The organism is Butyrivibrio sp. NC3005 (genome assembly GCF_000424545.1).
GTDB lineage: Bacteria > Bacillota > Clostridia > Lachnospirales > Lachnospiraceae > Butyrivibrio.
Genome location: NZ_AUKC01000030.1, coordinates 1 through 48,034, shown reverse-complemented (window position 1 = coordinate 48,034; position 48,034 = coordinate 1). Strand labels below are relative to the sequence as shown.

At 35.6% G+C, this 48,034-nt stretch carries 44 protein-coding genes, 1 tRNA gene and 3 pseudogenes; 7 read left to right on the top strand and 41 right to left on the bottom strand.

Going from position 1 to position 48,034, the window contains the following annotated elements; translation table 11 throughout:
* Nucleotides 1-169 precede the first annotated feature (169 nt).
* The 19 genes and pseudogenes from G634_RS18660 to G634_RS0109245 all read right to left on the bottom strand — a co-directional run bounded on the left by G634_RS18660 (nt 170) and on the right by G634_RS0109245 (nt 20,524).
* On the bottom strand, nt 170-1,066 hold the full coding sequence (locus tag G634_RS18660; protein WP_035799514.1) for a CPBP family intramembrane glutamic endopeptidase: 897 nt from the start codon (nt 1,064-1,066) through the stop codon (nt 170-172).
* 530 nt (nt 1,067-1,596) lie between these two features.
* The gene (locus tag G634_RS0109335; protein WP_035799512.1) at nt 1,597-2,502 is read right to left on the bottom strand and encodes a diacylglycerol/lipid kinase family protein; all 906 of its coding nucleotides are present in this window, start codon (nt 2,500-2,502) and stop codon (nt 1,597-1,599) included.
* A gap of 109 nt (nt 2,503-2,611) precedes the next feature.
* Nucleotides 2,612-2,878 carry an HPr family phosphocarrier protein gene (locus G634_RS0109330; RefSeq protein WP_026505070.1) on the bottom strand — a complete coding sequence of 89 codons (267 nt, stop codon included), beginning with the start codon at nt 2,876-2,878 and terminating at the stop codon, nt 2,612-2,614.
* 29 nt (nt 2,879-2,907) lie between these two features.
* Entirely contained in the window at nt 2,908-3,858 is a 951-nt protein-coding gene (gene whiA / locus G634_RS0109325) for a DNA-binding protein WhiA (RefSeq protein WP_330364804.1), read from the bottom strand.
* A 12-nt stretch (nt 3,859-3,870) separates the two neighbouring features.
* A complete protein-coding gene (gene rapZ / locus G634_RS0109320; RefSeq protein ID WP_026505068.1) occupies nt 3,871-4,749 on the bottom strand; it encodes an RNase adapter RapZ in 879 nt (292 codons plus the stop codon).
* A 2-nt stretch (nt 4,750-4,751) separates the two neighbouring features.
* Entirely contained in the window at nt 4,752-5,663 is a 912-nt protein-coding gene (gene murB / locus G634_RS0109315) for a UDP-N-acetylmuramate dehydrogenase (protein ID WP_026505067.1), read from the bottom strand.
* 98 nt (nt 5,664-5,761) lie between these two features.
* Nucleotides 5,762-6,694 (bottom strand): ROK family glucokinase, encoded by a 933-nt coding sequence (locus tag G634_RS0109310; RefSeq protein ID WP_026505066.1) that lies wholly within the window; start codon nt 6,692-6,694, stop codon nt 5,762-5,764.
* A gap of 30 nt (nt 6,695-6,724) precedes the next feature.
* Entirely contained in the window at nt 6,725-7,666 is a 942-nt protein-coding gene (hprK, locus tag G634_RS0109305) for an HPr(Ser) kinase/phosphatase (protein WP_026505065.1), read from the bottom strand.
* Nucleotides 7,667-7,688: 22 nt separating this feature from the next.
* A complete protein-coding gene (gene uvrC, locus G634_RS0109300) occupies nt 7,689-9,563 on the bottom strand; it encodes an excinuclease ABC subunit UvrC (protein WP_026505064.1) in 1,875 nt (624 codons plus the stop codon).
* Between the two features lie 3 nt (nt 9,564-9,566).
* A complete protein-coding gene (gene ftsH, locus G634_RS0109295; RefSeq protein WP_026505063.1) occupies nt 9,567-11,945 on the bottom strand; it encodes an ATP-dependent zinc metalloprotease FtsH in 2,379 nt (792 codons plus the stop codon).
* Between the two features lie 148 nt (nt 11,946-12,093).
* Entirely contained in the window at nt 12,094-13,296 is a 1,203-nt protein-coding gene (locus tag G634_RS0109290; protein WP_026505062.1) for an ABC transporter permease, read from the bottom strand.
* A gap of 2 nt (nt 13,297-13,298) precedes the next feature.
* Nucleotides 13,299-13,985 carry an ABC transporter ATP-binding protein gene (locus G634_RS18655; protein ID WP_035799510.1) on the bottom strand — a complete coding sequence of 229 codons (687 nt, stop codon included), beginning with the start codon at nt 13,983-13,985 and terminating at the stop codon, nt 13,299-13,301.
* A gap of 447 nt (nt 13,986-14,432) precedes the next feature.
* A complete protein-coding gene (locus G634_RS22120; RefSeq protein ID WP_026505061.1) occupies nt 14,433-14,645 on the bottom strand; it encodes a BtrH N-terminal domain-containing protein in 213 nt (70 codons plus the stop codon).
* Nucleotides 14,646-14,907: 262 nt separating this feature from the next.
* Complete coding sequence (locus G634_RS21400) at nt 14,908-15,078, bottom strand: DUF6472 family protein (RefSeq protein ID WP_196805328.1); 171 nt, start codon at nt 15,076-15,078, stop codon at nt 14,908-14,910.
* Nucleotides 15,079-15,097: 19 nt separating this feature from the next.
* The gene (locus G634_RS20320; protein ID WP_026505060.1) at nt 15,098-16,927 is read right to left on the bottom strand and encodes an ASKHA domain-containing protein; all 1,830 of its coding nucleotides are present in this window, start codon (nt 16,925-16,927) and stop codon (nt 15,098-15,100) included.
* Between the two features lie 16 nt (nt 16,928-16,943).
* Nucleotides 16,944-18,443: a carboxypeptidase M32 gene (locus G634_RS0109265; RefSeq protein WP_051233798.1), complete on the bottom strand. Its 1,500-nt coding sequence runs from the start codon at nt 18,441-18,443 to the stop codon at nt 16,944-16,946.
* Nucleotides 18,444-18,516: 73 nt separating this feature from the next.
* Nucleotides 18,517-18,589, bottom strand: a tRNA-Lys gene (locus G634_RS0109260).
* 369 nt (nt 18,590-18,958) lie between these two features.
* Nucleotides 18,959-19,159 (bottom strand): annotated as a pseudogene (locus G634_RS0109255) (multidrug ABC transporter ATP-binding protein); the annotation flags it as partial.
* Nucleotides 19,160-19,408: 249 nt separating this feature from the next.
* The gene (locus G634_RS0109245; RefSeq protein WP_026505056.1) at nt 19,409-20,524 is read right to left on the bottom strand and encodes a hypothetical protein; all 1,116 of its coding nucleotides are present in this window, start codon (nt 20,522-20,524) and stop codon (nt 19,409-19,411) included.
* Between the two features lie 506 nt (nt 20,525-21,030).
* Here G634_RS0109245 and G634_RS21985 point away from each other — a divergent pair.
* Nucleotides 21,031-21,306, top strand: a pseudogene (locus G634_RS21985) (integrase core domain-containing protein); the annotation flags it as partial.
* Nucleotides 21,307-21,782: 476 nt separating this feature from the next.
* Nucleotides 21,783-21,914, top strand: a complete 132-nt coding sequence (locus G634_RS21775) for a hypothetical protein (protein WP_256379365.1) — start codon at nt 21,783-21,785, stop codon at nt 21,912-21,914.
* 246 nt (nt 21,915-22,160) lie between these two features.
* Here G634_RS21775 and G634_RS0109235 read toward each other — a convergent pair whose 3' ends face one another.
* The 12 genes and pseudogenes from G634_RS0109235 to G634_RS21395 all read right to left on the bottom strand — a co-directional run bounded on the left by G634_RS0109235 (nt 22,161) and on the right by G634_RS21395 (nt 31,621).
* Nucleotides 22,161-23,156: a hypothetical protein gene (locus G634_RS0109235; protein WP_026505055.1), complete on the bottom strand. Its 996-nt coding sequence runs from the start codon at nt 23,154-23,156 to the stop codon at nt 22,161-22,163.
* Nucleotides 23,157-23,207: 51 nt separating this feature from the next.
* Complete coding sequence (locus tag G634_RS0109230; RefSeq protein ID WP_026505054.1) at nt 23,208-23,432, bottom strand: hypothetical protein; 225 nt, start codon at nt 23,430-23,432, stop codon at nt 23,208-23,210.
* Nucleotides 23,425-24,024, bottom strand: coding sequence for a hypothetical protein (locus G634_RS0109225; protein ID WP_026505053.1), 600 nt, complete (start codon nt 24,022-24,024; stop codon nt 23,425-23,427). Before G634_RS0109225 ends, G634_RS0109230 begins: the two co-directional genes overlap by 8 nt.
* Before the next feature lie 28 nt (nt 24,025-24,052).
* Nucleotides 24,053-24,700, bottom strand: a pseudogene (locus G634_RS21765) (C45 family autoproteolytic acyltransferase/hydolase); the annotation flags it as partial.
* A gap of 10 nt (nt 24,701-24,710) precedes the next feature.
* Nucleotides 24,711-25,160, bottom strand: a complete 450-nt coding sequence (locus G634_RS21760) for a C45 family autoproteolytic acyltransferase/hydolase (protein WP_155830545.1) — start codon at nt 25,158-25,160, stop codon at nt 24,711-24,713.
* 34 nt (nt 25,161-25,194) lie between these two features.
* Nucleotides 25,195-25,440, bottom strand: coding sequence for a phosphopantetheine-binding protein (locus G634_RS0109210; protein WP_026505050.1), 246 nt, complete (start codon nt 25,438-25,440; stop codon nt 25,195-25,197).
* Complete coding sequence (locus tag G634_RS0109205; RefSeq protein WP_026505049.1) at nt 25,430-26,782, bottom strand: MATE family efflux transporter; 1,353 nt, start codon at nt 26,780-26,782, stop codon at nt 25,430-25,432. Before G634_RS0109205 ends, G634_RS0109210 begins: the two co-directional genes overlap by 11 nt.
* 1 nt (nt 26,783) lies before the next feature.
* Nucleotides 26,784-27,827: a DegT/DnrJ/EryC1/StrS family aminotransferase gene (locus G634_RS0109200; RefSeq protein ID WP_026505048.1), complete on the bottom strand. Its 1,044-nt coding sequence runs from the start codon at nt 27,825-27,827 to the stop codon at nt 26,784-26,786.
* 29 nt (nt 27,828-27,856) lie between these two features.
* The gene (locus G634_RS18645) at nt 27,857-28,888 is read right to left on the bottom strand and encodes a radical SAM protein (RefSeq protein WP_051233797.1); all 1,032 of its coding nucleotides are present in this window, start codon (nt 28,886-28,888) and stop codon (nt 27,857-27,859) included.
* Complete coding sequence (locus G634_RS0109190) at nt 28,881-29,849, bottom strand: hypothetical protein (protein WP_026505047.1); 969 nt, start codon at nt 29,847-29,849, stop codon at nt 28,881-28,883. Before G634_RS0109190 ends, G634_RS18645 begins: the two co-directional genes overlap by 8 nt.
* A gap of 17 nt (nt 29,850-29,866) precedes the next feature.
* Nucleotides 29,867-31,051 (bottom strand): radical SAM/SPASM domain-containing protein, encoded by a 1,185-nt coding sequence (locus G634_RS18640; RefSeq protein WP_051233796.1) that lies wholly within the window; start codon nt 31,049-31,051, stop codon nt 29,867-29,869.
* A 402-nt stretch (nt 31,052-31,453) separates the two neighbouring features.
* Nucleotides 31,454-31,621, bottom strand: a complete 168-nt coding sequence (locus G634_RS21395) for a hypothetical protein (RefSeq protein WP_196805326.1) — start codon at nt 31,619-31,621, stop codon at nt 31,454-31,456.
* 411 nt (nt 31,622-32,032) lie between these two features.
* Between G634_RS21395 and G634_RS21390 the strand changes: the two genes are divergently transcribed.
* Complete coding sequence (locus G634_RS21390; RefSeq protein WP_196805325.1) at nt 32,033-32,647, top strand: ATP-binding protein; 615 nt, start codon at nt 32,033-32,035, stop codon at nt 32,645-32,647.
* Nucleotides 32,640-33,359, top strand: a complete 720-nt coding sequence (locus G634_RS0109175) for a LytR/AlgR family response regulator transcription factor (RefSeq protein WP_026505045.1) — start codon at nt 32,640-32,642, stop codon at nt 33,357-33,359. The genes G634_RS21390 and G634_RS0109175 overlap by 8 nt, the downstream gene beginning before the upstream one ends.
* Before the next feature lie 100 nt (nt 33,360-33,459).
* Here G634_RS0109175 and G634_RS0109170 read toward each other — a convergent pair whose 3' ends face one another.
* The gene (locus tag G634_RS0109170; RefSeq protein ID WP_026505044.1) at nt 33,460-34,515 is read right to left on the bottom strand and encodes a DUF6709 family protein; all 1,056 of its coding nucleotides are present in this window, start codon (nt 34,513-34,515) and stop codon (nt 33,460-33,462) included.
* Nucleotides 34,516-34,874: 359 nt separating this feature from the next.
* On the opposite strand from G634_RS0109170, the gene G634_RS18630 reads away from it, so the two are divergent.
* The 3 genes from G634_RS18630 (at nt 34,875) to G634_RS0109155 (ending at nt 36,641) form a co-directional block, all read left to right on the top strand.
* Nucleotides 34,875-35,336 carry an HD domain-containing protein gene (locus G634_RS18630; RefSeq protein WP_035799505.1) on the top strand — a complete coding sequence of 154 codons (462 nt, stop codon included), beginning with the start codon at nt 34,875-34,877 and terminating at the stop codon, nt 35,334-35,336.
* Nucleotides 35,336-36,148 (top strand): putative ABC transporter permease, encoded by an 813-nt coding sequence (locus G634_RS0109160; protein WP_026505043.1) that lies wholly within the window; start codon nt 35,336-35,338, stop codon nt 36,146-36,148. Before G634_RS18630 ends, G634_RS0109160 begins: the two co-directional genes overlap by 1 nt.
* Nucleotides 36,149-36,218: 70 nt before the next feature.
* Nucleotides 36,219-36,641, top strand: coding sequence for a hypothetical protein (locus tag G634_RS0109155; protein WP_026505042.1), 423 nt, complete (start codon nt 36,219-36,221; stop codon nt 36,639-36,641).
* Nucleotides 36,642-36,726: 85 nt separating this feature from the next.
* On the opposite strand, the gene mmsB is transcribed toward G634_RS0109155, so the two are convergent.
* From mmsB to G634_RS0109110, 9 genes are all read right to left on the bottom strand, one after another.
* Complete coding sequence (gene mmsB / locus G634_RS0109150) at nt 36,727-37,917, bottom strand: multiple monosaccharide ABC transporter permease (protein ID WP_026505041.1); 1,191 nt, start codon at nt 37,915-37,917, stop codon at nt 36,727-36,729.
* Complete coding sequence (gene mmsA, locus G634_RS0109145; RefSeq protein WP_026505040.1) at nt 37,914-39,461, bottom strand: multiple monosaccharide ABC transporter ATP-binding protein; 1,548 nt, start codon at nt 39,459-39,461, stop codon at nt 37,914-37,916. Before mmsA ends, mmsB begins: the two co-directional genes overlap by 4 nt.
* A gap of 166 nt (nt 39,462-39,627) precedes the next feature.
* A complete protein-coding gene (chvE, locus tag G634_RS0109140; RefSeq protein WP_026505039.1) occupies nt 39,628-40,773 on the bottom strand; it encodes a multiple monosaccharide ABC transporter substrate-binding protein in 1,146 nt (381 codons plus the stop codon).
* Nucleotides 40,774-41,021: 248 nt separating this feature from the next.
* Nucleotides 41,022-42,083: a sugar ABC transporter substrate-binding protein gene (locus G634_RS0109135; protein WP_051233795.1), complete on the bottom strand. Its 1,062-nt coding sequence runs from the start codon at nt 42,081-42,083 to the stop codon at nt 41,022-41,024.
* A gap of 99 nt (nt 42,084-42,182) precedes the next feature.
* Nucleotides 42,183-43,802, bottom strand: coding sequence for a response regulator (locus tag G634_RS18625; RefSeq protein ID WP_051233794.1), 1,620 nt, complete (start codon nt 43,800-43,802; stop codon nt 42,183-42,185).
* 90 nt (nt 43,803-43,892) lie between these two features.
* The gene (locus G634_RS0109125) at nt 43,893-45,368 is read right to left on the bottom strand and encodes a sensor histidine kinase (protein WP_035799503.1); all 1,476 of its coding nucleotides are present in this window, start codon (nt 45,366-45,368) and stop codon (nt 43,893-43,895) included.
* Nucleotides 45,361-46,452 carry a substrate-binding domain-containing protein gene (locus G634_RS0109120; RefSeq protein WP_081676571.1) on the bottom strand — a complete coding sequence of 364 codons (1,092 nt, stop codon included), beginning with the start codon at nt 46,450-46,452 and terminating at the stop codon, nt 45,361-45,363. Before G634_RS0109120 ends, G634_RS0109125 begins: the two co-directional genes overlap by 8 nt.
* Before the next feature lie 38 nt (nt 46,453-46,490).
* Nucleotides 46,491-47,108 (bottom strand): ATP-binding cassette domain-containing protein, encoded by a 618-nt coding sequence (locus G634_RS18620; RefSeq protein WP_051233793.1) that lies wholly within the window; start codon nt 47,106-47,108, stop codon nt 46,491-46,493.
* Nucleotides 47,095-47,883: an ABC transporter permease gene (locus tag G634_RS0109110; RefSeq protein ID WP_035799501.1), complete on the bottom strand. Its 789-nt coding sequence runs from the start codon at nt 47,881-47,883 to the stop codon at nt 47,095-47,097. Before G634_RS0109110 ends, G634_RS18620 begins: the two co-directional genes overlap by 14 nt.
* Between the last annotated feature and the right edge of the window lie 151 nt (nt 47,884-48,034).

Here is a 48,034-nt window from a genome sequence, read left to right as displayed (position 1 = left end):
ATGTATAGAATAATATTTACTCAAAGTGCTAGCTCCTTTCAATATTATTATACATCATCAAACTATAAAATTCAACATCTATTTATATAGTTTTATAAGTATCATTCGACAGTTATTAACCTCTTTCATTTTCCGGACTCCTTCTGTAAAAATATTTAAATAGTTATTACTACATATCGGTCCATGGATCATAAGGTTTAACATTTCTTTTGCCATAAAAGACAACGATCAATATGCCTGCTATGGTCATAACAGCCACAGCCATGAACGTTCCCTCAAGACCGAAATCAGCGTTGTATACTAAACTATTCGTGGCCGATGCTGCTTCAAGTCTAAAGACTGAGAATGGAGTTACCTGTCCGCTATTTGGAAGCCCCAGTATCACATTTTGTGTATAGTTCCATGCTGTATGGGCTGCCATGGCGCACCAGATACTGTCCATGTAATATACCATCAGCGAGAAAAATATCCCCGCCACAAACACTGCCAACATCGGAATCACACTGGCGCCGGGATTAAATAAATGCATCACCGTAAACAATAAAGCATTCAAGATAATAGCTACTGCCGGATGGCGATATCCTCTTCTTAAACACTGATATATGAATGCTCTGCAAACCAATTCTTCTGAAGAAGACTGTATAAACACCGCGATGAACAGCAATAACAGCCTGATAAAATGAAAAGAATCATAATAAACTGCAATATCGCTGTTCAGTATTGCTGCAATTGCACATATCATATTAAGACTAAATCCTATCAGCAGGCCGATTCCCAGATATCTGATATTATTCCCCTTTGGAGCTGTCCATAAGGCCTTAAGAATTGGCCTGTTTCTTTTGAAAATCAAACATAAAGGCAGGAATACCACCCAGACACCTATGAATTGGAAGTACAAGCAGAACACCTGCCAAAAGCCGGTTTCATCACTTTCATAAAGATGCATAAATGGAGAAATCAGCAGTCCTCCAATAATTTCATGTGAAAAAATCATAATAGCAGCTGCTATAAACAAAACTATTAACGCTGCATCATACCATTTAAACCGTTCTGTATGAATTTTCATAAACAATCCTCCTATAGGCCACCTGATTACAGCGCTCCTTACTATTCACTTGTGTTTCAAAAATCAGACAATCTGAAACACAATTAATCAACTCAATTTACTGCTGATGATATTGCGCAAAGATGCATAAATACTATATTTGTATTGTAAATTATAATGTTTTATATAGTCTTCTTATCGGAACAAAATTCTTCGCTTTAAAGAGAATTATTATTTTTTATTTCGTTTTGTTTTCTCTTTACACCTTCTGTAAAATAGCTTTCTTTAAACCATAATTTTTCTTGTGTACCTTTATAGGAGGCATATAAAAACAGGTGCAATTAATGCACCTGTTTTTATAATTTATTTTCTATTGCTATTAATGGGAGGATGCCAGGTAAGCTCATGCTTATCTGGCACTTAATGAAAAAGTATTTGTCTTCTTAAACAACGCTCTTGTCCACTGACAACTATACTATACTAGAAACTTATGTCTAAATCTTGTTCTTGTATTAAACTTTTACGAATATATTGTTAATAAATTGTTACATTTATTTCGGAACTCTGATCGTAAAAGCCTTTCTCTCCACCGTTATATCAGCTTTGGTATGACTTCCACCATATTCTCCATCCAATGTCCACGGCATTTCATCCTCTGTTTCTATTACAACATGACTGGTCTTGAAGTTGAATAGATGCGGTGACGGAGGAAGATGGGTACGTCCCAGCATTGTTGATACGATACCAGGAAGTTCGATTATATTCGAAGGTCTTCTTACCAGGGTCACTTCAAATTCTCCATCATCAAGACTGACATTCTTTCCTGTTATTCCTTTGATTCCTCCCACCTGGACAGAATTGGTAATCATGCCATAAATAAATTCATCTTCTATGACAGTTCCATTCCCATAGGTTATTTTCGCATGATATGTTCTTATCTCCTGCAGTTCACGTACGCTTTGCAATAAATATGCTGTATGACCAAGAGCATTTTTAAGTGTCTGGTTAGTACTATAAGAGATGTCTGTGAACACTCCAAAAGCTGCACAATAGACAAATGCTCTTTTGTTTAATCTTCCAACATCACACAAAAAATCCCGTCCATCCACAATTGTGCCGGCTGCACGAATCATGGAAGATGGGATTTTAAGGCTGCTTGCAAAATCGTTTGTAGAACCTGCAGGTACATAACCTATCGGTACTTGAAAATTTGACTCCAGCATGCCTGAAACAACTTCATTACACGTACCGTCCCCACCGCTACAGACAACAAGTTCTATGTCATCTGCGCGTTCTCGTACGCGTCTTTCTCCATCCTTTCTAGACTGCGTAGGATATGCAATTACTTCATATCCTGCCTTGGTAAAAATATCTATAATCTCGAGAAGATGGCTTTTTATTGTTTCTTTTCCGGCATGCGGATTATAAACAAATAAAAGTTTTGGTGACTGTATCATAGTCATCACCTCTTTTACAAACGAATTTTATTATATATGTAGATATGTTTAATAGAAACGTGAATGTACGCCCTATTTAAAGCACTTAGATGCTCTAATCATATCTTGATTACGCCAGAGTTTTAACTCCCTGAAGATAATTCTCGATTTCAGAAACAGCATTCTCTTCATCTGTTCCATCTGCAACTACTTCAATAGATTCACCAGAATGAAGCTTCAATGTCATCATTCCCATAATGCTCTTTGCGTTAACTTTCTTAGTCTGTGCCTCAATGTGAATTACACTATCATACTTGCTGGCAATCTGTACCAGCTCAGCAACAGGACGTGCTTCCAAACCATTTGGCAACTTAATCTCGATAGATTTCTTAATCATAATACCTCCTAATGATTCCAACTCTAGGCTCATGTTCTGAGTCGGTCCGCAAGTTCACTTAACTTGCGTAAACGATGATTCACACCAGATTTTCCAACAGGTGGATCAAGGAAAGCTCCAAGCTCCGCCAATGTTGCATCAGGATGCTCCAGACGAACTTCTGCCATCTGACGCATTCCTTCAGACAGCCTGTTAAATCCATAATGCTGCTGTATATATTGAATGTCTTTGGTCTGTCTTGAAGCTGCATTTACTGTTTTGGTAATATTTGCAGCTTCGCAGTTCACGCGACGATTCACCGAATTCCGCATATCTTTGTAAATGCGAAGATTTTCAAGTTCCATAAGGCTTATATGCGCCTCCATGATATTTAGAAGATCAACTATTTCTTCGCCTTCCTTCAGATATACTACATAATACTTCTTTCTGATAACCATTTTGGGCTGAAGTTCAAAATCTCTAAGGACATCAAGAATTTGGTTCGCCTGTTCCTTGCTTTCACATACAAACTCAAGATGATATGACTTCTTAGGATCTGATATAGAACCTATGCACAAAAATGTATCACGCAAAAAAGCACGCTTACAGCATTGATTCCGCAACAAAAGAGGACTTACAACGTCACGATTTTCTCGGAGCGTTCCGTCCTCATTAATTTCTTTCAATGCCATGAGAATTGAACTGACCGCATCAGCGTCATTTACTATCGCCTTATAGACGTGGCCGTTTTCGCGTTTCTCTGCTACTGTATCTAGAATATCAGTATCTATATTAAATGCTTTCTTTAATATTGTAAAGCACTTTCTTAGCGAAATAACGTTATCAGTTCTAATATATATCGTTCCACCGCCCATTTCATGCAGTGTTACACTACCTTCCATTTTCAATATTGCAGCAAGACCCGCCAGCTGACAATGCCTTGCTTTTGCAACATGAGACAGTAATTCTTCTTTTACTCTCATTGAGTAGGTTATTGCCATACCAAAATACCTCTATTTTTTATTAGCACCTGCTGCCTTATCCACATCCCTGTGAGCAATTTTCAGCCCATAATTTCCCTTTCCATACATCCTAGCAAAAAGCTCATTTGCAATAGTCACGCTCCTGTGCTGACCGCCTGTGCATCCTATTGCAACTACAAGCTGATACTTACCCTCTTTAATATATCCAGGAATAAGGAACTTAAGCATATCTTCAAGCTTATCAACGAACTCTCCGCACTCAGGAAAACTTTTAACATAATCCTGAACATCTTTATCATTTCCAGTCTGCGGCCTTAGTTTCTCAACATAGAAAGGATTAGGAAGGAATCTGACATCAAAGACAAGATCCGCATCCTGAGGTATTCCATATTTAAAACCAAACGAAAGAATCGTCACTATCAGATTATTGTAACTTGCGTTTTCTACAAAAATCTTATTAAGTTCGATTCTAAGCTCTCTTGTCAGAAGTCTTGAAGTATCAATGACATAGTCAGCTTTAGCTCGAATACCAGCAAGAATCTCCCTCTCTCTCTTTATACCTTCTTCGATTCTCTCACCCTGAGCAAGCGGATGGAGCCTTCTCGACTCCTTATACCTTTTGACCAAGACGCTGTCATCAGTTTCCATGAACAGGACTTCTACAGGAACACCTTTTTGCCTTAGCATATCTACAACTTCAGGCATTCCTCTAAGTTCTTCTCCGCCTCTTACATCAAGCCCTAAGACAACTTTGTTTTTTCCACTGTCCGGCAAAAGAATCAGCTCAACAAACTTCTCTATTAAAGAAAATGGAAGATTGTCAACACAGTAATAACCTGCATCTTCCAGCATATGAATAGCAGTAGATTTTCCACCGCCGCTCATTCCTGTAACTATTACAAAACGCATGATTAGAACTCTCCAAGTAGAATAACTTCTTTTTCTAAATCAACACCTGAATTTTCTTTTACTCTTTTTTGAATTTCACAAATAAGCTTATTCACATCATCGGCAGTTGCATTTTGTTTGTTAATAACAAATCCGCAATGTTTCTCAGAAACCTGCGCGCCTCCAACGCTAAAGCCTCTAAGACCTGCTTCTTCAATGAGCTTACCTGCAAAATTTCCTTCCGGTCTTTTGAAGGTCGAACCAGCACTTGGATATTCCAAAGGCTGCTTCTCTTTTCTCTTACCGGCATATTCAGCCATAGAAGCCGAAATCTCATCCTTATTTCCAGGAAGAAATCTTAGAATAGCTCCTGTGATAATATATCCCTTTTCTTTTGCAATACTGCTTCTATATTTAAACTTCATATTCTCATCAGAGATAGCCAGAGTATTCAAATCTTTATCCAGTACTTCTACAAACTCAACAACATCCTTCATCTCACTGTTGTAGGCACCTGCATTCATGTAGATTCCCCCGCCTATACTTCCGGGGATTCCAGCAAGTGCTTCGTATCCCGTAAGAGAATTATCTTTTGCAGCCTGCGCAATCTGACCATTCTTGGCGCCTGCGCCAACGTGCATTCTGTTGCCAAAGATTTCTATCTCATTCATCTGCATTAGAGATACAATAACCCCTCTGTAACCATTATCCGACACCAAAAGATTACTTCCATTTCCCATGACAAAATATGAAATTTCGTTCTTTTTCAAAAATGAGAGAACATCTTTTAATTCGTTAACGCTCTTTACAAATACAAGCGCATCACAATTACCGCCAATCTTAAAAGTCGTATGAGAAGATAAGGGTTCCTTAACAAGAACCCTTTTCTCCTCTGTCAAAGCCTTTATCTCATCAATTATTTTTTCATCTAACATAATATCCAATTAAAACTCCAAATACTTTCCAGTTTTCAAAAAACACGCAAATCTGTAATAAAAAGATTTATTTTTAATCAGTTTGCCACCAGTATTTTTTAGGCAAGAACAAGTCTTGCAGCTCCGCAGATACCTGCATCATTTCCAAGCTCTGCCATAGCAAACTTAGTCTCTCTACAGCCTTTGAACAAGAACTCATCAAATGAAGGACGAAGAAGATCAAAGAGAATGTCTCCGCACTTAGAAACACCTCCACCTATTACGATAACTTCAGGATTAAGTACGTTAGCGCAGATTGCAAGTCCTTTTCCAAGATAATATCCATATCTCTTAGTAATTTCTACTGCAACTTCATCTCCGTTTTTAGCTTCATCGAATATTCTCTTGCTGCTGATTTCTCCGCTTCTAAGAACGCTATCCTTTGTATCTTCTGCAAGGCGTCTCTTTGCAAGTCGAACAATTCCTGTTGCACTTGCATACTGCTCGAAGCAGCCGTGATTGCCACATCCGCATTCTTCTTCTTCGTTATCTACAAGATGAATGTGACCAATCTCACAGCAAGAACCCTGAGCGCCATTTATGATGTGGTCGCCTATTACAAGTCCACCACCTACACCTGTCCCAAGTGTAACCATAAGCATGCTGGAAAAACCTCTTCCGCCGCCCATCCATGACTCACCAAGAGCTGCCACATTGGCATCGTTACCAGCCTTAACAGGAAGCTTAACCATAGAATGAAGAGTCTCTTTTAAATTAAACTTGCCCCATCCAAGATTTACAGCCTGGTAGATTACTCCATTATCATCTACAGCACCAGGAGCACCTACTCCTACTCCTGCAATATCACTGTCGTTTAATCCTTTTTCATTTATCTTATCTCTGATAGCTGCAGCAATGTCCGGAAGAACTTTACTTCCATTATCTTCTGTACGTGTTGGAATCTCCCATTTTTCAAGAATCTTTCCATTCTGATCTAGAAGCCCCATCTTTACTGTTGTTCCGCCTATATCTACTCCAAATGCATACTTCATTACTCAAAAACCCCTTCCTCTTTTCTTTAATCAATCTTCATCGTCAGAGTCACTCTTTTGTAAAGAATTCTGAACACGATTATACAACTCTTGTGCAGCGTTATAACCCATCTTTTTCTGTCTTCTGTTAACTGCAGCAGCTTCGCAGATAACAGCAAGATTTCTACCTGGTCTTATCGGTATTCTATGACATACTATTACATTTCCAAGATACTCTGTATACTGCTCTTCAAGTCCTAACCTGTCATATTCTTTGTCTTTGTCCCATTCTTCCAGTTTGATGACAAGATCAATAGTCTTGGAATCACGAACACTCGAAACACCGTATAAGGTCTTAACATCAATAATCCCAATACCTCTAAGTTCAATAAAGTGTCTGGTGATATCAGGTGCGCTTCCAACAAGCTGTTCATCGCTTATCTTCCTAATCTCTACCACATCATCAGATACGAGTCTGTGGCCTCTCTTAATAAGCTCTAGCGCTGCTTCAGACTTACCTATACCACTTTCACCTGTAATAAGAACACCTTCGCCATAAACGTCTACTAAAACGCCATGAATAGAGATACATGGTGCAAGCTTTTCATTCAGATATCTGATAGTCTCTGCCATCATAGCCGATGTAGCTTTTTTGGTCATGAATATCGGCACTTTTTCCTCTTCTGCTATCTTGAGGAAAAGGTGATCTGGAATAAGCTCTCTACAGAAAATAATCGCTGGTATATCAAAAGAAAGAAAATCTCTGTACGCTTTCTCTTTTCTATCCTCTGGAAGATTCTCCATATAAGTATACTCTACAAAACCTACTATCTGAAGCCTGGTCGCCTCAAAATGTTCAAAATAACCTGCTATCTGAAGAGCCGGTCTATTAATATCCGGCTGTCTGATTTTAATCTTATCAAGATTAATGTCAGGTGTAAGGTTATCGAGTTTTAACCAATCAACCAACGTTTTAAGTTTAACACTTGTCATATCCTTTCCTCCAATCCTTCCTTCACAAATCTGATTTTTTATGGAAATAGTCATAGATTATTCTAGCCTGGCTTTCAGGAATTTCCGGTACACTCGATAATTCCTCGATACTTGCATCTTTAATCTGATTTATTGATTCAAAATGCTTCATAAGTGCCTTACGTCTTGCAGGACCAATTCCCGGAATATCATCAAGAGACGATTTCACCTGAGTCTTCGAACGCAAAGAACGATGATACTCTATTGCAAATCTATGTGCCTCATCCTGAATCCTTGTTATCAGTTTAAAGCCTTCGCTTTCTCTATCTATCGGCAATTCCACATTATTAAAATATAGACCTCTTGTTCTATGATTATCATCTTTAACCATTCCGCATACAGGAATATCTATTCCAAGTTCATTAAGAACATCAAGACAAATATTTACCTGACCTCTTCCGCCATCCATCAGAATAAGATCTGGAAATTTTGTAAAACTTCCATACTTTTCATCTATACGTTTTAATTCAAGGTCGTTTTTCTCTTCAAGTCCATGCATAAGTCTTCTACTCAAAACCTCATGCATACATGCATAATCGTTTGGTCCATCAACAGACTTTATCCTGAACTTGCGGTAGTCGCTTCTCTTTGGCTTACCCTTCTCGAATACTACCATAGAACCAACATTTGCAAAACCACTGATATTAGATATATCAAAGGCTTCCATTCTATTTAAATCCGGTATTCCCAGAATATTTGCAATCTCTTTAACCGCCCCGATTGTCCTTCCTTCTTCTCTCTTTATCCTTTCTCTATCTTTGGACAAAACAAGTCTGGCATTCTCAGCAGCAAGTTCCATGAGTTTTTCCTTCTGACCTCTTTCCGGAACTTTAATGTACATCCTACTGCCCTTACGAACAGACAGCCATTCTTCAATTATCTCCATGTCTTCAATAGCTGTAGGAAGGAGAATTTCTCTGGGGATAAATGGAGTTCCCGCATAGAACTGTTTTACAAAATCAAGAAGAACCTCGTCTTCTTTCTTGTCTCCTACATGCGTCATGTAGAAGTGTTCTCTTCCTATTATCCTACCTGCCCTGACAAAAAATACCTGAACGACTGCATCCTCTTTATCAAGCGCAATAGCAATAATATCCTTATCTTCCATAGAGGCATCTGTCATCTTCTGTTTCTGTGCAACTGTCTTTACATCATTAAGAAGATCTCTGTAGTGAGCCGCTTTCTCAAACTCCATTTTTTCAGAAGCATCATACATTTTCTTTTCAAGGTCATCGATTATGACGCTGTAATTACCTGAAAGGAAATCAATCGCCCTGTTAATTCTCTCTCGATAGTCTTCTTCAGACACATCCCCTATACAAGGGCCGCAACACCTTCCCATATGATAATTAAGGCATGGTCTCTGATTTCCGATTTCCTTTGGAAGATTCCTATTACAGTCTCTAAGACCATATATTTTATTTATTAAATCAATTGTACTTTTCAGTGCCTGTGCACTGGTAAACGGACCAAAATACTTCGCCTTATCTTTTTTCATTATACGTGAAAAAAGAATTCTGGGAAATTTCTCCTGTATTGTAACTTTAATGTAAGGATAGGTTTTATCATCCTTTAGCATCGTATTATAACGAGGTCTATGTTCTTTTATTAGATTATTCTCTAGAACAAGAGCCTCCATTTCAGAATCAGTTACAATATACTCAAACCGGGCTATCTGCTGCACCATCTGATCAATTTGAGGTCCACGTCCCACTATCTTTCGAAAGTAGGACTGGACTCTTTTATGCAAATTGACCGCCTTGCCGACATACATAATAGTATCATCAACATCGTGCATTATATAGACGCCCGGTTTGTTTGGAAGTTTTTTCAGTTCTTCTTTTATATCGAATTTCAATCTTTAATCCTTTTTATCAAAATCGTCAGACACATGAGAAAAACGTCCGCGGGTAGCCTCTTTTTCTTTGCTATCTTTCAAAGAGTCTTCAGAATCAGAATCTTTTGAATCAGAATCGTCTTCTTCAGAACCTTCAGTTTTTGAAATTCTAGTTTCATAAAGCTCTGAAAAATCTTCTCTATCTTCATCATCATCATCTTCTTCCAGGCTGTTACCGTAAGAATCTTTACCCGTAAGAACTGACATAGGATCATCTTCATCTTCAGCTAGTTTAATCTTTGGCAGATTCAGCACAGATGCTAAATTCAAACCTATTTCCTCCTGAAAACGTCTCGCCCTCTCAGAAAAGCCGCCATCATCAGGTTCATCATCTTTGTTTTCATTCTTGTCAGTATCATCTATATCTTCACCGATAAGTGCTGATTCCGGTCTTGTAGCATAGATTCTAAGCCTTGGAGTTTTCTCGCCTTCCTCTGGTTCTGGAATATTTTCAACTTCACGATAAATCTTCATGAACTCTTTTCCAGAAATTGTTTCACGTTTAATAAGATGCTCTGCAAGCTTATCCATAGCAGGAAGATGCTCTGTAATAATACGTTTTGCCTCTTCATAACATTCCATAAGAAGTTTCATTACTTCTGCATCAACTTCAGCAGCTGTCTGATCTGAACAATTCATCTCTCTTCTTCCGTCAAGATATCTGTTCTGCACAGACTCAAGCTGCATTAGGCCAAACTTCTCACTCATTCCGTACATGCTGATCATGTCTCTTGCAAGCGCTGTAGCCTTCTCGATATCATTCTCTGCACCGGTTGTAACTGTATTGAAAATAATCTCTTCTGCTGCACGTCCGCCAAGTGCCACGATGATATCATCACGCATCTCATCTTTTGTACTAAGGAACTTTTCTTCTTCAGGTACCTGCATTACATATCCAAGCGCACCCATTGTACGTGGCACGATAGTAATCTTTTGCACAGGTTCTGTGTTCTTCTGTACTGCACTTATTAATGCATGTCCAACTTCATGATAGGATACGAGTTTTCTTTCTTCCTTGCTGAGTATTCTGTCTTTTTTCTCTTTTCCTACAAGAACCTGTTCAACTGCCTCCATAAGATCTTTCTGAGAAACAAATGCGCGCTTACCTTTGACAGCATTAATAGCCGCTTCATTTATCATATTGGCAAGGTCTGAACCAACAGCTCCGCTTGTAGCAAGTGCAACTTCTTCCAGATTAACAGTCTCGTCCATCTTAACATCTTTGGAATGAACTTTAAGAATCTCGATTCTTCCCTTCAAATCCGGCTTGTCAACAATGATTCTACGGTCGAAACGTCCTGGTCTAAGAAGTGCCTTATCCAGAATCTCTGGACGGTTAGTAGCACCCAACACCAAAACACCCTTACTAGAGTCGAAACCATCCATTTCAGAAAGAAGCTGATTCAAAGTCTGCTCACGCTCTTCGTTTCCGCCACCAAACTTACTATCTCTGCTTCGTCCAATTGCATCAATCTCATCAATAAAGATTATACATGGAGCATTTTTGCTGGCTTCTGAGAAAAGATCTCTTACTCGGCTAGCACCAACACCAACATAAAGCTCTATGAAATCAGAACCAGAAAGAGAATAAAACGGAACATGAGCCTCACCTGCAACTGCCTTTGCAAGAAGTGTCTTACCTGTTCCAGGAGGTCCTACAAGAAGTGCGCCCTTTGGAAGCTTTGCACCTATCTTGGAATATTTCCCCGGATTATGAAGGAAATCTACCACTTCTACAAGTGACTCTTTAGCTTCATCTTCGCCAGCTACATCCTTAAATGTTATTCCGGTTTCTTTCTGAACATAGACTTTAGCATTGCTCTTGCCTACATTAAATATTCCGCCAGAGCCTTTTGACATCTTCTTAAAGAGCATAATCATAAGAACCCAGACAAGAACGAGCGGCAAAATATATGTCGCAAGGAAATACAATATGCTACTACTCGAATCAGGAACTTTTGAGTTATATTTAACATGCGCCTTTTCCAGCTGTTCCTGTAAATCGGCATCAGATAAAATACCGGTATAAAAAGTAGTTCCGGTTACGGCTTCTGTCTGCTTGGCCTCACGTTTTTTGTTATAGGCTTTGATGCCTGCCTCAGTGGGAGTTATTGTTATCTGACTATTCTCTATCGTTACAGACTCAACCTGACCAGCATCAAGAAGTTGTATAAACTGGTCATATCGAATTTCGATAGATGCCCCCTGTATTGCAAAATATCGCATCAGATACGACAATACGAACATGCATACGAGCGCCACCAGCAAAAACATGAACAGACTCTGCCCCTGCGGATTATTGCCACCCTGCGGTCCACGTTTATTCTCATTATTATTTTCCATGGTATAATGTCCATCCTTCGAAGAAAAGATTTAAATCTACTATTTATAATAAACGAAAACACTGCAATTATCAATTTTATTCTTTTTGAAATATGACTCCTAAAAAAGCAGCAGACTATATGTCCACTGCTTTTTAATAGATTTCCTCTTACTCATTCATCAAAACGTTCACATCTACTTTATCTGTTTTTCTTGACGCCAAATATCCTGCCAAAAAGGCTGTAACAATTCCTATGACAAAAGGCAGCACGTATATAATTACATTAGAATTATTTTTCCACTGAAGAATTGTTATTACCAAAGCTGAGAATATAATACCCAAAAGAGTTCCAATTACGCTTCCCTTTACCCCCAATAGAAGACTCTGCAAAACATATATCAATCGCACTTGTTTTTGTGATGCACCTACTATTTTATAGACTGCAATATCTTTATGCTTTTCTTGAATCGTAATAGCAAATATATTGATAATATTGATAGAAGCAATTGTTCCTATAAGCAAAATCAAAAGAATAATAAACAAAGCTATATAATCAAACCAGGTTGAAAGCATGTCCTTAACATCTTTACGCGATGCTACAATCGGCGAGATTCCTGTTCCATCTAATGCATTTTTAAGATCCTTGTCTGTATTAAGCTTTTTGCATATATTTTCTCCTGTTTCTGAAAGCTTATTTACATCTTTAGCAATAGCAGATATATATCCATATTTACTGTCTAACACATATTTGCTTTTTACATTGACCGCTATCATTTGATTTATTTCTGATGGTACTGTATTAAAAGCCTGCTCTTCCTGATAATCGATAACTCCGCTAATAACAAAATCAGTCTCTTTTCCGGAAACTGTAACCTGAATTTTATCTCCAACTCCAAGTTTAGTTGCCTTGGAAATCGAATTACCAACCAGCACTTCTTCATCTTTTTGAGGCATCTTTCCTTCGCTGATTTTTATCCCCAGATTATCAAGATATGATTTATCTATTCCATAAAGTGTAGAGGTAATTATCTGCTTACCATTGTCATACGTAATGCTATCAACACCAAAACCTTTGACACCTGTTGCACTTTTTACTCCTTCTGCACTTCTGACAAGTTCGATATCTTTATCTGTGTATAATGTCAGATACTTATAGTTAAGCGAGTTAACTTTATTCCCAAAAGCAATAGTTAAAACCTCTTCCCTGGAAATTTTCATCTCACTAAGCATATATCCATAAAATGAAACTCCCATATTCATAACCATACTTATGAGAAATACGGATATTAAAATTGAAATCATAGTAAGTCTATTTCTTTTTTTATTAACCTTCAAATCTCTAAATGCAAGCTTTTTAATTTTCTTATTCATATTTAACTCACTTTCACGTCAGCTTCATACTCTGTTTCAGTTAATTTGTAATCTGAGATTGTATATAGTTTATCCATATTTAAAGCCATATTCTTACTATGTGTAACTAAAAGAATAGTCAAATCAAGTTCCTTATTTATTCTCTTGAACAATTCAATAACTGAATTTTCATTCTTTAAATCCAAATTTCCGGTAGGTTCATCTGCAAGTAATAATTTAGGATTATTAATTAATGCTCTGGCAATAGCAACTCGTTGCTTTTCACCACCACTTATTGTATTCACACTCTGTCCTAGAATCGAACTTGGAAGTCCCAATAAATCCAACAGATTCTTGATTCTAACCTCGCCATTTTCATAGAAAAAACGTGGCAGCATAATGTTTTCTTCAACTGTAAGCGAATTTATTAAATTAAAATTCTGAAAAACACTTCCAGTAGTTACCCTGCGAAGTTTTTCCATAGACTTAGCATTTTCAGAATCTATTACCTGACCATCAACTTCTATTGTTCCTTCGTCTGGATTAATTAATCCTAAAATCATCTTTAAAACTGTAGATTTTCCAAGCCCTGATCTTCCAATAATACCTGAAACCTTATTTTGGGGTATTATAATACTTGAATTATCTATTATTATTCTCTTTTCTTTACCATCCTCAAAAAACTTTGAAACACCGTTAAATTTAATCATTTTTCTCCTATTTGATTCGTAGATAGTGTTTAAAATCACTATCTACGAATTTATCAACATCCCAATATACAGTTACATATTCAATAGTTAATTAGCAACCCATTCCTGTATTTGTACAGCCACAACCACATGCTGGTGCAACCATTTCCTCTTGATTATTAATTATCTTTTGATAACGCACATTTAAATTATCAAACAGGCGTTCTTCAAAACTATAGATTTTTGTCACTGCGTTCCAAAAACTACGCAAACTGGCCATTTAAAAAGGCTTCGCCTTGGACCAGTTTGCCGCTTGACTTTTGTTCTCACGAAACTCGCAGTAAATGCGAGTTTCTGAATATAAGTGACAAGATGTCATAGATTTTTGTCACTGCGTTCCAAAAACTACGCAAACTGGCCATTTAAAAAGGCTTCGCCTTGGACCAGTTTGCCGCTTGACTTTTGTTCTCACGAAACTCGCAGTAAATGCGAGTTTCTGAATATAAGTGACAAGAAGTCATAATTTCCTGATAATACTATTAAAGGGATTTTTAGACTTTTTTCAATCCAATATCTAAAATCATACCCCTCCCCAATTCCAAAACACATTGGTGGTGAAATTTCTATATGATTTACTTCCATTAATTTACTAATCGTAATTTGTCTACAATCTCCGCTCATATCATCTCCAACAAAACATTATCAATAATATTTAACAAGTTAAAAAGCAGTTCAAATCATTTATTATTAGTAACAAAGCGATATTGCAATTATAAAAGTTAGATTTTTTTAATTAGAATTGTTTTACAAAAAAATTATATGATTCCAAGAAAGCAATGTCAACAGTTTTTGATATATTCTTAATTTTTATTTAACAAAAAAGACTGCCTCTGCGATAAAACAGAGGACAGTCTTTGCAAAAACATATTTCGCCTACAAAACATCAAAGTTGATGTCTTACAACCTTATATTCATCATCACCGTTATAATAAGGACAACTCTTGGATCTTCTTGTCAGAAAATGATACATCTCATCTTCATCGAGCGAAACCATACATGAAAAAGAGTCATCATCCTCATCATAAACATAATTTGTACAGCTATCACACTCCATAAAAAACTCCTTTACACCACTAAAAATTCAAAGCTTCATAGTACTTATCGTCAAATCCATCTTCCATCGAAAGATTTATTTCATTATTTCTCTTCTTTATAGCAGAAAGCTCGTTTACCGCCTTTTCCATTCCAACAGCACTTTCTTTCTGCATAAAGCATACAGTCCCATTAAGCGAAGCGTTCCCAAGTATTCTAATATTATCTACATATCTGCTATCATAGAGTTGTTCCGGAAACATCTTAAGGCTGCGAAGTCTTGCAAGATTCATCTTACTGCAGAATCCTCCCGCAAGATAAATATCCATTTTTTCACCATGAATATTTACACTACTATCTAACACCCTGCTCTTATCCAGTAAAAATGATGCCGCCGTAAAAACAGCCGCCTTAGCCAGTTGAACTTTTCTGATATCTTCCTGATAAAACCTTATGTTTTTCTCTTCATCCAGAATTATTCCATTCTCAAAAAAAGGCTCAGCCAAAAGGCCATTAGCATCAACCATTTTATTTCTTACCAGTTCTGAAGTAAGCTCTAAAACTCCCGAGCCGCATATTCCTGTAATGTCACCATTTTCAATCGTCCACAACTTTAGCCTGTATCCATTTTCCATTACTCTAGATGTGACACAGCTATTATCAGATCTTTCCTCGCCATCTTTGCAGATTACAGCATTGCTTATAGCACCTTTCACGCTAGCTATGCCATCTCTTATACCACCGCCTTCAAATACAGGTCCGGCGGCAGTTGAAAGGCAATAAATCTTTCCATGCACAAATAGTGCCATTTCTCCATTTGTACCAAGGTCAATCAGCATAAAAGGTTTTGACAAAGAAATATTATCGTTTTTATCATCTGCATTTAGAGTATCTGCCTGAATATGCCGGCCCTTTTTATCCTCATATTCACGAAGGTTTATAATCTCATAGATTCCAGATAATATATCTGCACCAACAAAAGATGAAAATCCAGGAAAAATAACCACTTGGCAGTCATTTTGAGATTCTGGAAATAACCCAGTCTTTTGCAAAGATAAAACCCTCGCATCAAGATTTTCCGCTTTATAAGGATATTTCCCTAGTCCCGAGCAATCATATCCCAGCAAAAGATGCAGCATAGTAGTGTTACCAGATATCACACAAAGCGATATGTCTGAAAGCTTCTTTCCGGATTTTGTTAACAAATCTGTAATTATCTTTTCCAGGTCATTACAGACAATTCGTCTTAGCTCTTTGGCTTTCCCATGAATAGATGCATTTTCAATTCGCGAAATAACATCTGCGCCATAGCTTTTCTGATGATTAACACTATAAGATCTTGCAGCCTCATACATCCCGCCATCTTTCAGTTCCATAAGCACAGCTTCAATAGTTGTAGTTCCTATGTCGATTCCTATCTTATATGCACAAGATTTTCTATCATCACCTTCATTTGCATTATCAGTTACACCATTTATCGAAGATACAAGGCGCATACTACCATCATCACTATCTGATGATATGCAACTTTTTTTTTCAAAAAGAAAAGGAAGACGATATGCATTATTATCTACAACAATATCTTCTCTACTTTCTACGATAATCTCCGCATTCTCTTTCAAAATAGCCATACAGGAAAGCCTGTAGCCTTCTGCACATAAAGATTCTCCAAGAAGAGCCAAATCTCTGGAAGTTGCCAAAGGAGCCCCTTTAACAAACAAGACTCTGCATTTACCGCATATGCCACGCCCTGCGCATGGATAACCCACAGGAATTCTATTATTTCTTATTACATCAGAAAGCTTCTTGCCATAAGGAACTGTATAAGTGTAACTTTTATCTGCTTTGATTTTTATGGTTATTCTATTCATATAGTTTTCTCAAAAATCACAACTCATAAATAGCGCTATACTTTTCTTCCAGATAATCAAGAAAATCTTTAGCTGTAAAATCTCTTCCTGTAATTTCTTTAATCCAAGGCTTTGGATCCATTCTATCTGCTCTTGCAAATACATGTTCTTTCATCCAGTCAAGGATTTTGTCCATGTGCCCTTCTTCAACTTCTTTTTCGACATCCATATCTTTTTTCATAGTATTGAAATACATGGAATTGTACATATTTCCAAGTGCATAAGTCGGGAAATAACCAAAACCATCTGACCAGTGCATATCCTGAAGAGCACCCTCTTTATCATTCTGTGGACGAATACCAAGATATTCATAGTATTTGTCACTCCAGATTTGCGGAATATCACTTACTTTTGCCTTTCCTTCCAAAATCATTCTTTCAATTTCATATCGGATGATTACATGGAAAGTATAGGTAAACTCATCAGCCTCTGTTCTTATAAGTGACGGCTCGACCACATTAAGTGCTTCATACAACTCTTTCTCAGTAACATCTGCCATTACATCAGGAAATACCTCTTGAAGTACCGGATAAATTAAATGTACAAAGCCTTTACTTCTGCCAATGATATTCTCATAGAATCTGGATACTGACTCATGCATTCCCATTGTCTTTTTATTAAGGTAATGGTCAAAGTTCTCTTTGGCCTGAAACTGCTCGAACAATGCGTGTCCGCCTTCGTGTATTACAGAATACATGCTGGAAATAAATGCTGTAGGATAATAGTGGGTTGTGATTCTAACATCATTATAGCTGTAGCTGTCTGTAAACGGATGCTCACTTGTTGTAAGTGCTCTTCTGTCCTTATCCATACCTAAAATATCCATAAGCTTTTCTGCAAGTTTTCTCTGAGCATCATCTGATACAGGCCTGGACAAAAAATCTGTACGAATTTTTTTGTTGCTATTCTTGATTCTGTTAAGAAGCGGAATAGCTCTTTCTTTAAAATACCCAAAACATTCATCCAAATCTTTAGAAGTTACACCCTTTTCATAATTATCAAAAACGAAATCGTATACATCTTCATATTTCTTCTCGCATAATTCTCTCTGTTCATAGGTTATATCCACTATTTTCTCAAGCTTTGGAGTAAAAATACTAAAATCCGCCTTCTCTTTTCCTTCAAGCCAGGCAACAAATCCATCATTGTAGATATTAGAATATTCAAGATTCTTCTCTGGAGTAATATTCTTTATTCTAAGATACTGATCATGCAGGCAGATGACCGCAGATCTATCAAATTCATCAAGTTCATCCAAGTGCTCATAAAGCTTGTTCGCAGCATCAACAAACTTATCGTCCTTGAACATAGTAAATGCTATATTGTAAAGCTCACTTACTATCTCTCCCTGTTCTTTCATTGCCGCCCTTGGGCAAATGGTTTCCTTGTCATATTGCAGTACTCCAGCTGCATGCATATACATCTTCGCCTTCTTTTGTACATCATATAAAACTTTCAAATTCTCTTTTGTTGTCATATCTTTCCCCTCTAGATAATTTTAGTTTATAGCAAAAAAGGATTGAAGCCTTAACTCCAATCCTTAGAACCAGTGGACCGCCAGGGTCTCGAACCCTGGACAACCTGATTAAGAGTCAGGTGCTCTACCAACTGAGCTAGCGGTCCATATGTATTTTATTGTGTCGCTTTCGTGTTTCTGTAGTGCCTCGCGACAGTTATTATTTATACCACGTTTAAAATATAAATGCAAGTACTTTTTTTAAAAAAAAATTATTTTTTTACTTGCATTATTTGTTAGCTTATGCTAATATAGTTTTTGTTAGCGATGGCTAACTAATTATTACCAGCTGTTAAGCCGCTTCCCCATTTGGGACGGATCCTGCCAATCCGAATCGTTAACATAGAGAAACATAGTCTGTAAATCTCCTACCTAAAGAGAGAGCGACACGAGAAAACTCCCGTTTCGCTCTCTTTGTTTGATTTTTCTATGCGTTCTTCATCTGCTTCTTCGCTTTACTACCAATATTTTCTTTTTCAGATCAGTACTCCGCCATCCATTCTATATACCTTGTCACACAAAATATTTATGTCTTCCGGATTATGACTGGCAACAAGAATAGTTTTTCCCATCTGTTTCATTTCCAATAAGAGTTTTCTTATTTCCTGTACACCATTATTATCGAGTCCATTGAAAGGCTCATCTAATATAAGATATTTGGGATTCTCCATTATACTTATACTCAATATCCTCACAAATAGCATCAGCATACGCATACGCTGATGTAATAAGAATCATAAGTGAAAAATTGCTAAATTCCACCAGAAAAAACACACTGACAACATCACTTCTGCAAGAAATATTATCAATTAGAGTCACGAATAAAACTGAAATTGTTCCAATTAATGCCAATATAAATTTCAATGAAAAAAATGCTCTGCAAAAATCAGTAAAAAACATTCCTGTTTTCATTTTTTTACTCAATTTTAAAATTGAGAACATATAACAATTTCCTTTCCAGTCTGAGCATCTATTACTGTTTCAGTATATCTTCCATCCACAGTATCCTTGCCTCTTGCAACCCAGCATGGCTTAATCTTGAAATTATCTTTATTGTAGGCATAGTTTTCAACATAGTAAAACAGTTTAATTTCATTTATTTCAATTGAACCATCGCCTATTATTTTATTATATTTTTTGGAAATTCGATTGATAACTTCATCAAATGAAGCTACAGAAGTAACCTGTTTTTCATCCTCGAAATTAAAAATACAGCCTACATAAAGATCCTCAACTCCATTTTGGGAAACCATAGCTTTAATTGCATTATACTCATCACCTGCAATATTCTTATCACTTGCCATTCCGTTCATATAATAGACTGGAAGTCCCTGATAAAGCTGTCTTATATATAATTGATAGCAATCTGCATCATTTGACCACGGCTGATATTTTTTATCAGAATCTTCATATGGTACAGACTCTTCATTAGCTGCTAGAACATTATGATCCAGTGCACAATATGAATAATCTAATTTTTCATCTAATCCGCACTTTTTCAATTCATCTTCAACCTTAGTAAACGCCTCTTGTCCTGAAGCAAAACTAAAATCCTTACTTTTCTGGAATACATCTCTATTATATCCAGATATTGCCTCTTCATCATTATAGGAATTTACAAAATCGTATTTATAATAATAACCTGTACCAAATGAAATAAATGTAGTATTTTCGTTAAAACTAAGATGCTTATCTCCTAGTGTTCTATTATATTCCTTAGCACCATTTTCATCGACTTCGTCTTCAACTTTTCCGTTATCACCATCACTCCACAAAGCCGAATATACATTATTCCATTCAACACTCTTTTTCTTTGCCTTTGCAACATATAAACTGTTTACATCGTTGCCTGCAACAATATTACAATTAAATTTAACTTTTCCGTCCACTTTCTGATATGTCTTAGGAAAATCTAATTTTATTGTTTTTTTATCTGAAAAAGCTTCACTTTTTGCTGCTGTATCGTCACTACCAGCATTCGAACATCCAAAGAGCATACATGCTGCAAGTACCCATAAAAAACCTGCACATCTTTTTCCCATCTTCTTCCTCCACATACAGTTAAGCCACCGTAAACCTCTTCTGGCGGCTTAACCAACTTCTTAACAAACAATCTTTTACAGTTACCTTCCTGGCCAGTAATGTTCGAACAAATATCATTATAATCACAATATTTTGTAATACAATACTTTTAAGCATACCATTTCCTGAACGACACGTTTTTTTCCTGAACGACACATTTTATTTTATTTTTCCCTATTGATTCCGACCTGTAATTGATGTAAGATAAAACAAAATTGTTAAAGGAATATTAATTATCATGATGACCGCACTGATTTTGACAGATTATTTGATTAAGTTTTTGGATAGATTTTTCTTTGATTTTTTTCTGAAGAAGTGTTATGCTACCACTTCAAAACACTCCCCTATAAGATATGTTTTCTTATTTATATTTGGCATATTTCTTTGTTTGTGCAGGCTTTGTAACTGTTCTTATATTAGCCTTCCATTTATTATGCTGTTTTTTAACATTTGCTATTTCTACTTTCCTTTCAAGCAGATGATTAAACGACTGAACCGCACCTATAAATCCTCGTATCGCCTCACAAACGGGTTCGACAACTACGACGGTGCCAACTATGATCTCGCGCTTTGGGTTGCTTATTACAACTTACTTCGTCCGCATAAGATCCACAACTATCGGCGTCCATTGGTTGAAAATGACATCATTTCAAACGGCGGAAACATGCCGGGTAAATGGCAGTTAATAATCTTTCTCGGTCAACAGACCATCCTCGAAATGCAGAAGGAAAAGTCAGCCTGATCCCGGAGCGGAACCGTTGTCAAGGGAACCGTGGAATACCGGAACCGGCGCAGCCGGTGAGGATATGCCGCGAAAGTCTCTTGACATAAGGTTCACGGATCATCCTATATCTTAGGTCAGCAAGTGTGCTTGCTGGCCTGCTTCCGGCGAGGACGGGTGCGGGCAAAGCCCGCAAAGTGGGTCAAGGGACTCGGAGAGCTTTTCGGTATAAATATTTGCAATTTTCAACGTACCATGGCTGCATCGCACTCACAGCCTGTTATGAAAATAGCTTACTTTCTTTCTGCCGATAATTAATTTGACAGGACAGAACTTGGTCACACCTTGGTGGATTTTAATACCCCGATTTTCAACGTGAGTGCCCTGCCTTTGAGCACAGCATATTGTTGTATCTTCGGTTAGCACGCGTAGCAAAGTTCGTATCATCTCGGGCAGGACTCCTGTCATTTACTATTATTGGTAGGAAGGAGACCGTTATGAATGATATTCTTAAACGTTCTTGTGGTCTTGATGTCCACAAAGAAAAAATTGTTGCAAACGTACTGTCTGGTCCAATTGGAGCGACACCTTTATCTGAAACCAGAGAAATTCTCCACACTGATTCCTGATCTTATAGCTTTGCGAAAATGGATTGTTTCATGTGGATGTCATGATGTTGCTATGATCATAATTTGTCAATGTGCGAAGCTTAAGTTAAATATTCTTTGTATTCATACTCATAAATACTTATTCTATTCAATAATATTTCTCCCTCTGTAACAGCATATAATCTACACAAAAGCTTAACAATTGTAGATTTCCCAGCTAATCCTACAAAGGAAACAGCAATTCATTTTTTCAGTTGTCATGAAGTGTTATTTGATCATATAAAGGATTTTCTCACTCATTGAAAGCTCTTTTTGCTTAATGGTCTGTAGTTTTCCGCATATCTTGTTAACAATCGACTTATCTTGAAGTAGATTATACTTTAAGACCATATTCCTCACTACCAATAACAGTTCCTTAATCTCAACGCACTCTTTCTTTATCGTTTCAATAGTGCAATCATCAAACATTCTTAGTGTAGCCATATATTTCAATCTTCTTATCATCAGTTCCTGTCTGTCATATAATATGTGAATTGGCTTACTATCAAACGCTTTATCTCCTTCCATAAACTTTCCCAACAAATAATCATACACTGATATGCCGTACCATATTCCACTTTTGTTATAGCTTTGATAAGAATGTTCAAAATACCTGAGACTGTCATCAGCATTCAAAAAATCACTAAGTTGAGTCCTTAAGAGATCCACATTCCATTCATAATCGGCTTCCTGATATTTATAAAGATTAATCAAATAATCATTATTCATGCTCTTTTCCAGGCTTTCTATATCTACCCAATGATCATCGTATCTTTTTTCATTAAAGAAATCATGAATTCTGACCCGGTTATTCTCATAATCAATTTCAGATAATAACGCTGTATGAATGAAGTGTTCTTTACTGAATCTATACGTAAAACTAAAGTAATACTGATCAAGACAAGGCTCCACATAATATCCTTGCTTAAGACAAAAATCCAAATACTCTACAAGGCTATTACCCCGAATAATTGAACTGCTAACTCTCATCCAGCTGATAAAGGGACATCCATAAATAAGTGAAAAATAATTATCAATATCTGCATGATCATAAAAATCTACTACTGCAGATTCTTTATTTTCCCTAACAATTACTTGTACGAACCTATCACTGATCCAAGGAATGATTTTCTGTTCGTTACTAAAAAGTATAGAAAATATATGAGCAATCTCTGGATATGATGTTATTGGTGGATATACTACAGGCAACTTTACATTTATCATAATATTAAGGCTCCAACTTTTTTCCTATTAAACATAATTATCACTACGGATTTAGCAAACGCATTCTAATCTTGAATACAGCTCAGATAATACCTTATTATCATCTTCGCGTATTCGTCTAACTGTTTCTTTCATTTTTTCTAACAGTAATTTACTCGGACACATCTCATACTTAATTGCCTGCATGTGAATTATATTGGCCAATTCATTAATACTCCGATAGTCCTTATACTGATTTTCCCCCAGGGAGTAGTCGTCATTTAAAAATCTAATCAAATAATGACCTCTTTATCAGGTTTATATTTAATTCATATGAATTCTTTATCGGAGTAATAACAAAGACATCATCAGCCCACATTCGCTTTTGATAAACTGAGTCGTTACTTGATACTGCCAAAAGAAACTCATCAAACCCAAGAATCATTTTTGAGATTTTGCCCTTATCGTCATACCCTAGGACCCCAAAGCCGCTCTCATCATATCCAGTAATCATTTCATCATGAATAAAGGTTTCTTTTCTGTATTCATCTCTCTGCGGTATATAAAATTCATCCATTTTCAGATACACATAACAGTCCAGCTCTATGCATTTCTTAAAAAACTGTATTAAATCCATATCTGCTCTTTTAAGAAAATCCAATGAATACTTCTGTACATTCAGATACGGTGCATTTATACCAACTTCACCATAAAATACATTGAAAACCTCTTTTTCCTTTACGATATCATCATGACAATTTATTTGAATATAATTACTATAAAGCCACTTCTTATAGTCAATACCATTTGCTTTCATTATTCCTAAAGGGTATGCTTCATATACAAATGTGATTATTTCAGGTTCAACAAAGGGCAGTTCTTTAATCATCCGTCTAAATCTTCTCCCGTTTTCTTTTTTAAAAATCAAACAATTCGGTCATATCATTTTTCTGAATTTCGCTACTACATGGCTCACCGAACGATAAATAAACTTTAGGATCCGCTTCATCCTCATATTCAACGATCATTGAAAAAACAGTCCCCATTTCATACGGCTCCTCATTTGAGAAATGTCTGCAAATAGGCGCGTCTCCGTCATGTGACCTCAAAACGTCATAAACATCGTCCACCGATACCCTATCACGCCTTACCAATTCAGAAACCTTGCTTTTCAATGCATTATATCTACCGGTAAATTCAATGTATTGTTTGTCTCTCAGCTTTCTGCACTTTAACCAATCACTCAAAATATGATTTGTGTGCAGAATGGAATTACTCTCACTTCTTCTTATAAATATCCAGGTTGAAGTTAATTCATAACTTGCAGGTTGGTGTTCCTTATCACAGCACATGATGTGAATCGAGAATGCTATTGGGGATCGGATTATTGCGTTTTGTAAATCAAATGCATTGTCAGATTCCAAAGCCCTTCTTAATAAGATATGGTAAACTGCACCTGAATAAGTAGTCTCCATAACACTTATATAATTCAGAAAAACACTTACACCTTTATTGTTGACACCGATATTTGCAAGCACACCCGCTTCTGTTACTGTCATAAAAGCTCTCTGATTCTCATCTTTTTTCTACAAGAATGATCATCCTTTCACTTGCGTCTTTTATCCAATCCCATGTTTGTGCCAAAAATGTCCTTTTCCCATTATCAGTTTTAATTGAGAATGTAGAACAGCCTTCATGAAGAGAATTTATCCCCCACAACTGATTCATGAGTTCAGATTTGACATTTAACAACACTATTTCTTTGAGGCTGACACCTGCGCCATTAGCAATTCCCTGGATTTCTTCAAGTAGGCTCTTATCATATTTTTTTAGTGCCGGTATGAATTTATCTGCATTATCAAATAAAGTTTCTTTGTTTATTTTTCTGTATGATCTGCATAATTCTATACATTGTCTTATATTCTCTTTTATTTCTTTTTTACAGATTTCTCCATACTCATAGCCTCTTGAATAGCTATTGCCTTTGACCTTAACAGTTTTGATTCTTTTCCCGCTTATAATCACTACATACACCTTGCCATATCTTTTATTTTTTCGACTAATTGTTCGCAACAAGATTAGCTGTAAATTCTTCTACGCTTCGATCCGCAAACGCCAACAATTCATCACCTACTGTTAACCCACTTTTCGTTTCCAGAAAAACGACCAATTTTATAAACTCAAGAGAATCAACACCCAAATCCCAAAATGTCTTTTTTACAATCTCATCCTCAGTATAGTCAGCACCTTTAACCTCTTTGATTCCTTCACAAAGCATTTTATAAATATCTATTTTATTCGGCATAACATTCCAACCTCCACTTCTTCATTTTTATTCTATATGCTATGTACAACATCAAATTGGATCCTACCCATGCCATAACTTCGCCAACAAAAAATCCATAATATCCTATTTTGCTAGTTAATAAATATGCACATGCGATTCGCATAAACAATTGAGCAAAACTTGATATCATAGACATAAACGTATTTCCCATTCCCTGCACAACTGCATAAAGCACATACAAAATATAAAGCAAAGGAAAAAAGACAGCTAAGAAGTTTAAAAATTCTTTACCAATCGTTATGGTGCTCATATTTACGGTACCTTCTTCTTCTAAGAACAGGCGTAGTATTGGCTCTCCCAGTCCCAACATGATTCCAGACATAAATGCCCCCATCACAATTGCCATAACTACTGATACCCTAAATCCTTTGTTTACTCTTCGATAATTGTTCGCACCTTTATTTTGTCCTACAAACGTTCCAACTGCTCCATTTAGGCCCCATGCTCCTATTTCTAACAGACCATATAGTTTATTCGCTGCAGTGTAACCAGCTATAAATATCGCTCCATATGTATTTATGACAGCTTGAACCGCTACTCCTCCAATACCAATCACTATGTTTTGGAAGCATAACGGGGCTCCAAGCTTGATCAACTCATACATTTTTCTTGGATTTACATTAAATGAAAAATGCAGCTTATCATCCCCAAAAATCTTCACAACATACTTGGTACAATAGATCAAAGAACTTAACTGCGCCAGCAATGTCGCAACTGCAGCTCCCACTACTCCTAACTTAAAATGGTAAATAAACAGAAAATCCAAAAGAATATTCACAATAGAAGATAGAATCAAAGCATTTAAAGGGGTAACGCTGTTACCATATGATCTCAATATTCCAGAAAACATATTATAAAAAGTTGTTATGGCAATTCCCAGTATAAGAATTCTCAAATAGCTCCAAGATAAGTCAATAATTTCATCCGGTGTATTTAATGACCTCAAAAGGCTTTTGCCAAATATCAAACCAACTGCCGTTATGATTATTGACAATAACACGCACACATTTATTGATCCTTCAATAGCCTCCTCTAATGTCTTACTATCCTTTTTTCCTGCACTTTGTGCTATATCTATTGAAAATCCCTGAGTAAATCCCTGAGCTCCACTGATTATTATGAAAACAATCCATTCAACAGTTCCCAATGCAGCCAATCCATTTGTTCCTATATATCTACCCACAAACAGCGTATCGAAAAATACATACATCTGCTGCAGTATATTACCGGCTATTAATGGAATAGCGAATTTTGTTAGCTTAGTTGCTATTTTTCCTTCTGTCATATCTATTGTCTTCATTTCAGATTACCTCATTCACAATTAACTGCTTTTCTAAAAACTCAACACTCTCTTCAGAGTATCTATAACCATCATAGATAGGCACACATCTATGATGTTCTGCCACCCATATGCTATTAGGAAGTTCCAAGTCTAATTTTTCTACATTATGGCATAGATCTTTTATGCCAAATACTCTTCCGGTTTCCTCAGTGAGATTAACATCAAATGCAATATATTTATAATATCCAGACTGCATTCCTTCGGGAAAAACAACTCTTTTATCAAAAATCTGATCATACTTAGCAGCTAGTTTTCTCTTTCTTTCCAGAATTTCATCCAGTCTTTCTAGCTGTACCAGTCCTAATGCCGCGTTGAACTCATTCATTCGGAAATTAAAGCCTTCTGCCAAGTCATATAAGACTTTTCCATCTTCCACTCTTTTTCCATAATTTCTAAATTTCTCAAACCAATTAATGAACTCTTCGTTTTGACTGACTACCATTCCACCCTCTCCAAGTGGCAATGTTTTTGTTGCATAAAATGAGTAAAATCCTGCAAAACCAAAACTACCGGCGCTCTTCCCATTCCATGAAGCCCCATGTGCATGTGCACAATCCTCTATAAGATATATGCCTTTTTCTCTACAGTAATCTGCGATTTCATTAATTTGAAATGCTATATGTCCTCCAATATGAACAACCACAACCGCTTTTGTATTTTTTGTGATCTTCTTTTTCATGTCATTAAAGCTGAGACATAAATCTTCTTTATTGCAGTCGGCATAAACAACTTTACCCCCTGCCATCTTAATGGCATATGCATCTGCAATAAATGTGTTTGTAGGAAGTATTACTTCCATCCCTTCAACATTTATATACTTTAAGATAGAGTAAAGACCTGCGCCCCCTGATGATACAGTCCTAGAAAACAAATTTACTTTTTCGCCGAATTTCTTTTCAAATAATTCATTTTTACTTCCACAAGACCAAAAACCATCCTCGAATATTTCTTTTTCATATTCAAAAAACTTACTGATATATTCATCTTCCATAAAGATTTTCATTTTATATTTATATCCTCCAACTTCATAATTTATATAAAATCAATCGTCTTTATTCTTCTCATGCTATCAAAAAAAAGATTGTATTTACTAATACGACATTGTGGACATTTTTTTTCACAAAAAGATATATCCTTTATCATTTCCAACTGTCTTATTCTTTCTTCCCCATTCCAAATATCTTTGAACGTAGTTTCCTTTATATTTCCAATTGGTTTTAACCAATCATATATATTTAATCGCCCACAAATATATACATTTCCATCCCCAGAAATGATAGAAGTTAATGAGCTGGCATAGCATGGAACTCCTCCATTCCCTTTAAAAGAATTATTTTTGAATCCACTGGTATCAACATAGAATTCTTTTGACTCAAAATTTTTTAAATAATCAAAATTAACATTTGCAAGTTCTATTGAAGGACAATCAACTACAGGTCTTAACTGTACATAATCAACGCCAATATCTCTAAGCCTAACAATAATATCATCTAAGTTTTTAATATTATTTTTAGTTACAACATAACCAATTCCAACAGTCTGACAATTCTGCTTATATTTTTTCAAATTCTGAAGAACTACTTCAAATGCATCAACCCCTTTTAAAGCCTTATACTCATCAGCGTTTGATGCATCTAAACTAACTCTTATCCACTGAAATTCTTTCAGCGTTTTTTTACTAAGATTACTTGTTCCATTAGTTATAAGGCCTACACTCATTCCAACCTCTTTTGCTGTCTCAATTATCTTATCGAAATCTCTGTGCAAAGTAGGCTCTCCACCACCTTCAATCACTATACCTTTTGTTCCACCATTTTTAAGATCAATAAAAAGTCTTTTTAAAATTTCAAAGCTCAGTTCTTCTGATATGCCTTCTCTCTCTCTTAATCCTTTGTCAGAACAATAGCAGCAATTAAGATTACATCTATTAGTAAGTGTCAGTTCCACACTTACTGGATATGTATTCATATTAGAAATATCATTTTCCAATATTTCTTTTACCTTCTCCGTATGCAAAAATACCTTCTCTATTCCCGTTTCGCTTATCCTTGCTAAATTATCCATTGCTTTCTCCCAAAACATCAAAAAATTCAAATGCTAATTGCTCATCTAATGACAAAAACTCTTCAAGATTATCACATGAATCATTAGCATAAATACTTTTATAAATTTTATCTATCAAAAAATGTCTATTATCCAGAAATCTTTTCCATATATCCTGAACCATACGATCATTTTCAGAATACTTAGTAAGTATTCTAGTCATTGCCTCTAAGGACAAATAATACTTTCGTCTATTACTTTGCATATTAGCCTTAGCCAAATAATCTGCAGTATTCATATTTTTTATAAATTCTCGTATACCATTATGAAAATTACTTTTTATCATTTCACATACTTCAGCTTTAATTTCTCTCCATCCAATAGCTTTCATACTATTCTCAATGATATACGTTTTTCGATAATGTTCTGTCATATTATCATTGTTATCGCAAAACATATGCTCACTTTCTAGAATTATTTGTTTTAACATTGCAAAGGAGATCCATTGTGTTGCTACAACATCTGCTGTGAAGATTCCTTCGTCAATATATTGTCTTATCAGTTCGCGATCAGCAATTTTGAATATTTCTTTTTCTTCATCAATTCCACAGATTATGACCCCATGATCATAAGTACCAGTTCGATAATATCTGCTATATGGCAAAGCTCCATACTTAAAAATGCACAATACTAAATTATTATTTTTCAAAGCATTTACTATTGTATTAAATGTATCTTCTACACTTTCACTTGTTTCCTCATACAACTTTCCATATAAAACTGAGATTATTCTTTTTCTTACATATAGCCAATCATCTGAATTATTCAAAAAATTCCATGACATGATCAATAAAAAAACATAAAAAAAATAATTATCCCGGCTATATATGCTACAGCATGCCGCCATTGGAATATCAATACAATTAATCTCCTTCGTATAAAAACCATCCATAAATAAATCTATACAGTTATCAATTCTCATTCCAACACACTATCGCCTTAGACAAAATTTCTATGAATTATGTCCCCGTATTCCTCCTGCGTTAATTTGATTACCTCGTCATATTTAACTTTCCCATTTTTTAGATAATTCAGCATTTCGTTCTGTGGTCTATAAAAGCATGTTTTACACATTTTCTTTCTGTCTTCATGATTCTTTTTCCAATTATCTCTACTTGCACCTTTAAGCCACTTTTCATAACCTTCTTCTATGTTTCCCATATTATAATCTTTGTTAAGATGAATCTGAGGACATGGGTACATACAGCCATTAGCACCTAAAGCTGTTACAAATTCTGAATAATAACAGACATCAAAATCACCTTCTATCTGATCAGTTTTCGTCATTGCTCCTCGATTAAGTTTTGGTATGGATACTTCAAATTGAGCATCTGAAAGTTCCTTTGCTTTTTCCAATTCTAATTCAATTTGCTCTAAATGATCATATATAGTCTTATGTGCTAACGCAGAATAAAATTCAGGTTCAAAACGAATATAGTCGGCTCCATATTTCTTTGCCTCTTCTGCAGCTACAAAGATTTCTTCATAATTATCCATAGTAATAACAAAATTAAGACCTATCCTAAATTCACTTTCTGCACTCTCATTTTTCAGTTTGCTTACTGCCTCCAAAATAGCAGAAAATTTATATATAGTTGTTGATGTGATTCTGCTATATGTTTCTTGACTTCCAGCATTGAGTCCAACTCTTACCCAGGTATGCGTTTTCTTAATACAATTAAGAATTTTTTCATTTGTCAGCATACTACCATTGGTTATCAAACCTATTTGAATTCCTACCTTATTAGCATACTCGCATATCTCAACATAATCAGGATGAATAGTCGGCTCTCCACTCCCGCATAAAGTTATTGCCTTTCCTCCATTTTTCGAAAAATCATCCAAAAAACTTATCATTCGATCCTTATCCATAAAATCTTCAAAAGAAAACTCATCATAAAAATCTTTTTCATTTTCCGAGTGAAAATTGCAAAACTTACATCGTAAATTGCACTTATTTGTCAGTCCAATCCGGCAATGTATTGGATTAATGATTTTCCCTTGAATAAAATCTTCGACTGTTGTTTTATGGGCCAATAGTTTGAACGGAAAATGTTCTTTATCCAATTTTACCTCTATCATTTTTTCATCATTTTGTGGATATAATTTTTGTAATATGTTCATAATTCTTCTTCCTTCCTCCACATACAGTTAAGCCACCGTAAACCTCTTCTAGTGGCTTAACCAACTTCTTAATAAACAATCTTTTACAGTTACCTTTCTGTGTTCGAACAAATATCATTATAATCACTATATTTTGTAATACAATACTTTTAAGCATACCATTTCCTGAACGACACGTTTTTTTCCTGAACGACACGTTTTTATTTTATTTTTCCCTATTGATTCCGACCTGTAATTGATGTAAAATAAAACAAAATTGTTAAAGGAATATTAATTATCATGATGACCGCACTGATTTTGACAGATTATTTGATTAAGTTTTTGGATAGATTTTTCTTTGATTTTTTTCTGAAGAAGTGTTATGCTACCACTTCAAAACACTCCCCTATAAGATATGTTTTCTTATTTATATTTGGCATATTTCTTTGTTTGTGCAGGCTTTGTAACTGTTCTTATATTAGCCTTCCATTTATTATGCTGTTTTTTAACATTTGCTATTTCTACTTTTTTTACCAGAAAAGTATTAAGAATAGTGTTTTTTATGGTGTAGCATACTCCACTCTTTGCCACATTTCATTTCTTCAATCTGCTGGTATTGCTGCTCTTTTATCGCATAATAACTTGTCTTCCTTACTTATACACAGCCTGGTGAAAAGTTTTTCTGAATTTTTATACCTTTTTTTAATATATTTATATACTACTCTTCTCTCACATTATGCAGATTCTCTTGAAAGATTAGCTTCTAACAGCATTGCTATACTTGCACTTCTTATTCATGTAGAAATAGTTTCTTCCAACTATTTGCTAACTTCATTTCTAAGAAATGACAAACCATCTTCAAAAATGCTTTTTGTTTTTTCTATATCGAATACAGTTTTTCTTGTAATATCAATATTATATTTAGTAAAAAACGATATTAGTAGAGAAAATCTGAATACTATTCAAAACCTGATTCAGAAAAAAGATTCGTCCAAAGAGATTATGAACGATATTAATGAGCTTCAATCAGTTAAACATGATTTAAAACACTTCAATGACACTTTAACTGCATTTTTGCGCGAAAAACCTTCTGACAAAGAAGAGTTAAAAGACTATATCAATAAAGTCCAAAACAATATTGCCTGCTCTTTAAAAAGCAGCTACTATACCGGCAATAGCTTACTAGACAGCATCATCAATTTCAAATCTGATATTTGCAAATCAAAGAAAATAAAAGTAAATATCAATTACGTATTAATAAAAAGTCTAAAACTTGATCCTATATTTATTACCACTACACTGTGTAATCTATGGGATAATGCAATAGAATCATGTGAACGATTGCAAAACAGGAGCGATGCATTAATAAATTTTTCGATTAATCTTACTGAGAATCATATAATTATTCACATTGATAATCCGTATAAACAAGATTATCTCAATAAAGATGGATTATTATACAAATCCTCTAAATCAGATTCTGGTCATGGATTTGGGCTAAGAAACATCAAAAGACAAGTTGAAAAAATCGGCGGCTTATTATATGCAAATGAAAACAATGGAATTTTTGCAGTAGATATTCTTATTTTCAAGAATCAGGAGACCCAAAATGTTTAACATTATACTTATCGAAGATTGTAAAGAAGATATAATAAATGCAGAATTTATTATAAATGAATGGGCATACGATAAAGAGGTAACTTTTCACAATTTCGCAACCCCAGAGCTTTTCAAAGAGTATCAAAAAGATAAAGACTTTAACCAAATAAACCTTTTCATCCTCGATATTGACTTAAAAGGTTCATCTACAAATGGAATATCTTTTGCAAAGCATCTTAGAACAAGCGGATATCAAAACGATATTCTCTTCCTAACTGCCTTTAAAAATTTCGTATTTGAAGGATATGACTCACGTGCAATAAACTATTTGCTCAAGCCTGTCAGTAATTGCAAAGACAAGTTTATTTCATGCATTAATTATTCATATGGTTCCAATATAGATAATACATCGCCTTGTGCCAAGATGATGGCCAAACACAATGTCACCTTTTCTGATGTGATATATTTCAAGGCAAACAGCCATTATATTGATGTGTTATCAACCAAAAAAGAATTCAGTATTATAACTACGCTTGGCGAAATATCAGAACAAATGCCCAGCAATTTCGTTCGCATACACAAATCCGCTATTGTAAACATGAGGCACATCATCAGATGCAATAAAACACGTATCTTAATGGATAATGACGAGCATTTCAAGATTGGAAGAGCCTACAAAGATGATTTCCATGAAGTATATGGAAATTATATAACTTCGGTTTACAATTAATCTTGACCATCAGAAAATGTTTTCTGATAAATTTTTCTTCGCTCTAGCATCCAAACCCCCACTGTTGTTCTTATTTTTCTTAACAACAGTGGGGTTTGTATCAGCCAACGCTTAGCTGCTCTATATCTTTTGGTCTTAAGACTGTTTTAGGATCTTGACCACTCTTTTTTAATTGTTTAATCTGTTTCATTATTTGTTTATTGTACTTTTTAGCATCATCTGTATACCCTAATACAATATGCGGATTAGAATAGCGACATCTTGCAAAAATTTGTTCGTGAACATCCTTGCAGTTTCTCTTCCAGACTTTATTTGCTATTGTATAAGTCTTTCCATCTAATGTTGTAAACTTGATGCAATCGATTGTTTTTATAAAATTGTATCTATAAGTATAATTATACATCCAGACAATATCTGCATAAGGAATTACTACATGGCTATATTCTGTACTAACAAGATAATGACGTGTCAAATACACTTTAACTTTATCCAGTCTTATTACCTGTGGATCGCTAAGCTCTATATCTACCTGACTGGCATCAAAATCTGAAACTTTCCTAAAATTCAGTGATCTGATTCCTTCAGATACTCCTCCTATAAATGAAGGAATAAATAAAATTCCGCAAACACAAGCAAGTAGCAGATAAACTATATATAAATCTGTCGTTCCATGCTCTCCATATTCGATTATATAATTACCAAAATATTTATCATACTCTTTCTCATCAAAGCCCTTAACTTCATCAGCAAAAACTTCTATTGCAAGTTTCTTAACATCATCGTCTATAGTACTAAGACTTCCCCTTACTACTGCCTTGCCATTTTCTTTTACATACTCAGTAAGGTTGATTTCATCCTCTAGAGTCATCTTTACCACATAAGTTCCATTTACACCTTTTACAAAATAGTACTTATCTGATGCTTCTTCTCTTTCGGCAAATCCATACGGCGCTTCAGATATTGTAGCACATACTGCATTGCCTGATTTAAGAGTGGTAATTGAATTGTTATCTAGATTTGTTACCTTGGAATCTGCTTTCTCTTCTTCGTCGGACATCTTACAAATGCTAAACACTGTCACTACAAGACAAACTACTGCGCAAGCAAAATATATCCAAATACACTTAAATGATTTCTTGAATATTTCATTATTCATGTGTTCTCTTCCTCCATTAAGCACGCGTTATTTTCAAACGTTTTTATTATACTCTTTTTATCTGCAAAGAAAACCTTTTCCAGACAAAACGTATCAAAAATCCGACAAAAGACCCTTTTTACAAGTGAAAACATCCAAAAATAATTATAAAATATCAATTAACCTGTCAGAAATGAATTTAAAAAATCATTAAAAATTAAATATGGTGTAATTACATTGATTTTATATCCGAAAAGCAATAAAAGTGTTATTATGGAAAAGGTGCTGATTTAAAGTCAGCAGCTTTCAAAGTTACTGCACACTCTACAATAAACTGTGGGCAGCAATTATTTTTACCTAAAAGGTTAGGAGTTTTCTTGATGAAAAAAAGAGATTTAAGAGCTGCATTTTACGAAGCAGCAGACGAATTTTTAAAAGATCATAAGGTTATACAGATGAAGAATTTTATTCAGCACGGAAATGTTACTACATATGATCACGTTCGCCATGTGGCAGAATGCAGTTATCGTATGAATCACCGTTTTCATCTTCATGCAAATGATTTCGAGCTTATTCGCGGAGCTATCCTCCACGATTATTTCCTTTATGATTGGCATACTTTCGGAGATGGGCTTCATGGATATCATCACCCAGCCAGAGCACTCAAAAACGCTGAGAGAGATTTCGGTCTTTCTATGAGAGAGAAGAATATCATTTCTTCACATATGTGGCCGCTTACACTAAGAAGCTGTCCAAAATGTCGTGAGGCATGGATTGTATGCCTTGCAGACAAGATTTGTTCAACATATGAAACTATTAGAATGCGAAAAGGAATGGCGTGATGTATATATCTAAACTGTTTTGTCAATTTATCTTTTTCAGCTTTTTAGGATGGATTTGGGAATCATTTTACTGTGCCATGAAAGAAAAAAAGTGGGTTGACAGAGGTTTTATGTTCGGACCTGTCTGTCCAATATATGGAAGCAGTATGTGTATTGTTTTATTAGTGATACAACTTTTTCCTAATTTTTTGAATCCTGACAGACCAGCCTATGTATTATTCTTGTTCTCTATGATAGGCAGCGCGGTAATGGAGTACACAACTTCTGTTGTGCTGGAAACACGATTCGGTGCAAGATGGTGGGATTACGGGGATATTCCACTTAATCTAAATGGCAGGATTTGTCTTCCGGCCAGTCTTGGTTTTGGAGCTGCCGGTGTAATTGTTATTAAGTTTTTGATTCCATTTTTCTCAGGTATACAATTAAATATCCCTAATTGGGTATTCGAAACTGCATCTATACCGCTTGCCGCTCTTTTTGGTGCAGACCTTGCTCTTACCGTTGCAAGTCTGTCAACTCTCATTAATACGGTTGAAGCTTACAAAAACGAGTTCAACTTGAGAGCAGAAGTTACTGTTAATGCAATTGCCTCCACTCCCAAAAGGGTTGAAGCCGCTTTTATAAACAAGAAAGATCAGATTAAAGAGCAGTTTCCACAGATTGGAAAATATGTAAAGTTCATGTCCCCCTTTCAAAAGCGGGTGATGAGAAATGTTAAGATTTTCATTCCCAAGTCTGATGGAAAAAGGGCATCCATTATGATGAGGATGAAAAACTATATCGAAAATTACAAAGAAAATTCTCAATCGTAGCAACAAAAGGGTTTCTTTTGGTATAATATGTTATTGATAAATTAACTATTTACTTGGGGAGGATTTTCACTTGAATTTCAAAAGACTATTCGGCTCGCCGCTTAACAACGGGGTGGTAGATGTTTCGAAATGCAGATTGACAATGGCTATTGTATCTTATATTTTATTTACCATTGCAGCTTTATTTTTGATTGTACTTAGCCAACCGGATATAAGACCATCCAAATATCCGCTTCCTTGCTACATGGTATATATTGGTGGAGCTGTATTTGCTTTGCTTTTAACAGTTTCACTTTTAATTAAAAGCATTCATGCTTATTTTTACTGTATAAAGAATAGAATTGAAATAGATTTAATCGGGTTAGAGCATAATATTTCTAATCTTCCTGCATTTCACAGGGCTATTGTATATGATATTGTTTATGTATGCATAAAGCTTTATTTAACTATCATGCTACTTAGCTTTTTCATTGGTATTTTATTTTTCAATTAATTATTAAAAAGGTGCCAGAACACATAACTGGCACCTTTTAACATATATATATTCATTAAATTTTGGGAGCTTAATTAGGTATTTTTTAGTTCTTTGCAAGAATCTTTCCACCACGTTTGGATACTACATCGAAGATAACTGCTGCAAGGAGTACTACGCCTTTTACTACCTTCTGCATGTTAGCATCTACGCTCATAAGTGACATACCAAGGTTGATAACACCCATGAGTACTGCACCGATGATAACACCTTTTACTGTACCGGTTCCACCATAAGCAGATGCACCACCGATAAAGCAAGATCCAATAGCATCCATTTCGTAGTTCTGACCATATGTTGGCTGTGCTGAAGTAAGTCTTGCAATTGTAACCATTCCTGCAAGTGCTGCGAGAAGTCCCATGTTAGCATATGCAAGGAAATAAACCTTGTTGGTATTGATACCGGAAAGCTTTGTTGCCTTCTCATTTCCACCAACTGCATAGAAATAACGACCAACTGTAGTATTGTTAGTAATATAGCCATATACAAGAACTACTACCATTACCCAGATAAGGACTGTTGGAATTCCTTTGTGCTGTGCAAGTTTGTATGCAAAAAACATAATAACTGCAGATACTACTATAATTCTTCCAAGAAACGCAAGCAGATGTTCAACTTCATAATTCTTCTGTTTTCTCTTAAGACGAGCGCTAAATTGCAGGAAGATAAACAAAAGTGTTGCAACTGCGCCTCCGAAAAGGCATGTAAGGTTAAGTTTACCATTTCCAAAAAAGTCATGAATATAGCAATCTGCTCCGCCTCCAAAGAGGTTTACAAATGTTGTCTGCTCTTTAATTGAGATTGTTCGTCCCTGCAATACTACATTTGAAAGGCCTCTGAATACCAGCATACCAGCAAGGGTTACTATGAAAGGGGGTATTCTTACGAATGCTATCCAGAAGCCTTGGAAAGCGCCTATAAGTGTTCCGATTACTATCATGATAATGATAGAAAGCCAGAATGGAAGATTTTGTTCTACCATTAGAAGTGTTCCAACTGCACCTACGAAACATACTACTGAACCTACAGAAAGATCAATATTTCCACCTGTAAGAATACACAAAAGCATACCTGTTGCAAGGATAAACACATATGCGTTCTGTGAAATAAGGTTACTTACATTCATGGGCATCAAGATCTGTCCATCTGTTCTCCATGAAAAAAATGCAACTACAATGAGTAAGACAATTACCATTGTATTTTTTTTCAAAAATCCAAGAATCTGGTTTGTATTCATTTGCTCTCCTCCTTATCAGATGACTGCAGGATTATAGACATAATCTTTTCCTGAGTTGCATCTTTTCCATTCAATTCTCCCACCATTCTTCCCTCGTTCATTACGTATATTCTGTCGCACATTCCGAGAATTTCAGGAAGTTCAGAAGATATCATGATGACTGATTTTCCCTCTGCAACCAGCTGATTTATTATGCAGTAAATTTCATACTTTGCTCCTACATCAATTCCTCTTGTCGGTTCATCCAATATCAGTATGTCCGGATCTGCGAACATCCACTTTGCTAATAGAACCTTCTGCTGATTTCCTCCAGACAAATTTCCAACGTTCTGCTCAACTGTTGGAGCCTTTGTTCTTAACTTATTCTTGTAATCAACAGCTACCGAAAACTCTTTATCTTTATCTATTACTGTTTTATGGCTTACCCCTTCCAGATTTGCCATTGTGGTATTTGTTTTAATAGGATTTGTCAATATGAGTCCATTTCCTTTTCTATCTTCTGTTACATATGCAAGCTTATGTTTGATTGCATCATGAACAGATTTTAAATGAACTTCTTTTCCTCCTATATAGAGCTGGCCGGAAATATTCTCTCCGTAGCTTTTTCCAAAGATACTCATGGCAAGTTCTGTTCTGCCTGCACCCATGAGACCTGATATGCCGAGTACTTCACCTTTTTTTACATTAAAGCTTACATTATTGACGATTTTTCTATCACTATATAATGGATGGTAAACATTCCAGTTTTTTACCTCCATCATAACATCGCCAATATTCGGAACTCGTTTCGGGAATCTGTCTGATAATTCTCTTCCTACCATTCCTTTGATGATTCTATCTTCTGAGAAATCATCTACTCCCTTTGTAAGTGTCTCAATCGTAGAACCATCTCTTATGACTGTAATCTTATCTGCAACATAAGAAATTTCATTAAGTTTGTGCGAAATTATGATAGATGTAAGATTCTGCTCTTTTTTCAACCTAAGCATCAGATCCAGCAATGCTTTTGAGTCTGTTTCATTTAATGATGAAGTAGGCTCATCAAGAATCAGTAGCCTTGCATTTTTAGAAAGAGCTTTTGCTATCTCTACAAGCTGCTGCTTACCAACACCGATATCCTTTATTCTTGTTTGTGTACTTTCTTTTAATCCAACAATATCGAGATATTTACGCGCAAGTTCATTTGTTTCATTCCAATTGATTCTATATTTAGCTCCTTTTTCATTTCCAAGGAACATATTTTCCGCTATTGACATGTATGGAATAAGTGCAAGTTCCTGATGAATAATAACAATACCTTTTGATTCACTGTCTTTTATATTATTAAATTTACATACTTCTCCATCATACTTTATATCACCCTCATACGAGCCATATGGATAAATTCCACTCAAGACATTCATCAAAGTAGATTTACCAGCGCCATTTTCCCCTACCAAAGCATGAATTTCACCCTCTTCAACCTGAAGATTTACATTATCAAGGGCTTTCACACCAGGGAAAGTTTTCGTTATTTGATTCATTTCCAATAATATCTTCGCCAAGTGTACCCCTCCCGTTCCCAACTTGTTTGTAGAATGTAGTTTGTTTTACTGCCTGTATATTTCTTTATGAAATAGTACAGGCAGGCAAAACAAGCTACTAAATAGTAAACTGCTTTAAACTTTGAATTCCTGCAGCTAAATGTTTTAACTTAAGCAGGAAATTGTTTTACTTAAGCTGATCTTCTGTGTAATATCCTGAATCAATAAGAAGTTTCTTGTAATTGTCCTTGTCTGCAAATACTGGCTCGCAGAGGTATGAAGGAATGACACCTGTTCCGTTATCATATGTTGTTGTATCGTTTACAGGAGCTTCAGAGCCCTTCATGATAGCATCTACCATCTTAACTGTCTGAGTTGCAAGATCACGAGTATCTTTGAAAATAGACATTGACTGCTTGCCTTCGATCATGTTCTTAACGTTGGCAACGTCACAGTCCTGACCTGTGATAATCGGCCACTCGCCTGTATAGTTTGCTTCAAGTGAATTTGTTACACCAAGTGCTGTAGAATCGTTGGAGCAAAGTACTGCATCAAGCTTTGTTCCATCAGCATAGTTGGAAGAAATGATTGCATCCATTCTGGACTGTGCTGTTTCTGTTGCCCAGTTAGCTGTTGCAACATTATCGAAGTCAACCTGCTTGGACTTTACTACAAGTGTTCCTTTATCAATGTATGGCTTTAAGATATCCATTGCGCCGCCATAGAAGAATCTTGCATTGTTATCACCTGGATCACCTGTGAAGATTTCGATGTTGAAAGGTCCTTTTGCATTTTTTAGATCGAGCTTTTCTTCGATGTACTCACCCTGCTTCTTACCTACCATATAGTTATCAAATGTTGCGTAGTAGGATACTGCATCGGAGTTCATAATAAGACGGTCATAAGCAATAACCGGTATGTTGGCTTCTTTTGCCTGAGCAAGAACTGTTCCAAGAGAGTCGCCATCGATTGATGCGATTACAAGAACTTTGGCTCCTCCGCTTATCATGTTTTCAATCTGGGAAACCTGAGTTGAGATATCATTAGAAGCATACTGGATATTTACTTCATATCCTGCATCTTTAAGCTGCTTCTCCATGTTTTCGCCGTCCTGATTCCATCTTTGGAGATCTTTTGTCGGCATTGCAACACCTACAATATTTCCGGATCCTGATTCATCTTTTTTTGATTCATCTGTTTTCGATTCATCTGTTTCGTTGTTTGATGCCTGACTGCCATCATTATTTGATGAATTTCCGCCACCAGAGCATCCAACAAGTAAGGATGCTGCCATCATTGTAGAAAGAAGTGCACCTAATATTTTTTTCTTCATCTTGTGTTCCCTCCCTTTGTGAACAAGATTTATTAGATTACATTTGGGATATGCGTTACCTTCTCTTTTCAACCTTTTAGTAACCTTTCGCTCCCTGACTTGTTTACAATTTAACATATATTTAATAGTACAAACTTGCGAAAAACAGTATATTTTCATCTTCACAGCGCATAAAAAAACACGCATGATAGCATTTTTTTGCCATCATACGTGCCTCACATAAATTTCTGCTAAATCATTTTATCCGATTACTTTCTGTTTACATTTAGATATACATCTTCCTGTAAATGAAATCCACTTTTTATTATTACATCATCTATATTTTGAGCTGTTACGCTTACCGGATCTATTTTTAGGAAAGCTATTTTTCTATTGTCATCTTCAAACTCCGAGAGATCTGTATCATCAATTTCCTCTCCTTTAGCCAGTATTACTGCGCACTCTGCTGCCTTTCCTGCAAGTTTTTCTATAGGCTTATATACAGTCATTAGCTGCGTGCCTTCGACTATTTTCTGGCATGCTTCCAAGTCTGCATCCTGTCCTACCACTATTTTTTTACCTGCAAGACGCTTTTCTGCAAGTGCATATATGACACGGCTTGCAAGGTCATCATTGCCGCACATAATTCCATCTACTTTCATGACTTTATCCATGTTTTCATAGATATATTCGCCTGCAGCTTCTGCTCTCCAGCCTTCTGCATACACCTTATCTATGATTTCTATATTGTTTTCTTCCATGACTTTAGTAAAGCCTTTTTCTACTATAGCTACGTTGTTATCAGACAAAGAACCACAAATCATTAGCACTTTTTTGTCAGGAAGTCCTTTATCCACCATTGATGTTGCCATCATTTCTCCTACCTTCTCGTTGTCAAAAGAAATGTACAAATCCACATCGACTCCTTTTATAAGTCTGTCGTATGCAATTACTTTTATTCCCTCATCCCTTGCCCTACTAACTGAATCTTTAATCGTATCAGAATCTATGCAGATAACCACTATGACATCCATGTCTTTTTTTATAAAATAATCAATTTGTTTCTTCTGTACTTCTGCATCCCCATTTGCATTTTGTACATTGACTTCTGCTCCCAACTCTTTTGCCATGGATACGAATACATCTCTGTCTCTCTGCCACCTTTCGATTACAAAGGAATCGAAACACATGCCTATTTGAATCTTTTCTTCCTTCTTTTTCTCTGCAAAAGAGTCTGTTTTCTTGGAATCACCGCATCCTGCCAAAGAACATGCACATATAATCACCCCTAAAAAAAGTGCCAGCCTTTTTGCAATAGCTCTGATATACATTTGTAACCTCCCTTCTGACTTCTTTCGACAAACATCTAAAGTTTATTGTTACAATATTGTCTGTTTTGCTGTTCGTATATTTCGTTGCAGACGCACCCCCTACCTGTCTGCATTCTGGTAACAGATTACCGAAGTCTTATATTCTGTCGGTGTTACTCCAACATTCTTTTTGAAAATGCGGCTAAAATAGTTAGGATCTGTATATCCGCAAAGCACGCATATTTCTTTCATGGAATAATCTGAATCTTCTAAGAGTTCTTTAGCTTTCGCAATTCTTACACTTGTAAGATACTCTACGAAATTCATTCCACTTTCTTCTTTGAATACTTTACTAAAATAATATGGAGATATATCTACTACTCTTGATACATCATCTAGAGATATATCCTTGTCAAAGTGAGCATCTATATAGTTTTTAGCATCCTTTATTATGTCATTTGATTTTTCTTCACGCTTATTCATGACGTTTTGGCAGGATGTTATTACTTTATCCAGAAACCAGTCTTTAAGTCCCTTACTATCTTCAATCGCCATTACATCAGGAAGGTAGTTATCTCTTCCTGAATAGTGGTAGGTCTGACCACCATTTTGATATGCGAGATGTTCAGCATAAAGAGCAAACTCCAGCACTTTGAGGCGCATCGACATTAGTGTTCCTTCTTCTGCACTCTTACACATCCAGTCAGCATATTTTTCTGCTATAAGTTTGGTAGCTTCAAGATCTCCGTGTGATATAGCTTCAAACAACGGTTTCTCTAAATCTTTTGGATATCCTTCATCATAATCGCAACTAATAGAAAGGTCATCTACATGTGCCACGCTTGAAGTTGTTGCAAGAAGTGCATTAAGTGCTTCTCTGTAGGAATCCCCTAATTCCTTTAATTTCTTGACTTTACCTATTCCTATGCGCACACTTATATCAGTTTTTTTCTTAAGATATCTTACAAGTTCTCTTGAAGTATCTATAAGTTCGGTTCTTGTGGTATAATCCATACTCTCATCTTCAAACGGGATAAAAACTGCAATCTTGTTAGACATAACGTTTCCCATTTTGCAGTTAAAGAACTCTTTGACACACTCTCTGATCTCACTGTATTTTCTGGAAAGTTTAACTGAACTTCCTACAGCATTAGTCATGTGTGTTCCTTCCTGATCATCTCCGCACACAATAGAAAGCATATATCCGTAGTTTTCTTTTATCCCGAGCATAGTTCTATAATTCTCTATATCCTCATCGAACTCTTCCTGAAAAAGAAGATCATAGATAAGCCCGTTTTCGATAATAGGCTCTACTATTTCCAGTTTTTCCTTGATAATAAGGTCACTGCTTCGTTTCTGCCTTGAGGTTTCTATCTGTTTCATTGCAGAATTTAGTACACTTATTATCTTTCTTCTGTCAACAGGCTTATTTAAATACTCTAGTACTCCGAGTTTTATAGCTTCTTTGGCATAATCAAACTTATCATAGGCTGACATTATTATAAAAAGAGTACCAGGAGAAAATTTCTTAATCTCTTTAATAGCTTCTATTCCATTTATTCCCGGCATATGTATATCCATAATTGCTATGTCGGGTCTATAGTTTTCTGCAAGTTCGATTACGCTTCTTCCGGTTTTGGCATATTTAATTTCACACTCGTCGCCAAATTCTTTCTCTATAATGTATTTCATAGAGTCTATTACTATACCTTCATCATCTGCTATCATTATTCTGTACATATATCACCCCTGATTTACTCTTATACACTTCTATAATCTTATTATATCTGTTATGCCATTATCGTTGCAGCTTTTACCCTATAGTGCCCACTATTTTTGACTTATAAAAGGTAATCTTACGATTATCTCGCACCCATTTCCTTTACTGCTAATGATGTCTATTACATCTTTCTTTTCCGCGAACAGCTGGAGTCTGGAAATGACATTATCCATTCCTATTCCATTGTTGTCATACTGATTTTCCTTGCATTTCCATTTACCGTTTAGAATCATTTCTGCATCTTCAGGGCTCATACCTTTACCATTATCCTTAACACTGACACAAACGTCACTTTCATCTTCATAGACAAAGAGTGTGATTTTACCCTTATCTCCCATTTCTCTTATTCCATGATTGACTGCATTTTCTACAATTGGCTGCAGTATCATGCTGGGCATTTGCGTCTGTAACAGTGAATCGTCGACCTTTTTTTCGTAATGAATATCTCCAGAAAAGCGAACATTTAAAATCTTAATGTAGTTATCTACAAGTTCTATTTCTTCACCCAGTGTTACGAGGCTTTCCTGTTTCCTTACATTATAACGAAAAAAATCTGCAACTGTCTGAACATATTCATAAGTTCTATCTGCTTCTTCCATCATTGCCAGCTGCGCACCGGCATTTAATGTATTAAACAAAAAGTGTGGATTTATCTGCGCCTGCAGATACTTTAACTGAGCATCTTTTAGGTGTGTTTCCATCATCAGTTCTTTTTCCTGCATGTAGCGCTCTTTTTCCATACTCTCTTTAAGTTTGTCTATATACTGTCTTATACTAAAAAGCATCTTGTCAAAAGCACTTATAACTATTCCTATATCATCATGAATCACCACTTCCGGAAGCTTTACATCAAAGTTTCCATCAGCGACTTCATTCGCAGAGTCTGCCAACATACGAAGCGGTTTTATAATCATTCTTACAAAATTTGTTATGATGAAAATATTTATCACCATAAGAAGGCACATAGCAGATACACTGACTGTTTCAAATACTCCAAAAGACTTTGAAAGTCTATTGTAATGCCTTGAGTTACTTGCAAACTGCTCTATGTTCAAACTTCTGATATAGGAAAAAATATAATCATAAATCTGCGTGGCATTTTCATAATGAGTTCTGTATTTCTCTACGTTTCTACCTCTTTTGGCCTCAATTGTCTGTGTAACTTCATCCATATATGTTCTGGACATATTTTTGATATTTCTTTCCATTCTGTGAAATGAAATGTCTGTAACTTCGTCATTTAAATCTTCATACAGTTCTTCGAATTTCTGCGCTTTTTTGTAATATTCTTCGAGCGAATCTGACGTTTTGACATTAAGGTAGTTGGTCATGCACTGCTGCACATCCATTAGCGAATTGGACAGTTCATTCAAATGTCTATTATCCTGATATACCATTCCCATATCCAGAGTCATTCTGTTTATTCCCATAATAAGGAAGATATTAACAATAAGGATAAGGAGATTTGCAAAAATATATATACTGATAATCTTTATCTGTAAGGGAAGATTATAGAACTTAGTCATTTTGATTATCCTCCCCTTTTTTCATATAGTTTTTGACATTGTCTTTATTAATAAGTGTTACATCAGCAGAATAGTACTGATTGGTATTACCAATTTCATAATAGTCAGAAAGTGCAGTTACACAATATTCTCCTAGCTGCCTGGTATCAATAGAAATAGTGGCATAGATTACACCTCTATCAATTGCCTTTAGTATCATGTCGCTGTCATGATATCCCAATATATTGACTTCTCCCACTTTATTATGATCAACTACTGCCTGATATGCACAGATAGTATTAAGCTCGTTTAGACATATCAAGATATCTGGAATTTCTTTTTTCAAGAAAATATCTCTGATAGATTCTTCTGCAGAAAAAGCGTTGGTATTTTCCACTGTAACAAGTGAAACTGAAAACTCTGAATCCGAAGTCTTATCCCCCATAATCGTTTCCTGCAAACCTGATATTATAAGATTCTGTCCTGTATCCTTTGAGTCAGAATTTACCAAAACAGCAATCTGCATAGTCTTTCTATTCTTCATCTTCGAAGCTTCCATGAAGTCTTCTTTTCGTTTTTCTTTGATAATATTCAGGACCTGTCTGCCATACTCACGTCCTATATTAAAGCTTCCAACGCCCGCAAAGCTTATTCTACTTGTGTCCGCATGGTCTATATACAGTGTTACGACAGGAATGTCATTTTTAGATGCTTCATCTATCAGTTTTGCCATATGACTAGACTCAGTAGATGAAATAACTATTCCATCTACTTTGGATGCTATAGCTATTTTCATCAAATCTTCCGAAGAATAGTTGCCGGATAGCTTTTCACCTAATAAATCTATGTAGGTGTTATTCTTTTTAGCTTCCTCTAACGCCCCCTTATATACCGACTGCCAAAAATCGCTCTTGTAATTATCTGTTATCATTACATAGTATTTGTCGTAACTGCCTACTTCTGACAAATTTTCTTTCCTGGTCATGTTAAACCGAAGAAGTGTCATTGCTATAAAGATTGCTACAACTAATATAAATGACAATAAAATCGTTAATAATAACCTCCTTCCGATTTTATTGTTTAAGTTTTTTTTTGAACTGCTCATTTGTATCCCCTAAATCTTTAGTCCATTTTGTTGTTTATTTATTCCCTATCATCGAGATTAAGTTCAAAAGCTTTTCTTTTTGTTGCTTTTTCGAAAAGTTCTTTTTCGCTTTCATCATGACTTGTCATAATAATTGTCTTTTCTCTGGTAAGTTCCCCGATAAGATTTATAGTCTGTTCTTTGGTTATTCTATCAAGACCTTTCATTGGTTCATCCATTATTAAAATATCGAAATCTGCGATAAGTGCGCGGAGTATAGCTACCCTTCTTTTCATACCTCCGCTAAATTCAGATACTGGTTTATTACTGATATCTTCAATCCCTATCTTATGAAAACAGCTAACAATCTCAGCATCTGAATGTCTGTTATTATTGTCAGTTACCATTTTAACATTTAATAGCGCTGTTAAATTATCACATAGTCTGTTTTCCTGAAAAACTGCGCTTATTTTTCTGTTATCCATGCCTTTTAAACATCCGCTTTCATATGTTTCCAACCCCATTATTATACGAAGAAACGTAGTTTTTCCTGAGCCTGATTTTCCCTTTACTATCGTCAGACTGTTATTTTCAAAGACATGAGAAAATGAGTCTATAACTTTTTTATTGTCATAGCTTTTAGTTATATTTTCAGCAATGATATCACTTTTCGCCATAATTCATTCCTTCTAATTTCATCACTATTTTGTTTATTAACATCATCACTATTTTTTCCATTATTATCCCCAAGACAATGATGGTTACTGTCCATGCGAACATCTCTGGCGTACTAAGGTAGATTTTCGCTTCGTATAGATTCTCTCCTATAGACCCTTTAGGAAGCCCTATTATCTCTGCTGCCACTCCCGACTTTACGCAAAGTCCAAGACTAGTCATACATGCTGCTTTAAAAAATGGTAAGACGTGGGGAATATATATATATCGAACCTGCTTTATAAATGATAAGCGGAATATTTTCGAAAGTTCGAGCATTTTCTCGTCCATCTGATACAATCCCTGTAAAAGATTAGTATAGATTATAGGAAATGCCATTAGAAAAGATATGAACACTGAAATATTCTTTGATGGAATCCATATCAGCACCAGTATTATGAAAGAAGCTACCGGTGTAGATTTAACAACTGATATCGGAAAAGATATAAAATCTCTTAATACGCTGCTAATATAGGATAATACGCAAAAAAGTATTCCTACAGTCACAGCCAGAACAAAACCTGACATTATTCTAAAAAAGCTAAAGAAAACAGCGCTCCAATAGCTTTGTGTTTTCATCATCGAAAACAGACATACTGCCGCCTGTAAAGGTGATGAAAGCAGTATGTCTGAGTTCAAATACATGGCAAGTAGCTGCCATATGATAATCCATATGAGAATCGACCATATAGGTATTCTTTTTTTCTTTTCAAAAAAACGCTTAATATCAGGCTTCATAAGATATATTCTTTGTAGTCGTATATTTATCGGATTATATTAATTTCAAAACCTATAGGTTATTGTTTTGAATACTTAGTAGATTAGTTTTACTGGCTTGTAATATTTCATGAGCAGAACTGTTTATAAACGTTGGTCTGGGGTTTAAAGG

What these genes read in the sequence shown, in the direction of transcription:
- G634_RS21400 (WP_196805328.1), bottom strand. Translation starts at nt 15,078, where the DNA reads ATGGAGTGTGATAGCTGTACAAATTATGTTTATGATGAGGATGATGAC.
- G634_RS18645 (WP_051233797.1), bottom strand. Translation starts at nt 28,888, where the DNA reads ATGGATAATTTAGCAAGGATAAGCGAAACGGGAATAGAGAAGGTATTT.
- G634_RS0109135 (WP_051233795.1), bottom strand. Translation starts at nt 42,083, where the DNA reads ATGTATATCAGAGCTATTGCAAAAAGGCTGGCACTTTTTTTAGGGGTG.
- ftsH (WP_026505063.1), bottom strand. Translation starts at nt 11,945, where the DNA reads ATGGAAAATAATAATGAGAATAAACGTGGACCGCAGGGTGGCAATAAT.
- G634_RS0109120 (WP_081676571.1), bottom strand. Translation starts at nt 46,452, where the DNA reads ATGAGCAGTTCAAAAAAAAACTTAAACAATAAAATCGGAAGGAGGTTA.
- G634_RS0109290 (WP_026505062.1), bottom strand. Translation starts at nt 13,296, where the DNA reads ATGAATAAGAAAATTAAAAAGCTTGCATTTAGAGATTTGAAGGTTAAT.
- G634_RS0109265 (WP_051233798.1), bottom strand. Translation starts at nt 18,443, where the DNA reads ATGACAACAAAAGAGAATTTGAAAGTTTTATATGATGTACAAAAGAAG.
- rapZ (WP_026505068.1), bottom strand. Translation starts at nt 4,749, where the DNA reads ATGCGTTTTGTAATAGTTACAGGAATGAGCGGCGGTGGAAAATCTACT.
- hprK (WP_026505065.1), bottom strand. Translation starts at nt 7,666, where the DNA reads ATGACAAGTGTTAAACTTAAAACGTTGGTTGATTGGTTAAAACTCGAT.
- G634_RS0109125 (WP_035799503.1), bottom strand. Translation starts at nt 45,368, where the DNA reads ATGACTAAGTTCTATAATCTTCCCTTACAGATAAAGATTATCAGTATA.
- G634_RS22120 (WP_026505061.1), bottom strand. Translation starts at nt 14,645, where the DNA reads ATGAGCGGAGATTGTAGACAAATTACGATTAGTAAATTAATGGAAGTA.
- G634_RS0109205 (WP_026505049.1), bottom strand. Translation starts at nt 26,782, where the DNA reads ATGAAGACAATAGATATGACAGAAGGAAAAATAGCAACTAAGCTAACA.
- G634_RS0109210 (WP_026505050.1), bottom strand. Translation starts at nt 25,440, where the DNA reads ATGCCGAATAAAATAGATATTTATAAAATGCTTTGTGAAGGAATCAAA.
- G634_RS21775 (WP_256379365.1), top strand. Translation starts at nt 21,783, where the DNA reads ATGAATGATATTCTTAAACGTTCTTGTGGTCTTGATGTCCACAAAGAA.
- G634_RS21390 (WP_196805325.1), top strand. Translation starts at nt 32,033, where the DNA reads ATGAACGATATTAATGAGCTTCAATCAGTTAAACATGATTTAAAACAC.
- whiA (WP_330364804.1), bottom strand. Translation starts at nt 3,858, where the DNA reads ATGGCAATAACCTACTCAATGAGAGTAAAAGAAGAATTACTGTCTCAT.
- G634_RS20320 (WP_026505060.1), bottom strand. Translation starts at nt 16,927, where the DNA reads ATGAATAGAATAACCATAAAAATCAAAGCAGATAAAAGTTACACTTAT.
- G634_RS0109175 (WP_026505045.1), top strand. Translation starts at nt 32,640, where the DNA reads ATGTTTAACATTATACTTATCGAAGATTGTAAAGAAGATATAATAAAT.
- G634_RS0109235 (WP_026505055.1), bottom strand. Translation starts at nt 23,156, where the DNA reads ATGATAAATGTAAAGTTGCCTGTAGTATATCCACCAATAACATCATAT.
- G634_RS18620 (WP_051233793.1), bottom strand. Translation starts at nt 47,108, where the DNA reads ATGGCGAAAAGTGATATCATTGCTGAAAATATAACTAAAAGCTATGAC.
- murB (WP_026505067.1), bottom strand. Translation starts at nt 5,663, where the DNA reads ATGTTAGATGAAAAAATAATTGATGAGATAAAGGCTTTGACAGAGGAG.
- chvE (WP_026505039.1), bottom strand. Translation starts at nt 40,773, where the DNA reads ATGAAGAAAAAAATATTAGGTGCACTTCTTTCTACAATGATGGCAGCA.
- G634_RS0109200 (WP_026505048.1), bottom strand. Translation starts at nt 27,827, where the DNA reads ATGAAAATCTTTATGGAAGATGAATATATCAGTAAGTTTTTTGAATAT.
- G634_RS18655 (WP_035799510.1), bottom strand. Translation starts at nt 13,985, where the DNA reads ATGATTAAATTTAACGGTGTTTCAAAGTTTTTTGAGGATGGTAAAGAA.
- G634_RS18630 (WP_035799505.1), top strand. Translation starts at nt 34,875, where the DNA reads ATGAAAAAAAGAGATTTAAGAGCTGCATTTTACGAAGCAGCAGACGAA.
- mmsB (WP_026505041.1), bottom strand. Translation starts at nt 37,917, where the DNA reads ATGAATACAAACCAGATTCTTGGATTTTTGAAAAAAAATACAATGGTA.
- G634_RS0109110 (WP_035799501.1), bottom strand. Translation starts at nt 47,883, where the DNA reads ATGAAGCCTGATATTAAGCGTTTTTTTGAAAAGAAAAAAAGAATACCT.
- G634_RS0109335 (WP_035799512.1), bottom strand. Translation starts at nt 2,502, where the DNA reads ATGATACAGTCACCAAAACTTTTATTTGTTTATAATCCGCATGCCGGA.
- G634_RS0109160 (WP_026505043.1), top strand. Translation starts at nt 35,336, where the DNA reads ATGTATATATCTAAACTGTTTTGTCAATTTATCTTTTTCAGCTTTTTA.
- G634_RS18660 (WP_035799514.1), bottom strand. Translation starts at nt 1,066, where the DNA reads ATGAAAATTCATACAGAACGGTTTAAATGGTATGATGCAGCGTTAATA.
- G634_RS0109190 (WP_026505047.1), bottom strand. Translation starts at nt 29,849, where the DNA reads ATGAGAATTGATAACTGTATAGATTTATTTATGGATGGTTTTTATACG.
- G634_RS0109225 (WP_026505053.1), bottom strand. Translation starts at nt 24,024, where the DNA reads ATGATTAAAGAACTGCCCTTTGTTGAACCTGAAATAATCACATTTGTA.
- G634_RS18625 (WP_051233794.1), bottom strand. Translation starts at nt 43,802, where the DNA reads ATGTACAGAATAATGATAGCAGATGATGAAGGTATAGTAATAGACTCT.
- G634_RS0109310 (WP_026505066.1), bottom strand. Translation starts at nt 6,694, where the DNA reads ATGAAGTATGCATTTGGAGTAGATATAGGCGGAACAACAGTAAAGATG.
- G634_RS0109330 (WP_026505070.1), bottom strand. Translation starts at nt 2,878, where the DNA reads ATGATTAAGAAATCTATCGAGATTAAGTTGCCAAATGGTTTGGAAGCA.
- G634_RS18640 (WP_051233796.1), bottom strand. Translation starts at nt 31,051, where the DNA reads ATGAACATATTACAAAAATTATATCCACAAAATGATGAAAAAATGATA.
- G634_RS0109245 (WP_026505056.1), bottom strand. Translation starts at nt 20,524, where the DNA reads ATGGGAAAAAGATGTGCAGGTTTTTTATGGGTACTTGCAGCATGTATG.
- G634_RS0109170 (WP_026505044.1), bottom strand. Translation starts at nt 34,515, where the DNA reads ATGAATAATGAAATATTCAAGAAATCATTTAAGTGTATTTGGATATAT.